The organism is Myroides sp. NP-2, from assembly GCF_014145665.1.
GTDB lineage: Bacteria > Bacteroidota > Bacteroidia > Flavobacteriales > Flavobacteriaceae > Flavobacterium.
In genome coordinates this window covers 1-57,671 of the sequence record NZ_JACHTD010000009.1, presented here as the reverse complement: position 1 = coordinate 57,671, position 57,671 = coordinate 1, and the positions used below count along the sequence as shown (strand labels likewise).

Annotated in this window: 48 protein-coding genes and 1 other RNA gene; 18 read left to right on the top strand and 31 right to left on the bottom strand. The window is 37.2% G+C overall.

Features of this window, described 5'->3' with window-relative positions; translation table 11 throughout:
• The first annotated feature begins 153 nt into the window (after positions 1–153).
• From ssrA to H4K35_RS10165, 3 genes are all read left to right on the top strand, one after another.
• Positions 154–550, top strand: a transfer-messenger RNA (tmRNA) gene (gene ssrA, locus H4K35_RS10175).
• A gap of 191 nt (positions 551–741) precedes the next feature.
• A complete protein-coding gene (locus tag H4K35_RS10170) occupies positions 742–1,467 on the top strand; it encodes a hypothetical protein (RefSeq protein WP_182627600.1) in 726 nt (241 codons plus the stop codon).
• 650 nt (positions 1,468–2,117) lie between these two features.
• On the top strand, positions 2,118–2,423 hold the full coding sequence (locus H4K35_RS10165) for a hypothetical protein (RefSeq protein WP_182627598.1): 306 nt from the start codon (positions 2,118–2,120) through the stop codon (positions 2,421–2,423).
• Positions 2,424–2,538: 115 nt separating this feature from the next.
• On the opposite strand, the gene H4K35_RS10160 is transcribed toward H4K35_RS10165, so the two are convergent.
• From H4K35_RS10160 to H4K35_RS10150, 3 genes are read right to left on the bottom strand one after another with little or no spacing between them, the layout of a single operon-like run.
• Positions 2,539–3,993 carry a SusD/RagB family nutrient-binding outer membrane lipoprotein gene (locus H4K35_RS10160; protein ID WP_182627596.1) on the bottom strand — a complete coding sequence of 485 codons (1,455 nt, stop codon included), beginning with the start codon at positions 3,991–3,993 and terminating at the stop codon, positions 2,539–2,541.
• A gap of 3 nt (positions 3,994–3,996) precedes the next feature.
• Positions 3,997–7,092 (bottom strand): SusC/RagA family TonB-linked outer membrane protein, encoded by a 3,096-nt coding sequence (locus H4K35_RS10155; RefSeq protein WP_182627594.1) that lies wholly within the window; start codon positions 7,090–7,092, stop codon positions 3,997–3,999.
• Positions 7,093–7,102: 10 nt separating this feature from the next.
• On the bottom strand, positions 7,103–8,350 hold the full coding sequence (locus H4K35_RS10150) for an alkaline phosphatase family protein (protein WP_182627592.1): 1,248 nt from the start codon (positions 8,348–8,350) through the stop codon (positions 7,103–7,105).
• 392 nt (positions 8,351–8,742) lie between these two features.
• On the opposite strand from H4K35_RS10150, the gene H4K35_RS10145 reads away from it, so the two are divergent.
• Together H4K35_RS10145 and H4K35_RS10140 are read left to right on the top strand one after the other, a co-directional pair.
• Positions 8,743–10,185, top strand: a complete 1,443-nt coding sequence (locus H4K35_RS10145) for a hypothetical protein (RefSeq protein WP_182627590.1) — start codon at positions 8,743–8,745, stop codon at positions 10,183–10,185.
• A 191-nt stretch (positions 10,186–10,376) separates the two neighbouring features.
• The gene (locus H4K35_RS10140) at positions 10,377–11,543 is read left to right on the top strand and encodes an immunity 26/phosphotriesterase HocA family protein (protein WP_182627588.1); all 1,167 of its coding nucleotides are present in this window, start codon (positions 10,377–10,379) and stop codon (positions 11,541–11,543) included.
• Positions 11,544–11,745: 202 nt separating this feature from the next.
• On the opposite strand, the gene H4K35_RS10135 is transcribed toward H4K35_RS10140, so the two are convergent.
• Positions 11,746–13,380, bottom strand: coding sequence for a reverse transcriptase domain-containing protein (locus tag H4K35_RS10135; RefSeq protein ID WP_182627586.1), 1,635 nt, complete (start codon positions 13,378–13,380; stop codon positions 11,746–11,748).
• Between the two features lie 420 nt (positions 13,381–13,800).
• Between H4K35_RS10135 and H4K35_RS10130 the strand changes: the two genes are divergently transcribed.
• Positions 13,801–14,967, top strand: coding sequence for a hypothetical protein (locus H4K35_RS10130; RefSeq protein WP_182627585.1), 1,167 nt, complete (start codon positions 13,801–13,803; stop codon positions 14,965–14,967).
• A 176-nt stretch (positions 14,968–15,143) separates the two neighbouring features.
• On the opposite strand, the gene H4K35_RS10125 is transcribed toward H4K35_RS10130, so the two are convergent.
• Complete coding sequence (locus H4K35_RS10125) at positions 15,144–15,854, bottom strand: siderophore-interacting protein (RefSeq protein ID WP_182627583.1); 711 nt, start codon at positions 15,852–15,854, stop codon at positions 15,144–15,146.
• A gap of 884 nt (positions 15,855–16,738) precedes the next feature.
• Positions 16,739–17,242, bottom strand: coding sequence for a hypothetical protein (locus tag H4K35_RS10120; protein ID WP_182627580.1), 504 nt, complete (start codon positions 17,240–17,242; stop codon positions 16,739–16,741).
• A 393-nt stretch (positions 17,243–17,635) separates the two neighbouring features.
• On the opposite strand from H4K35_RS10120, the gene H4K35_RS10115 reads away from it, so the two are divergent.
• Both H4K35_RS10115 and H4K35_RS10110 read left to right on the top strand, forming a co-directional pair.
• The gene (locus H4K35_RS10115) at positions 17,636–19,063 is read left to right on the top strand and encodes an NAD(P)/FAD-dependent oxidoreductase (RefSeq protein WP_182627578.1); all 1,428 of its coding nucleotides are present in this window, start codon (positions 17,636–17,638) and stop codon (positions 19,061–19,063) included.
• Between the two features lie 675 nt (positions 19,064–19,738).
• Positions 19,739–20,101, top strand: a complete 363-nt coding sequence (locus tag H4K35_RS10110; protein ID WP_182627576.1) for a DUF6713 family protein — start codon at positions 19,739–19,741, stop codon at positions 20,099–20,101.
• A 46-nt stretch (positions 20,102–20,147) separates the two neighbouring features.
• Here H4K35_RS10110 and H4K35_RS10105 read toward each other — a convergent pair whose 3' ends face one another.
• From H4K35_RS10105 to H4K35_RS10070, 8 genes are all read right to left on the bottom strand, one after another.
• Positions 20,148–20,621, bottom strand: a complete 474-nt coding sequence (locus H4K35_RS10105) for a GNAT family N-acetyltransferase (RefSeq protein WP_182627574.1) — start codon at positions 20,619–20,621, stop codon at positions 20,148–20,150.
• 84 nt (positions 20,622–20,705) lie between these two features.
• Entirely contained in the window at positions 20,706–21,287 is a 582-nt protein-coding gene (locus H4K35_RS10100) for a lipocalin family protein (RefSeq protein WP_182627572.1), read from the bottom strand.
• Between the two features lie 102 nt (positions 21,288–21,389).
• The gene (locus H4K35_RS10095) at positions 21,390–21,845 is read right to left on the bottom strand and encodes a DUF1801 domain-containing protein (RefSeq protein WP_182627570.1); all 456 of its coding nucleotides are present in this window, start codon (positions 21,843–21,845) and stop codon (positions 21,390–21,392) included.
• A gap of 47 nt (positions 21,846–21,892) precedes the next feature.
• Entirely contained in the window at positions 21,893–22,252 is a 360-nt protein-coding gene (locus H4K35_RS10090) for a DUF2200 domain-containing protein (protein ID WP_182627568.1), read from the bottom strand.
• Between the two features lie 420 nt (positions 22,253–22,672).
• The gene (locus tag H4K35_RS10085) at positions 22,673–23,293 is read right to left on the bottom strand and encodes a hypothetical protein (protein WP_182627566.1); all 621 of its coding nucleotides are present in this window, start codon (positions 23,291–23,293) and stop codon (positions 22,673–22,675) included.
• A 371-nt stretch (positions 23,294–23,664) separates the two neighbouring features.
• The gene (locus H4K35_RS10080; RefSeq protein ID WP_182627564.1) at positions 23,665–24,237 is read right to left on the bottom strand and encodes a Crp/Fnr family transcriptional regulator; all 573 of its coding nucleotides are present in this window, start codon (positions 24,235–24,237) and stop codon (positions 23,665–23,667) included.
• Between the two features lie 724 nt (positions 24,238–24,961).
• Positions 24,962–25,825 (bottom strand): outer membrane beta-barrel protein, encoded by an 864-nt coding sequence (locus H4K35_RS10075; protein ID WP_182627562.1) that lies wholly within the window; start codon positions 25,823–25,825, stop codon positions 24,962–24,964.
• Positions 25,826–25,913: 88 nt separating this feature from the next.
• Entirely contained in the window at positions 25,914–31,631 is a 5,718-nt protein-coding gene (locus tag H4K35_RS10070; RefSeq protein WP_182627560.1) for an MBG domain-containing protein, read from the bottom strand.
• 366 nt (positions 31,632–31,997) lie between these two features.
• On the opposite strand from H4K35_RS10070, the gene H4K35_RS10065 reads away from it, so the two are divergent.
• The gene (locus H4K35_RS10065; RefSeq protein ID WP_255492426.1) at positions 31,998–32,720 is read left to right on the top strand and encodes an FAD-binding oxidoreductase; all 723 of its coding nucleotides are present in this window, start codon (positions 31,998–32,000) and stop codon (positions 32,718–32,720) included.
• Here H4K35_RS10065 and H4K35_RS10060 read toward each other — a convergent pair.
• From H4K35_RS10060 to H4K35_RS10050, 3 genes are all read right to left on the bottom strand, one after another.
• A complete protein-coding gene (locus tag H4K35_RS10060; protein ID WP_182627558.1) occupies positions 32,715–33,137 on the bottom strand; it encodes a GNAT family N-acetyltransferase in 423 nt (140 codons plus the stop codon). The genes H4K35_RS10065 and H4K35_RS10060 overlap by 6 nt on opposite strands.
• A gap of 63 nt (positions 33,138–33,200) precedes the next feature.
• Entirely contained in the window at positions 33,201–33,779 is a 579-nt protein-coding gene (locus H4K35_RS10055) for a Crp/Fnr family transcriptional regulator (protein WP_182627556.1), read from the bottom strand.
• A gap of 220 nt (positions 33,780–33,999) precedes the next feature.
• Positions 34,000–34,542 carry a GNAT family N-acetyltransferase gene (locus H4K35_RS10050; protein ID WP_182627554.1) on the bottom strand — a complete coding sequence of 181 codons (543 nt, stop codon included), beginning with the start codon at positions 34,540–34,542 and terminating at the stop codon, positions 34,000–34,002.
• 254 nt (positions 34,543–34,796) lie between these two features.
• Here H4K35_RS10050 and H4K35_RS15920 point away from each other — a divergent pair, with 254 nt between their 5' ends.
• Positions 34,797–35,516 (top strand): helix-turn-helix domain-containing protein, encoded by a 720-nt coding sequence (locus H4K35_RS15920; protein WP_368668696.1) that lies wholly within the window; start codon positions 34,797–34,799, stop codon positions 35,514–35,516.
• A 118-nt stretch (positions 35,517–35,634) separates the two neighbouring features.
• Here the strand turns inward: H4K35_RS15920 and H4K35_RS10040 are convergent, their stop codons facing one another.
• Positions 35,635–36,294 carry a response regulator transcription factor gene (locus H4K35_RS10040; RefSeq protein WP_182627552.1) on the bottom strand — a complete coding sequence of 220 codons (660 nt, stop codon included), beginning with the start codon at positions 36,292–36,294 and terminating at the stop codon, positions 35,635–35,637.
• Positions 36,295–36,652: 358 nt separating this feature from the next.
• On the opposite strand from H4K35_RS10040, the gene H4K35_RS10035 reads away from it, so the two are divergent.
• The 5 genes from H4K35_RS10035 to H4K35_RS10015 are packed head-to-tail and all read left to right on the top strand — an operon-like array spanning position 36,653 to position 39,490.
• Positions 36,653–37,345: a DUF2589 domain-containing protein gene (locus H4K35_RS10035; RefSeq protein WP_182627550.1), complete on the top strand. Its 693-nt coding sequence runs from the start codon at positions 36,653–36,655 to the stop codon at positions 37,343–37,345.
• 53 nt (positions 37,346–37,398) lie between these two features.
• The gene (locus tag H4K35_RS10030; RefSeq protein WP_182627549.1) at positions 37,399–37,989 is read left to right on the top strand and encodes a DUF2589 domain-containing protein; all 591 of its coding nucleotides are present in this window, start codon (positions 37,399–37,401) and stop codon (positions 37,987–37,989) included.
• A 5-nt stretch (positions 37,990–37,994) separates the two neighbouring features.
• Positions 37,995–38,195, top strand: coding sequence for a hypothetical protein (locus H4K35_RS10025; RefSeq protein WP_182627548.1), 201 nt, complete (start codon positions 37,995–37,997; stop codon positions 38,193–38,195).
• On the top strand, positions 38,192–38,707 hold the full coding sequence (locus tag H4K35_RS10020) for a DUF2589 domain-containing protein (protein ID WP_182627547.1): 516 nt from the start codon (positions 38,192–38,194) through the stop codon (positions 38,705–38,707). The genes H4K35_RS10025 and H4K35_RS10020 overlap by 4 nt, the downstream gene beginning before the upstream one ends.
• A gap of 18 nt (positions 38,708–38,725) precedes the next feature.
• Entirely contained in the window at positions 38,726–39,490 is a 765-nt protein-coding gene (locus H4K35_RS10015; protein WP_182627546.1) for a M15 family metallopeptidase, read from the top strand.
• Between the two features lie 80 nt (positions 39,491–39,570).
• On the opposite strand, the gene H4K35_RS10010 is transcribed toward H4K35_RS10015, so the two are convergent.
• Positions 39,571–41,034, bottom strand: coding sequence for a S41 family peptidase (locus H4K35_RS10010; RefSeq protein WP_182627545.1), 1,464 nt, complete (start codon positions 41,032–41,034; stop codon positions 39,571–39,573).
• Positions 41,035–41,300: 266 nt separating this feature from the next.
• Between H4K35_RS10010 and H4K35_RS10005 the strand changes: the two genes are divergently transcribed.
• Both H4K35_RS10005 and H4K35_RS10000 read left to right on the top strand, forming a co-directional pair.
• On the top strand, positions 41,301–41,714 hold the full coding sequence (locus H4K35_RS10005; protein WP_182627544.1) for a hypothetical protein: 414 nt from the start codon (positions 41,301–41,303) through the stop codon (positions 41,712–41,714).
• Positions 41,715–41,891: 177 nt separating this feature from the next.
• The gene (locus tag H4K35_RS10000; protein ID WP_182627543.1) at positions 41,892–42,878 is read left to right on the top strand and encodes a diaminopimelate dehydrogenase; all 987 of its coding nucleotides are present in this window, start codon (positions 41,892–41,894) and stop codon (positions 42,876–42,878) included.
• A 74-nt stretch (positions 42,879–42,952) separates the two neighbouring features.
• On the opposite strand, the gene H4K35_RS09995 is transcribed toward H4K35_RS10000, so the two are convergent.
• The 12 genes from H4K35_RS09995 to H4K35_RS09940 all read right to left on the bottom strand — a co-directional run bounded on the left by H4K35_RS09995 (position 42,953) and on the right by H4K35_RS09940 (position 56,266).
• On the bottom strand, positions 42,953–43,735 hold the full coding sequence (locus tag H4K35_RS09995; protein WP_182627542.1) for an enoyl-CoA hydratase/isomerase family protein: 783 nt from the start codon (positions 43,733–43,735) through the stop codon (positions 42,953–42,955).
• Between the two features lie 2 nt (positions 43,736–43,737).
• Positions 43,738–44,619, bottom strand: coding sequence for a 3-hydroxyisobutyrate dehydrogenase (gene mmsB / locus H4K35_RS09990; protein ID WP_182627541.1), 882 nt, complete (start codon positions 44,617–44,619; stop codon positions 43,738–43,740).
• 3 nt (positions 44,620–44,622) lie between these two features.
• On the bottom strand, positions 44,623–45,732 hold the full coding sequence (locus H4K35_RS09985; RefSeq protein ID WP_182627540.1) for an enoyl-CoA hydratase/isomerase family protein: 1,110 nt from the start codon (positions 45,730–45,732) through the stop codon (positions 44,623–44,625).
• A 1-nt stretch (position 45,733) separates the two neighbouring features.
• Entirely contained in the window at positions 45,734–46,894 is a 1,161-nt protein-coding gene (locus H4K35_RS09980) for an acyl-CoA dehydrogenase family protein (RefSeq protein WP_182627538.1), read from the bottom strand.
• A gap of 14 nt (positions 46,895–46,908) precedes the next feature.
• The gene (locus tag H4K35_RS09975; protein WP_182627536.1) at positions 46,909–48,405 is read right to left on the bottom strand and encodes a CoA-acylating methylmalonate-semialdehyde dehydrogenase; all 1,497 of its coding nucleotides are present in this window, start codon (positions 48,403–48,405) and stop codon (positions 46,909–46,911) included.
• An 82-nt stretch (positions 48,406–48,487) separates the two neighbouring features.
• Positions 48,488–49,939: a bifunctional 2-methylcitrate dehydratase/aconitate hydratase gene (locus H4K35_RS09970; RefSeq protein WP_182627534.1), complete on the bottom strand. Its 1,452-nt coding sequence runs from the start codon at positions 49,937–49,939 to the stop codon at positions 48,488–48,490.
• 29 nt (positions 49,940–49,968) lie between these two features.
• Positions 49,969–51,120: a 2-methylcitrate synthase gene (gene prpC, locus H4K35_RS09965; protein ID WP_182627532.1), complete on the bottom strand. Its 1,152-nt coding sequence runs from the start codon at positions 51,118–51,120 to the stop codon at positions 49,969–49,971.
• Positions 51,121–51,122: 2 nt separating this feature from the next.
• Positions 51,123–52,016 (bottom strand): methylisocitrate lyase, encoded by an 894-nt coding sequence (gene prpB, locus H4K35_RS09960; RefSeq protein ID WP_182627530.1) that lies wholly within the window; start codon positions 52,014–52,016, stop codon positions 51,123–51,125.
• Between the two features lie 749 nt (positions 52,017–52,765).
• Positions 52,766–53,596, bottom strand: coding sequence for a S1 RNA-binding domain-containing protein (locus tag H4K35_RS09955; RefSeq protein WP_182627528.1), 831 nt, complete (start codon positions 53,594–53,596; stop codon positions 52,766–52,768).
• Positions 53,597–53,613: 17 nt separating this feature from the next.
• Entirely contained in the window at positions 53,614–54,384 is a 771-nt protein-coding gene (locus H4K35_RS15795; protein ID WP_255492424.1) for a hypothetical protein, read from the bottom strand.
• Between the two features lie 53 nt (positions 54,385–54,437).
• The gene (gene dnaX / locus H4K35_RS09945) at positions 54,438–55,523 is read right to left on the bottom strand and encodes a DNA polymerase III subunit gamma/tau (RefSeq protein ID WP_182627525.1); all 1,086 of its coding nucleotides are present in this window, start codon (positions 55,521–55,523) and stop codon (positions 54,438–54,440) included.
• Between the two features lie 47 nt (positions 55,524–55,570).
• On the bottom strand, positions 55,571–56,266 hold the full coding sequence (locus H4K35_RS09940) for a DUF4294 domain-containing protein (protein WP_182627523.1): 696 nt from the start codon (positions 56,264–56,266) through the stop codon (positions 55,571–55,573).
• A 79-nt stretch (positions 56,267–56,345) separates the two neighbouring features.
• On the opposite strand from H4K35_RS09940, the gene H4K35_RS09935 reads away from it, so the two are divergent.
• Positions 56,346–57,437 carry a M42 family metallopeptidase gene (locus tag H4K35_RS09935; protein ID WP_182627732.1) on the top strand — a complete coding sequence of 364 codons (1,092 nt, stop codon included), beginning with the start codon at positions 56,346–56,348 and terminating at the stop codon, positions 57,435–57,437.
• The last annotated feature ends 234 nt before the right edge of the window (positions 57,438–57,671 follow it).

Genomic DNA, 57,671 nt, shown 5'->3' with positions numbered 1-57,671 from the left:
ATAAATTAGTTGTTTCTTTAAATTGAGGCTGGTTGTGGCAAATATAGTTGTATTTCTCTGGTAATCCAAAAAAGTCAACTTTTTAAACATTTAAAAGTTGTAATGTTTAATATTAAGTTGTAATTTTGCAATCTCTGAAAACAAAGTCTACAAGGGGTCGATCGGTTTTGACAGCGAGTGGAATTAGTCAGTAAGCACGTCGAGCGTGGTTGTTTAGCTCGTAAATATCAGGCAACGAACTTTTTAAACGGCGAAAATAATTACGCTTTAGCTGCATAATCTGAATCATAGTAAGATTGCCTTAGTTTCCACCAGGTGGAAGAGCTAGATTCTCCTTAAGAGCCTTGGTTTATGGCGCTTTGTTGAGGGGAACCGTAAAATAGACCTAGGGAGGTTAGTGTCTCGGACATCTTCCGAAATCTTAGAGGCTAAGTTAGTAGTGGTTGTTTCAAACCAAGCTACTGATCGAAAATTCAAGTTGAAACTAAGCGTGTAGAAAGCTCTCTGATTGCTTGTTTGGACCCGAGTTCGATTCTCGGCGACTCCACAGAAATAAAAAACAACCACCTAATTATCAGGTGGTTGTTTTTTTTTATGGGTAATGTTTGTATAGTTTTTGTATAGTTTCTGTTTTTTAAACTTTTGAAGTCTAGATTAGTTTATCTTTGAAACCAAAGATAATCAGATTATAAAATCAGTCTATAGTATATTAGCAATACGTTTTAAATAACACTTTTTAGTATGAGAAAAAAAAAAGACCTTCCTTTGGTTATTTTAAAATCTTTAGAACCATACGTAAATTTAATAGGAGAAAAATTTGAAGTAGTTGATCCCAAAGACAACTTACTCAAAGTAATTGACATAGATTCAGAATCTTCATTTCATTTTACGATCGTAAGATACCAATTAAGTAATGGAGGGACTTATCAATTTTATATGGAAAGAGCGCCTAAAAACGATAAAAACAATGGTGTTTATGGCACTTGGTTAGAAATCTCAGAATTAAGCAAACAATTTGAAAGCTGGACAAACATACTTGATGAATATGAAGAGGTAAATTCATTTTTTGATGATCCAATTGTCAAATCTTTTAGCGAAGAATTTTATACTGAATTTGAAATAGTTGATGAAGATGCAGATAAAATACCTTTTAACACAAAACAGATATTAATTCTTGACAATTATTTAAATAAAGTAGATGAAACGCTCTCTCACTACATAACAGAAGGTAATTCAAGTGATGTTAATGATATTAAAGAAGAAATTCTTCTATTAAGAGAAAATTTAACTAAAAAATCTAAAAAATGGGTTGTTTCAAAACTTTCAAAAATTTGGGCAAAAATTGCCAAACAAGGAACTGTGTTTATTAGAGAGTTTCTTAGCGAATCAAAAAAAGAACTAATTAAACAAGGAGTTAAAGGATTAATTGGATATGTAAAAGAAAATGGACAAGACTTACTCAATTAAAAAAAACTATTTTTATAGAAAGAAAAAATATCTCCCTTTTTATTAGAGAGAGAGATATTTTTTAGTTAAAGTATTTTTTCCACACACACACCATATTAATCCAATTATGAATAAAATTGTAAATAACCACCAACTAAACTGTTTCCGATCCACCCTCTTCTCATCTTCCTCTTCCTTTTCCTCCTGATCAAAAACCAATTGTGAACTTTCCTCTTTAATTGATCCTGATTCCAACTCCTCACCATTGTTGCATATCGAAAAGCTTCTGAGGAAAGCATTTCTTCTATTAGTTTCATAATTTTATCATATTTGACTCGCCAAGAGTGATGCCGCATAGCGATTTCGGACGTTCGAGATAGGATTGTACTAGTTAATCATGTGCTCGATGTGAGATAAGCTCTTGGCTTTTATGGACACTTCTTAAAACAGTCAACTTATAAAAGAAAACTGGGACTCTTTTGTAATACCTTCAAAACACAATGTGGTTTAATTTAAATAGTATACTTTTTTTCATGATTATAAACCACTTCCCACTTGTGAGAAGTTTTAGTTACAGTAAAACTATATATTTTGTTAATAATTAACATTTTATTTCTAACAGATATTGATATTCATTACTTTTAGAATAACCAATTTTAAAAGTATTTATTATGAAAAAATTAATGTTAATGGGAGCACTTCTGCTTTCAGTTGGAGCTTTCGCTCAAAAACCTATTGAACCACCTATTTACGATCCTGTTAAGTGTACTTTAGATTTAGAATTTGTAACAAGATGTATAGGTGATCCAAGCAGATTAAGTGGTACCTATATCATTCAAATTTGTAGTACAAGTGTCGGAAAAGTCCCACACGAAAGAATTTTTGAATGGATTCAAGATTACTACTGTGAAAACAATACTTTTCCTAGTTACGTAACAGTTAAACGTTTTATACCAGGTTTTACCCCTTATCAATGATAAGAAGCATTTCTATGCAAGGCTGTATTGCATTCGCATAGCTGAAATAGGGAAAAAAATAAACCTGTAAACAAAAGTCTACAGGTTTATCCTACTTATTTTTAATTTTTGTTTGTTATTTCATCAACCACATTACCCCATTAATATCATCTCCAAGGGTAAACTGTCTTTCAATTGCTTGAGACAGGTTGTCATTATTGCTAATTACTTCCGAGTTTGGGTACATCCATCTCTGTGGTATTTTACCTTGATTCAATACTCCACCACCATCTACGTTAAACGTGGGAAAACCAGTACGTCTATGATCATAAAACGTATTCCATCCTGTATTCATAAAAGAAGCAATATGTTTCTGCGTTAGGATGAGCTCCAAGTCATTCTTCCCATCCAAAGCAACTCCTTTACTGCCTAAATAATCTGCAGGTAATTCTGCCTTAAAAAAGGCAAATGAACTCTCAATTCCCTGTTTGTAATACTTCGATGGATCCGTTGGTAACCACCCGCGTTGTGCAGCTTCTGCTAAGATAAAATTCAATTCAAAATAACTGATTAAACTACTCGGCTCATTGATTGGATTGTTATAGTATCTCTCATTTATTCTAGAAGCCTCTCCTGCTACCGCCTTTTTCACATTGTCACTCAATACACCACTTCCTTTTAGACCTCCATAATTCTCGAAATTAGTTATATCATTATCTTGTCTTTTATTTTTTAAAGCAGCAAATTTAAACAAACGCGAATCTTTGAGTTCCTGTAGTTTACTAACAAAAGACTCTTCTAAATAGTAAGCCGTTTGCATTGAATTACTATTAAAAGTTGGATATTGATTCGCCTTACTATCTACAAAGTGTAGAAAGGCTGAGTCTTGATTGTTTTCAAAAATAGGATACTGCTCTGGGTTATTTACAATCTTCTGGAAGTGTTCTACTACTTTAAGATCGCTATCGCCGGTTTTATTAGATAAGTTAATCAATACTCTTAAAGCATAAGTATTCACTAATTTTCTCCATTTTAAGCGATCGCCTTTGTATAGTATATCCCCTTTAATTGGATCATTATTTTCAGCTAACAATTCATTTGCACGCTCCAAATCCTTGAGTATTTGTACAAAGATCTCTTTTTGTGTATCGTACTTTGGTTTTGTAATTCCTTGTTCCACTTTGAGTGCTTCAGCATAAGGAACATCGCCAAAAACCAAGGTAGTCTGAAAAATAAAATGAGAATTAAAGAATAAGGCTAGAATAGAATAAACTTCTTGTTCATACTTTGCAGCTTCTTCTTGCATTTTTTGTACTTGTTTCAGCTTGTAATAATTGTCAAAATCCGCACGTTGCCAATTGTAATACTGGCTATTGCTCACGCCATCTGTATTTGTTAGTTGTCTACTTGCTAATGCGTTGTCAGTAGATATATTCTGGGCAGCATCAATAATAATCGTAGTTAACAACAGATCAGGTGTAACACTTTGTACTCTGTTTGGGTCGTCTTGTAGGTTATCTATTTTTTCGCAACTCACAACTACTGTGGCTAAACTAAGAATCCCTATCAGTGGTAAAAAAAATCTTTTCATTAGTTAAAACTTAGCGTTAATATTAAATCCTATACTTCTCATTGTAGGGGTTTGTAAGGCGTCTTTTCCTGAATCTGGATCTATGTTTTTAATTTTAGATGCCATCCACAAATTCGTCCCAATAAGAGAGAAGCTCAAGCTACTAAATGCTGTTTTCTCCAATTGTTTAGGTTGTAGTTGATAGGTTAAAGAAAGGTCTCTTAATTTGATAAAATCTTGTTTGTAGTAGTGATAATTCTTTTCTGCATTATTACTTGTCGTCTGCATAAATGCATTGTAATTTACGGCTACATCATTTGCTTCAAAAACGCGGGTATCACTAACAATATTCCCATTACTATCATACTCTACTTGTCCAGATACAACCTTTACTCCTTTTGCGATAAAGGTATTCAAGCCTTCGTTAGCATCGTCTCTAAACTGATTTACTGTACCTGGATCTACACCACCCCACCACATTTTCTGATTGGTTTGTGAAAACATCATACCTCCTAGTCGACCATCTAAAGTAAAACTCAATACAACATTTTTATATTTGAATGTATTGGTTAATCCAAAGGTCCAATCAGCATCTGAGTGACCAATAAAACGACTATACGGATCAGCTACGGGATATCCATTTTCATATATTACATTGCCTTCTTTATCATATTGGTACTTGCTAATATACATTCCATCAACGCGATCTCCTTTTTTAATGTATTTATCTGTCTGTGTACGCCCCTCTGCTAATTCAGTTAGATATTTTCTATACGTACTTAAATTTATTACTGTATTCCATTCGAAATCCTCATTCTTAATTGGCGTACCCTCCAAGACAATTTCTATTCCTTTTCTCTTAAACTCATCTCCATTTATTAGGTTATTTTCATACCCTGTTCCCAAAGACAAAGGCATATATATAAGATTGTTGAAATCTTTGGTTTGATAATAAGCGATATCAAAACTAAAGCGATTTTTAAAGAATCTCATATAAGTACCTATTTCCCAAGTATCTGAAGTTTCTGGTTTTAAATTACTGGACAACAAAGAGTTTCCGAAATAAGTAGAAGGAATACCGTCCCAAGTAGTACCTTGTTCGTATCCTTGAATATGATTATAAGGATTGCTACCAATGCGACCTTCTGACACTCGTGCCCATGAACCTCTTACTTTGGCAAAATCAATCCAAGAAGGCATTGACACTATATTGGATACAACGATAGACGAAGCTACAGAGGGATAAAAGAATGAATTAGCGGCAGTTGGTAAAGTAGAAACCTTATCATTACGTCCTGTTAAAGACAAAAAGTACGTTTGATCGAATTCTAAATCCACAAATCCATAAAAACTATTGATTCCCTCTTTCTCTTCTCTATTAGAAGAAATAATGGTTGGACCCGCATTATTAGCTAGACTGTAAAATCCTGCAATATTTAAACCATCTGTTGCACTGCTCAGTTTATTCCAATTTCTTCTGTATCGAGAATAAGCAACCTCTCCAGTTAGGCGTAATCTACTTGTAATATCGCGATCTACTCTAAACCCAAAGTCAGTTGTTATATCAAAATAACTCTCTCCTTCAATTGTATAATTACCTCTTGATTTAGCTCCATACCCAATATAACTTTTTGGTTCTTTATACGTTCTATCCAATCCGTAGTAGTTTATTCCTCCGAGAGATTTAAAACTAATGCCAGGTGCAAACTCATAATTGAGATTAAAATTACCGAATAGGTTATTTTTGTTATATCCTCTCAAATATTCGTAGGCTTGAAAATAAGGATTGTTATAATAGGAAATATTGTAATGTCTTTGTTGCACTCCTTCTTGTCCTGGTCTCCAATAGTTCTTTAAATCTCGTATATCTACATCTGTTCCCGTCCACAACAACAAATTGTACAAATAATTCGTTGGGCCATACCCCACTTCTGGGAAATTATCTGTAAACTGTCTGTTATAAGTCAGGTTAGATGAAACAGTAAACTTATCTGTTGGGGTTAGACTACCTCCAATAGCAAAGGAAGTATTATTTAAGTCTGTATTGGGAACAATCCCCTTTTGATATTGATTTGATAGTGAAAGACGAAAACTCGCTTTATTACTACCCCAATCAATACTTACATTATTGGATTGGATTAATCCAGTACGGAAAAAATTCTCAACGTTATTTTTTCCTCTTGACAAAAACGGTATAGGAATTAGCTGCCCTGTGGTAGGATCTATTTCGCTATTATATTGAGGCGTTTCGAAATAACCACTTGCTGTAGTGGGGTCTATTTGATCCAACTTTGGTCCCCATATCCAGCCACCACCTTCTGTACCTCCACCTGTACCATCTATATAAGCGTATTTTCCTTGATTTCCATTTCCATACGTTGTTTGTCTATTTGGCACTCTTAAAAAAGACGTTTGAAACATCGTAGAATTATTCGCAGATACTGTTAATCGGCCTTCTTTTCCTTTTTTTGTTGTAATCATTATAGCACCACTTCGTCCTACTGAACCATATAGTGCAGAAGCCGTAGCCCCTTTTAAAACACTTATATTTTCAATATCATCGGAGTTAACTCGCCAAATATCTGCTGTTCGATCTGGAATACCATCGATCACAATCAACGGTTTTGCACCTCTTAAACTCACATCTGGATTTTGAAACAAATCCCCCGAATTCTTTATGTTAAGTCCTGCAACCTTTCCGGTTAAAGAACTAATTGCATTACTCTCTTTTACCTTCTCTAAATTTTTTCCATCAAAATCTTGAACAGCATAACCCAGTGCTTGCTTCTCTTTTTTGATTCCTAATGCGGTAATTACAACTTCTCCAAGTCCTTGGCTTTCGGATTGTAAAGCAACCGTAAATACAGTTTGAACTCCTACCTTTACAACAGCATTTTTATAGCCGATATAACTAAACTCTAACTCACTGTGATCTAGGGTAACAATAGAGAAGTTTCCATCAACATCAGTCATTGTTCCTTCTGATGTTCCTTTGATGGCTACTGTTACGCCAATCAATGCTTCTCCTGTCGCTTGATCTTTTACAACCCCACTTCGTTGTACTTGCCCTATCAAGATACTTGGTAGGATAAGACAAAGTATTAAAACAATATTTTTCATATCCCTGCAATTACATTATCCAAGTATTCAACTGACCTACTGAAGATTTCAAGTAAACCTTATAGAATTCTCCTGAGTGATTTTTTAACTTTTTTGTCCACTTTTTATCCTTTAGGTTTACTTTTCCTAATAAAACAAAAGTATCTTCTCCTCCTTGCTTTTTATTATTTGAAGAGGCTCCCCAAATTTCGGCTGTTTCTTTGCCATCCAATTGGCTTGCTTCCCAAGTTAAGGTTAAGTTATTTCGCTTAATATCACCCTTTAGGTTGGCAATTTTCACTGCATCAAACATAGAATTACCGTCCCACTCTCTCTCCACTTCTATCGGAGCTTTTAATCCCAAATGATCGATGACTGAAGGTGCAATATCAACAATAGACGGCGTAAAATTTGTGGTCTTATTTTTCCAATCTTTCTGATTAGATAAGATCCAAATACTGCGCTCTCTATCCGATTGCCCTCCATGTCCTTTACCATCACTTGCTGTACGTCCATGATCGGTAGTCACCACAAACAACCAATCTTCATTAAACTCTTTTTCTCTTTGTACTACTGATTCATATATTTTTCCAATTAATGCATCTTCATAGGTAATTGCATTGTACAATTGCGCTCCATCTCCATAGCGATGCCCCATATCGTCAGTGTATTGCAAATACACCCATGACAGATCTGGTCCGTGTTTTAAAATATATTCAGCAGCACGATTCGCAATTGCACCATCTATCTCTTTAATATACTCGCTATTATTGTCGTGAGGATATCGTTGTTTGTCTATTTCAAAACCATCAAAAGCATAATCTACTTCCACTTTATTTGTTTCTTCTAAACCTTCACCTATTAACTTAGTTCGATTGTCTAACCAAGTAGAAAAAACAGCTGTTTTTAAGGTAGGTTGCAGTTGTTTTACAAGTTGAAATAGCGTGGGATAGTTATAGTTTGGAGCATCAATATTATTATCTGGCACATTGTGTTTATTTACCCAAGTCCCTGTTAGCAAACTATTGTATCCTACTGCAGATATTGTAGGAGTCTGAGTATAGGTGTCTTTTCCTCCGCCTATATAAGCAGGTAGTAAACTTCCTTTTTCTGCTATCTTATCCAGAGAAGGAGTAGCTGTTTTAGCAAGCATATCGTATGCTATTCCATCTACAATAATAAATACCACCTTTTTTGTAGGTGTTTCTTTTGCCATAATTTGTCCAGTCAAAAGCAAAGCAAAACAGACTATAAGCTGTTTGAAATAAAAATTGTTCATTTGTTTTGATTTATTTTTAACCAAAAGTAGATACATTACACTCCAAACACTTTAACTAAACATTATCTATCATTTAACTAATCACCATGGCAATATCACCCCAACATTAACTAAGATAACTTTCGCTTTACCTTAACTTACTCCGCGATAAGGTTGGACTCCGAGCCAATACATCGGCTGCGATCTACATCATCTTCAACAAAAGTGAATAGTGTCGAATTAATAAATAATAACACTTTACCTTGTATTAATTTATTTGACAACACTCAAAATGCAGTTTATTTTTTGATGTTTATTTTTTCTATATTTGATTTATATCGAAACTTTAATGCTATTGTTAAAGCATTAAAATTTCCAATTTACATCCCTAAATATCCCTTCAAAAAAAACACATGAGAAAACGACTCTTCTTATTTTGCCTATTGGCTTTTGCTCAGTTTTCAATTGCACAAGAAATCATGCAGTTCAAAGTAAGCAAGCCCTATTGTGTATATAATTTCTTGGAAACAATGACCACTCAGCAGGGAGTTTCCCCTACTTTAAGAGAGTATATTGTACCAAACATCGCAAAGGACAGCAGTTTTCGACAGCTTTGTATTGATTTTCAAAATTTAAAACTGAATTACCACTATCAATTGGAGGGGTATCCAGCAAATAGAAAATCATTTCGTTCAACCCAGGATTTACTCATTATCGCTTTAGTCAATGCCCATACGATAGACGATTTTAAACAGAGGTCGATTGGGATTTTACCTCATAGTGAACAGCAGAAATTGGTGACGCTTCTTAAACAAGCAGAAACGTATTACGATGTTTTAATCTGGGATGATTATGAGGAAAATATAATGGAACAACGAAAAAAATTAGAAACATACGTTCCCCAATCATCGGAAATATTTAATAAAATTCGACATTTTTATCGTTCCACATGGACGGCAGATGTTCCTTTCCTCGTGAGTCTTTACCCCATTCCTGGACAAAAGGGAATTTCAACCGCTACCCCACATGCCAATAGTCTTTGTATTGGTGTTTTGACGAATGATACCCGAGGTGTCGAACGAATGGGCGTTGTTTTTCACGAAATGTGTCATGTGCTATTTAATGAGCAAACGCCAGAATTTCAGCAGCAACTCGATCAGTGGTTCGAAGCAAATACCTCTCCATACAAGCAGTATGCCTATAACTTTTTTGATGAAGCCTTAGCTACAGCCATAGGAAATGGGTGGGTACATAAAAACATCAGTGGTAGCTTACTTACAAAAGATTGGTACAACAACGAATACATCGATGGATTTGCAAAGGAACTTTACCCATCTGTTGAGGAATACTTCGCCAAACAACAGCCGATAGATCAACCTTTTATTGATCATGCTATTGCTTTATTTGCCGCAAAATTTCCCGATATGCGAACAGATTATAGCGTTCTTCTCAATCGAGTTTCCATTTACAATGATGCTGAAACTAATATAGAACGAACAGAAATAAGACAAGCTTTTGGGAAATATTTTCAACTGACGCACAACAGTTTATCCTCCCCCATTTTAGCTCCACAAAATTTGGAGTCCCTACAAAGTAGCCCTCAAACACAATTGATTATTATTGACAAAAATCATCAAGAAACACTGAATGCTATAAAAGAATTATTTCCGCAATTATCAAAAATAACGGCTAGTGATTTAACCAATCATACACTTCTAAGTTTTTACGATCATTTGAATAGACCTATTATTATTTTATATGTCATCAATGAACAGGGAATGGAAACACTTGTGCAACAAATGAAAGCACTCCATTTTTTTGACACAAAGAAAATCATCCAGTACAAAGTAGACTAATGGATTGTATTCTTCTAATACCCTAATCTTCACCATCCGAAAAAGGACAGCTAGTCATCTAACTTTCATTTCCTCCGTCTTGGTAGGTGTTGGTCACTAAATTGGTCATTTTCAATTAATCCTAGGTATAGTTTTTATTTATCGTTATTTTTACGAAAAATGCACGAAAAAAAAAATTAGCACGAAAAAGAATGACTACTCCAGAATTTGAACTTTCGAATGAACAACGTGCCTATTTAGGGCTTGAACTGGTTGAGGCCCATTGGGAACGCGTATCGTTGTTTAACAAATACTATTACTTTGAGGGAGACACGATACGCAAAGAAATAAGCGTGGGCGAACAAGGCTATACTGAGCGCAGCCTCCGTGAAAAAACAGCAGAGAACAGAAGTATACTCTTACCTAAAACGGGCACGGGCAAGAGCAAAAAGCTCAATTTTACTGCTTCTCAATCTTTTAAGGGGATTGGTGTTTATTTTTCCTTTTGGAATGAATACCTAACGCTGTCGAATTATACCACACAGACCTCGTTTTACAGTGAACAATTGCCCAATCATAAGCTAGAAGACCTGCCGTTGTGGTTAGATCAATGGATAGCCGCTACTACCCCTCAAGAGTTAGAGGCGATTACGCAATTTAGCCAAGCCCAGCGACAACACTGTAAGTATGCTGAGGGCGACTTTTTTGCTTTCAAGGTAGGAAGAAACCAATGGGGATTTGGACGTATTCTCCTCGATGTTCAAAAGCAGATTAAAACCAATAAAATAAAGCGAAACGAACACTTTGGGTTGACCAATCTCATGGGAAAATGCCTTCTTGTCAAAGTATACCACAAAATAAGCGATACCCAAAACGTAGATTTACAAGCACTTGCTCAAACACCTGCGCTACCTTCTCAAATCATCATGGACAACCATTTTTATTATGGAGAAAATCCCATAATTGGTCATCTTCCCTTGCAACCACAAGAATATGACATGCTCATTTCTTATAGTAAAAGCATCAGCAGTGACTCCCCTTCTATGGTCTACTTACAATATGGGATGTTGTTTCGCACTCTAGATATACAAGTGTTTGACCGCTATCTCCTACATGAAGATGACAGCCTTTATTTGGGCTATGAAGAAAATCCGTATCGCAAAGAAGATGCTGGCTTTGGTTTGGATACTGATAGCCTTGTGGAATGTATCAAGACAAAATCGAATCTTCCGTACTGGCAGAGCAAAGCCGCATTCTACAACACCCGATTTGACCTAAGAAATCCAGCCAACCTTGCTATAAAAAGAGAAATATTTAAGGCTTTTGGCTTAGATGGAGATAAAACTTATATGGAAAATTTACAACTGACTGAAAACTAATACTTAAAATATATAATATAAAGTAAATCGCTATAAAAATTAGCCTTATAAACGCGGAACGAGAATCAAAACTATTGAAGTACATTTTATCTTGATTGAACTCAAAATAAGCATTAGCTGTACTACTAAGCTTCTAATCTGGCTAAGTGGTTGTGTTTGGAAACCACAATTTAATTATGTTTTATCTTATTATTTTAGGTAATTAATTTTTATTTAAATGCTTTTTAACAGAGTGATTTACTATACTTTTTCTCTTTCTTAATTGCCTTAAAAAGGAATTATCTCCATTCTTTTCAAATATTTTATCACAACGTTTTAAATACGTTATATAATTTGAATTTTTATTTTGGCTACTTGAAAATAGTACTAATTCATATTGACCTAATTCATTTTTTTCAAATCTATATCTAGTACGATTTCTTTGTTTTAGATCAGCATGTTCCCCATCTTCTAATTTTAATGGAGCATTATAAAGTTTTTTAATTTGATTTAGATAAACAGCCTTCTTTGCAAAAGGATTCTTTCCATAATTATTATTTGCTCGTCTAGCTCTTCTTTTAACAACTGACAATAACCTTCTATAGTAGCGTGCTAAATTTGTAGATTTAATAATGGTATTATAACCTCTAAACTCAAAACCTAAATATATCAGAGGTTTATTTACCTTTAATTCCTTTCCATCAACTTTAATTGAAGTCAATCGTCTATTTCCCTTTGAATCAAACTCTAAATCTTGAAATATAAACTGCTCAGTTTTGGCTTCACTTATTCCTAAAAAGGAGTTTTTAATTTCTTCTATAACAAACTCCTTTATTTCATTAATATCAGCAATACTACATACAATTAAAATATCATCAGAGTATCTTCTATAATAAGCCCCTTTTCCCTTTACAAGTTTGTCAATTAACTTTCTATCAAAATCAAGTAAATATAAATTAGCTAATACTGTACTTATAGGTAGTCCTTGTGGAATACCTATATTTACTTTTTTATCTAAATCTTTATCAAACTTGAAAAAAGGATTTTTATAAATCCTTAATTTACCTTGTTTAATATGCTCTCTAAAGTCTTTATTATCTCGAAAGAAACATTTATATCCTTTATCTCTTCTTATCTTAAATAGCTTTCGTTCATCAAATCCGACTCTCCGTTTCCCAACTACTTGTCTAATACGTAAATCGTCACGAAGTATATATCTAAAATTTGTAGATGCTTTGAAAACATTAAGATGGTCTTTAGGTAATTTTGAAACTTGCATTACTTCACACCATTTTTTATAAAGAAATTGATGATTTAAGCCTGAGAAGAAAGATTCAATATCAAAAGTTAAAGCTGCTATACCATTATCTATTTTAGCTCTATTTCTAATCTCGTCAAAAGCTTCTTTAGCAAAATGAATAGTACTCTTACCTATATCACTAGTATCATCTATCTTAATTTTTCTATAAGCAATTACTGAGTCATCAAGATCTTTATTGCCATCTAATATAATTTGATATTTAGTAGATAAGACATCTGCATAATATCCATAGACTAATGAATCAAAATGGCTAGCATAGTGTAAAGGTCTAATCTTACGTGTTTTTTTTAACGTATTATCTTTTTTTCTTAATAGATGAGTACGTCCTGATAAAGTGTTGTTAGTGTGTTCCTCTTTATTTATTTTTTTATATTTTCTCTCTTTTATCTCAGCATAAATAAGAGGAAAAAAAGCATATGACGCTATATATTCTTTATTTGTAATTTTATAATATAATTTCTTCCAATCATTACGTACATCTAATGTGGGAGTTATATGTATATAGCCTTTAGCCTTTATCCAATCTGGTTTCTTCATAATAAAAAATGCTTGTTCTTACTACAATGATTCAAAGCAATATTGGAATATTTTTTTACATACACAATTCTGCCAGACGAGTACCCAATAACTGAGTCATTGTAAAGGTCCGTAACGTAATAAATACATATATGAAGAGAAACATCAATCAATCACTATTAAAGTCAACTATGAAAGATATCGCTATATCAATACTTACATTTATTCTAAGTAGCTACCTATACATATCAGAAGAATTAGTATCTTTGATTATAGAAGTGCTAGTCATCGTTATTAACGACACACCTAACTAATACTTGAAAAGTTAGTAAAAATAATTTTCTTTCGTCCTATCTAGTTGTAAAAATCCAATCATTTTTCAGAACAAGCTTCGCAAATATAGGTATCTTTGGTTATAAAATATAATAACACCTAACTATAATGATTGAACAAAAAGAAACACTCTTCTCATTAGGAGATTTAGTAACTACTAAAAACCATCCATATTTTGAAAACACGTACAATATCCTTATAAAAGCTAGAGCGGAATATACGCCTCCAATATTAAACATTTTTGAAGTTAATATTCCTGAATACTTTAATGAAACAACAGGAAAAAAAGCTATTCAATACCATTGTATGTATTATGATACCAAAACAGGCGACTTCGATACAAAATGGTTTAAAGAAAATGAACTAAAACTAATCAGAAGTAATACAAACAATAAAGGTAATAGTATTTCTAATTACTTAAAAACGGGAAGTAAAAATACTTTAATAAATATGCAATGTATTTTAAACTCAGTCGATATAGAATTAGTAAAATTAAAATCTAATTATGAAGGCTCATTTACTTCTAATAACAATAAGATTACTGCTCATTTAGATTTCTTACCTCCTTTATTAGAAATAATTGAATTTGTTAATTCATCTACGGATAAGAACTATGATAAAAAGACAGGTAAGAGAGTAAAAAGTATTCAACAAATAAAATGTAAATGGCATAATCCAGTCAAAAGTACATTTTCTGAAAAAATTCTTCCCATAGATATTCTACAACTAATTGATCTCCCTAATAGTGAACAATTAGCAAAAATTGAGAATTATAAAAATACTGATTATTATTTTTACTATTCTCAAGATCAAGAAGAAACTAAGAAAATTGTAATTGCATCAATTAAAAACATAGTATTCAACCATTATCAATTTGAAATATATGGGGAAAATCTTATTACTGGAAAAATAGAAAAATTAGATAACAATCAAATATTTAATAGTAGTCCTATTCCTCTTATTACAACAGAAAATGGTGATTTATCTTTATTTATTGATAAAGAATATCCTTGTATAGAAGACAAACAATACAAAACTATCTTATTAGAAAAAGATCAATATTACTACATTACATATAAAGATAAATATGACATTTTATCTAAAAGAATCATCATGATTATAGATCAATTTGATATAGAACAAACAAACGAGAACGGAGTTAAAACAAAAAGTAATATAATTGAAAGTATTTGTTTCTTAAGAAATCAAGAAACACGACATTTTAGATATAAAGGTATTCTTAAGGCAGTTAAAATGAATCCAAATTTGTTCTAAACATGCTTGATATCTATTATTTATATTCTTGATTTTTATAATTAATTCTTTCAAATTTGTAGCAAGCCGAATTACACCAATAAATATAGTCATAAAGTATTAAGGTTATTCTATATTGATTTAAATAGCTTAACCTTAATACGCTTAGCGATACACCCATTACATGAAAACAAAGCTTATAACCCCTTCTTTCCTTCTAACCAATAACCTTGAAAACAGATTTTCCCACCCTTCTTCGCTTTTAGGGTTTTTCTTATTTGTTGTACGCTATTAACATTACCAGTAAGAATAAAATTGGCGTTTACCCAATTCGGATCTTCAAATAATGACAGGTTCACCATCCATGTAGGTTCTTTATATGCATTGTTTTTTGGCACAATCGTAAAGTTTTCTAATCCCAAGCGCTGTGGTACTTCTTCATTAGAAGCGTTTAATTCAAAATAAAAATGAAAGCGCTGCTTGTTTTCTTTAAAAAGAGGAAGTAAGAAACACGCCAATCCCAAAGAGGTTTCATCGCCAAAAAACAGCTGTTGTTCAACAAAAGATTCATAGAGTTTTTTGCCACGAGGTAATGAGATAAATAGTTCATCTCCAACTTGCAAAGAAGCAATAAGATCACTGCCTACACCGTTGCCGTGAAGCGTAAAAATCATGTCAAAGGTAGACTCCTCTAAATTGTATGCCGCAACGGAATAATTCCTAAAATCAGTATCGTTGATTCGAATAACATTCGCATAGCCTGCTTGAAAATTCCATTTGGAGATGTCTCCTTTAAATCGGATTTGCTTAATTGCTGTACTTAAATAAATTATTTCTACAATTTTCATATTGGGACGTAGTGCATTTCCAAAGAGACTACTTACCCATTTTGGTAGGGTTGAAATCATAATATTACGTTGTTTATTCGCTCTTTCTTTTACAAATACAAAGCAACAACAGCATCCTCTCCCATCCAAGACTAAACTAATGGATGTATTGGACTAATCACTGTTTTTATGTTGAGTTAAAAGGAGGATCTACTGCCCTACCTTCACGTATAAAATCAATGTGATATACCGCTATTATTCCTCAGAAGCAGATCCTATTTTAACACCCAAAGCTTCTCCTTAATATCTTTAACTATTCATACTTTACTTTGCTACTGCCTATTGTTTTGTCTGCCTTAATTCAAAACAAAGTCTCAGCAGAGCACATAAAAAAAAGAAGCTGTCTAAAAAGCCCAAAAAACAAGATCCCGACTTTTATAGACGGGATTTTTTTTATCCCGATCGGACAGTTTTATGTTTTTAGATGAATTTAGACGAAAAAGATGTATTTAGTTTCTTGCTGTACATCGGTAAAGGGTTGGGTTTTGTTCGAGTCTGCTTCGAGTCAGCTTCGGTAAATCGGGGTTAAACCCCCGTAAATACGAAGGTTTATCGAAGAAGACCCGAACAAAACTAAAACAAAACCAAATAAACAACTGAATAACAGCTGTTTGTGTTGTTTATTGAAGGAAAAACAAACCCTTTTGTGCTTTTTTTTTCCATCTAATGGAAAAACACGGAAGGGGATAGTTTAGGTTAATTTCGACAGATGTAGTTTTGTAGCGTATTCGTGTAGAAGGTGTATAGAACAAAACGATTGTAAAAAAATAGTATTCCCCGCGATCGGAGTCTAACATTCGTTTTACTTTCAAGAATTTTTAATCAAAGAAAAAATTACTGTTTTATAAAAAAACAAGAGGGTGACCTTTTGGGACACCCTCTTTTAAATAGAGGGTACAACCCGCTTATTTTTTTGTTAATTCAAATTGAATAAAGGTTGTTCCCTTTGGCCAGCCTTGTTTTTCTACGGCAGCTTCTGTTTGTATATTCAAATCTAATACTACCATTTTTTTTGCTTGCATAGAAATAATTTCTTCTTGAAAAACCACTAACATATCACCATCCGCATAGGTATAGTTAATCTTATTTCCAACAATATCGAATTCTTCTTGTAAACGCTCCGTCACACAAGTAGCCGCATGGTTTTTATAACTAAAAATATTCGTAACAGAACCTTTGGCATATACTCGTTTATCAACACCACAACCCTCATGATCTGGGGCTGCTACTTGGCCAATTACCTTCCTGTTTTTGTCTAAATAGAAGATCTTTGACTTCTGCCAAGTCCCTTGAATTGTCTCTTGGTAGTTTGGATTGATAGGTCTTGAATTGTTGTCGTCACCTGAACACGCTAGAGTGCCTACTGCCATAATCCCCATGGCTACTACTAAATAAATCTTTTTTATCATCTTAATTAAATTTTTATTGAAAATAAAAATATACAATTACCATTATAAACACATAAAGAATGGTATATTTATAATTATTACACAAAAACAAAAAGATAAAACTAAAATTTACACCATATACCAACCTTTTTAATTGTAGCTGTAAAATGCTAGCATACTAAAGTACATCTACAAACAGAGGTGCTATTCACTCTACTTTTTGCTTATGTCAAGGCCTTTATATCATGCCACCTAGGCGACAGAAGTACACCTTTTTATTTTTTAAATTATACTTAAAATACCTCGTCCTTGGACAAATTAGCTGTCGATTATTGTAACTTTGTTGGCTAAATAGCTCCCCAATCGTTCAGCCTTGTGTTTTCTTCGTTTGGGTGATTGAGACCTATCAATAAAATGAAGAAAGAAAAAGGAGACAAAGAACAGCTACATTGGACGGCGTGTAAAGCCTGCCATGGGCTCGGAAAGAAAAACAAAGGAAGGCGAAAAAAAGCAAAGTACAGCAAGGAATTGTCTGTAGCAGCCGAGGAGAGAGCTGTAGCTCATTACTCCCCTTGTTCGAAGTGTGGTGGGGCTGGTATTGTGCCTGCTACTTCCCCTCCTATTCCAGATGAACAATACCCTCATTTAGCTATTATCGGCGGTGGCATTGGTGGTATCGCCTTAGCCGTTGCTTGTTTACACCGCGGAATCCCCTTTACCCTCTATGAACGAGATCAACACCTGAATGCTCGTGCTCAAGGCTATGGACTGACCTTACAACAAGCGGGTAAAGTAATGAAAGACTTTGGACTTTTATCTTTAGATGATCAAGTTATTTCTACCAAGCACGTAGTTCACCAAACCGATGGTAAAGTGCTTGGCGAATGGGGCCTTCGAAAATGGCAGCAGGAAAATCAAACCACCCCAAAAAAGAGAAGTAATTTTCACATCCCGCGTCAATCGCTACGCTCAGCATTGTTCCTACAATTGGGCCAACAGCAAGCTGTAGAATGGGGCCATCAGTTGCTCGACTATACGCCTCTGAATACGGAGGAGATTGAACTGACTTTTCTAGTGAATGGCCACATCAAAAAAGAGCGAACCAATCTTTTGGTTGGAGCAGATGGGATTCGAAGTACCGTTCGAAAACTAAGCCTGGGCGAAGAAGTAGCTCCTTTGCACTATTTGGGGTGTATGGTTATTTTGGGAATCTGTCCCTTGGCTGCCATACAAGAAGAAACAACAAGCGAATTACTCGATTCAGCCACTGTCTTTCAAACAGCCAATGGAGAAGAACGCATCTATATTATGCCGTATACGGCAGATTCCATTATGTGGCAACTGAGCTTCCCTATGGACGAAAATGAAGCTATTGCCTTAGCTGCACAAGGCAAACAGGCATTGTATGAAGAAGCTTGTCGCAGAACGCCCTGGCACAATCCTATTCCTTCAATTGTAAAAGTTACTGCACCTACCCTAATTTCGGGCTATCCTGTGTATGATCGGGAAGTTGTTGATCCTGCCAATTGGAAAGAAATGAATGCTGTGACACTACTTGGTGATGCAGCCCATCCCATGAGCCCTTTTAAAGGACAAGGAGCCAACCAAGCCTTGTTAGATGCCTTACTCTTAGCGCGATTGATCGTCAAAGGATGTACCCATACCCCATGGAGAGAAAAAGGACTAAAAACTAGTGTACTGCATGAATTTGAATCCCTGATGCTTGAGAGAAGTGCTGCAAAAGTTAAAGGCTCAGCTCAAGCTGCTCAGCTGCTCCACTCTACCCTTGTTTTAAAAGAATGCAATCAACCTAGAGGAACACTCGTAAACTATATTTCTTAATAAAGAATATATATTTGTTTCTATTTTTTAACAGTAATTACATATATTCTGTATATATAAATAAAATTTTATAAATAAGGTTAAATCATATAGTTAATTATATAACTTTACTGTGCAATTCAAAATCTCATCTACAAATAAAAATGTTGTTGATGCGTTGTCGTTCTATATTTTAAAGGCCAATAACAATCGCTTCCGATAAAACCTTTGGGTACCCCTAAATGGAATGGGTTGACGAGAATAGAAGAAATAAAGGTTGTATAGGGCTACATACTACAAGTGAGGTAATTGTGCTAGTGACATTAGTTTTCGTTCATTAGCTTGCTCTATTAGCTATACATTTAATAGAATGCATGAGGTAGCCGTATAGAAGATTGGAGGGTGTCCCTAGTGGGCATCCTCTTTCTTTTTAGCTGTAGGTAGATCATAATTTAGGTTGCTCCGCTTTTTTCTTTTTATATGGTGAACGAGAATAAAGAAAGGCTTCTTTATATTCAAGAAAACGCCTGCGCAAGTAGATCTTATTTTTTATGATGGACCTAGACGATTTACGATATGAAAATTATAGAACTACTTGAGGAGCATACTGTACATTATTAGTTTGCATAACTGAAACTACTTCAAATCCACCTATCTTTGTAGGCAATTTTTACATTATACTATTTGCCCCAAATCATGGATTATATTTTTTTTTACTTGGCGCTTTCCCTTATCATCATGCACGAAATCGACGCCGTCCGTTGCAAGGAATGGAGAATATTTCCCGGACTAGCTTCTCTGGGTGACAAAGTAGGATATATTATTTTTCTTTTTGGACATTTACCCCTCTTTGTTTGGGCGCTATGGTATTTAAATCAAAGTGAAAATCCAGACAATTTTATCATAGGATTTAGTCAGTTCTGTATTTTACACATCGGGCTTCACCTTTTGTTTTACAAGCACAAATACAATGAATTTAAAGATTGGATCTCCTGGTCTTTAATAGTGGGCGCTGGATTGGCAGGACTATTCCAATTAATTTGGATGAGCAGTTGCTAATGGCCTTTTTTATACACTTTTATTAGACTTTGAGCATGAAAACAATCTAATCAGCCTGATTTAAACGCATGCGCATGGAGTGACTAAATGGCTCTAGGCCCATTCGTTTGTATAATTCTATTGCCTTTTGATTTGTGGATAGCACGTTAAGTTCAAAATAGTCTACCTTATTTTCTTTTCCCCAATCCTTAACTCTTTCTATGAGTTTAGTACCAAAGCCTTTGCCTTGAATTCTTGGGTTAACCACTAAATCCATGAGGTATACACAGCGTTGTTGTACAAAACAATTGTAGGGTGGACTATTTTGCAATTGAGCAATCGCAAATCCTTGGATTTGACCCTCTTTTTCTGCTACAAATATTGAGAAATCATTTTCTCCAAGAATAACACTTCTTATAAATGATTCGTCTTGTTTAGCTTCTTTCATATAGTTTGGCTCTAAATCGGCCATTGAGCTAAACAGCATTTCGTATAATTCTTGGACTTGTGTTAAATCTTGTATATCAGCTTTTCTAATCATATTTAGTATTAATTTGACCAAACTCACTTGGTTTTTACTTCCCACAATTCGTGTGGCCCATAGATGACATTCAAGGTTTAGAAACTACTTTGCTAAACCACCACCCTCATTTAAAAACGGATTACTATCCTTATCGTGATTAATCCACAGTAAACGGGACGTATCATACCCTATTTCTTGCGCAATAGCTAGATACTCTTCTTTTACAGCAGTGGGAATCGTCTTTTCTCTTGATAAAATCCACAGATAGTCTAGGTTTTTTCCCGCAATTAATGCATAATTGTAGTCTGCATCTAAGGCAACAATTGTATAACCCGAATAAAACGGACCAAAAAAGCTCACTTTTAGCGCCCCTTGGGTGTTATCTCCTCGAAACTTAGCCTTGCCTTCTGCCTTTTTCCACTCTTTTTCTTTGGTGTGAAAACCGCTATTCAACACGAGTACATCCCCGTTTGCATCTAAGCTATATTGGGCTGAAGTATTGTCTAAATCCTTTTCAAAACGAAAGTCAAAACGCGCAATTTCATACCAGGTACCCAAATAGCGATTAACGTCAAAATCTGTAACAGCTTTCGCCTTTTCTGGCATGTCCTTCGTATTACACGAAACAAATGCAAAAAGTAAAGCAAATACAATACTAATTCGATATAAAGTTTGTTTTTTCATGAATTTGTGTTTCTTTCAAAGATACATAATCGAAGCTACAAGCACTATATTATTTAGATTTATTTTAAATAACATAACTAAGTTCATTATGTGGGTGGGTTGTTATTTCTTACGTTGGCTTTCATACAGATCAATCCATTGCTGTACGCTCATTTTTTGCATTAATTCGCCTATAAGTGCGTAAGGAATCTCTTCTAGTTTTTTGAATCGAATACAACTTTTCCCCATGTCTAATTTTTGCTTGCTGTGCTTGGGATATTCAGTGATAAACCACTCCAATAAAGCAGGATCTGAATAAATGCCCATATGGTAAAAATTAACCGAGTTCTTCTGAGAGGCTAATCCAGCAAAAGGCAAGGGTTCCACAGGCTTGCAGTGATAGCCTTGGGGATATAGCCGATGAGGAACGACATAGCCCAATCCACCGTAGCTTATTGCGGCTTCAAAGCCCTCGGGTAGGTGTTCTACAATGGTTTGGTGTAATTTTCTAAAAGCCACTGCTCGTTCTGCAGGTATGCGCTCTAAAATTTCTTCTACGGTAGTTCCTTCTGCTTTCATCGTTTATTCTAAGCGTTATAGATTGATTTATAAATAGTAACTGTATGTTACGGAATGATTTTTTCTATTTTTTTTCCTTTGGCCAAATCGTCGACTAACTTATCGAGATAGCGGATCTTTTTTGTCAGTGGATTTTGAATTTCCTCAATCCTATACCCACAAATGACACCTTTGATCGCTTGGGCTTTCGGATTGAGTGTTGCCCTATCGAAAAAGGTTTCAAAAGTAACCCCCTCGGCAATGAGTTGCTCTACTTGTTTTTGATTAAAACCAGTAAGCCATTCAATTACTTGATGAAGCTCCGTTACTGTGCGCCCTTTGCTTTCCACTTTTGTTACGTAATGCGGATATACAGAGGCAAATACAAGCCTAGCCATGCGATCATTGTGTTGTTCTGTTTCTTTCATTCGCTTTTTTTAGGTCAAAAAATAAGTAAATCCCAGAGAAATAGCCCCCTACAATCTTCCTTTAACCATCGCTTTTCCTACACCCTAATATAGGTAAAAACAATATATAAATACCGTCTCTATTTGATTTATAAATAAACTCCCTTTTTTTAACATAAAACATAAGAAGCAGTAGGAGGACATTGTTTTTTGTACTTTATTTGAGGTATAAACGAAGACGTAAACCCATTTCCGTTAAAAGTAAACAGGAAGTATCTGTTGGGGATACAAATACAGTAAAACTCAAACAACCCTGCCAATGTGTGGTATACGAAAAACATAAAATGACAAAACCCCGTCTCCATAGACGGGGTTTTGTTTGGAGGCTTATTTGAGAGCCTCTTTAGTTTGTGGAGAAATACATCCCCCAGGTTGAAAATTCTATAGGCTTGCCACAGTTTGATGTCGATCAAAGGAAGTAAGCGCTGTACGGATTTGAAATTTATCGCAAAGAGCATCTAGGATACCCTCAAACAACTCCTTTAGTGCTACTAATTCCGACTGCTTCAATTGAGTAGCTTCGACATAAATGGCTACTTCATACTCATTATCGGTTAATTGTTCCCCCCATATTCCATCTTGTGTATCAATAAATAACCCTTCTATATTGAGATCTAGAAGACTTCGCCTAATCTCAGGCAACAAGAATACACAAGTATTGGGATTCATTGTGTGTACGTGGTATTGGCGGTCAAATTCCCGATCTAAAGTTCGGTATAAATTCCCATGGAAGAGATTGACTAAACGGTTGAGAAAACTCGCTTTTTCTATCCGAATCTTTAACGATTGAGGATAAGTAAACTTACAGTACACCCGAGTAAGCAGGGATTCATAACTTCTTGTTCCCACCGTACTGCTAAAAAAATAATTGTCAAAAACGACCGAAAAGCCCTTATATAAATGAATAGCCTTTGGAGAGTACCAATATTTTCGCTCCATAAACTGGGCGTTGATGCTGTCGCTAAATGTCTTCCAATATAGATTGTCTTTTTCTGTAAACATGAGGATAATAGTAAGCCAATAAGTATAAATTTAATAAAAAAAATCAATTATTTGAATGTTTATTGTGTTTATTACAATATTTTATTTAGCAGCTTTTATCTTCCGTTACCTGTTGTTGTGTTTTTGTATACGGTATACTAAAAGCTATGCGATTAGCGAGAATGAAACTAGTCTAAGACTTAGAACAATAAGCAAGTATGTTACTTTATCTGGTATAAGTTGTATTTCCAAAAGAAGTATCCTCTAGGAACACCCAAACAAGAAGAAATACAACGCTAATTTTGAAGTGAACTTGCCAAAAAACAAGGTGAAATCAGCCTATACAAACGATTCTTACGCTGAGAAAGAAGGGGACTAAAAGTTCACCCTCTTTAGGAACGGAATAGTTTATTTTTTATGCGACTTAAGTGTACCTTGGAAATACCGAGATAAGAGGCAATATAATGCTGAGGTATGCGCTTGATTAATTCAGGCCGCGTCTCAAATAACTTGAGATAGCGTTGTTCTGGCGTTAACTGTATAAAAGAAAGGCTGTGATTGACATAGTCAAACGTGCGTTGAAAAATAACATCTATAAACAAATCCCTATATTCGGGATGATTTAAGGAACTGTCCAATAAGGGTTGAATATCTTCTTTATCAGCTACCCATACTTCTGTTGGCTCAATCGTTTCTAAAGTAAATGTGCTGGGTTGCCCTTTCCAAAAACTCTCAATAGACGAAACCAAGCTATTTTCTAAGAAAAACTGAAAAGTGACGTCCTGTCCTTCCCTATTCAACCATACGCGCATACATCCTTTTTTAATCCAAAACACCCTAGTTGCCACCTGCCCTTCTTCTAATACAATGGTTTTAGCAGGATATGAGGCCGCCTTAAAATAAGGGCCGTAAGTAGCAATAAAGGTTTGCATTAAAGGCGAAGTAGGCTCAAATTTTTCAAACATAATTGTTCTTTTTGTTGGGAAATTGCCGGAAGTGGACACCACTAAATTACATTATTTTTTGATTGTTGAAATAAAAAAGGAGTGCCTACTGTTGATAGAACGAAACATTACGCCTTCTTTTCGCCTGTTTTTTTATGTTGCTACTCCCTATCTTATTTTTTTAAACTTAACGACATAGTACCGGATCATTTTCCGTTTAAAAAAAAACGAAGATCTTCTTCTAACATAGGTCGTCACATAGTAGCCTTCCTTTTTTAACCTACTTACTAAGACCTCGGGAATATAGTTTATGACAATGCCATTTTTACCTCTTCGGGCACTTTTTTCTAATTTAGCAATAATAGAGTCATATTTTTTTAAAGAAGCTTTTATAGCAACATTATTCAAGTATTCTGGTGTGATTTTAGTTTGCATAGAATCTTAATTATTATAGAGAAATCCTTTTGAAATTAAACACAAAAAAACAACCAAAATCACAAAAAAATAGACTAAATCGTAAAAATAACTCATAATATACCTTTTATATTATATTTTTAGCATCATTAATGCAATTGTGATGATGCAAACATTCATCAAGCGTTCGATCGGCTTGCTTTATTGCTTCAAATTATTTAAACGTTTGTTCTTCTAGTTTAACGCGCCTTCACTTGGCTAAAAATAAAAAAAGTGCAACTGAGTTTTTAGGCTCAGTTGCACTCTGTATGTACTTGCATACTACTATTTGCTACAATCCAATTGCATAGCGAAGTTGAATTCCAAAGCTGTAGTTCTTAAAGACTGCTTTGGAGCTTTCCTGAATACTGTTGTACTCTAAGGCATTGTTTAGCTCAGGCTTATAAACTAGGATATGCTCTTTGTTTTCATTAATGCTCGGCTTTTGATTGTTTAGCCCCAAGTCGAAGTATAATCCAACATATAGATTTTGATTTTCGCTAATGTTGTGTTTTACCCCCACTTCAGCAATCCATGCCCAACGATCTTTTAACTCAAGGTCTGGTTTGTGTTCAACTTTTTCCTGAAAACCAAAGCCCGCATAAAGTAATGCTTCGTCTAACAGCAAATTATAGGCTGGAAAGTAACCCGAAGTTTGCAAATTGTTCCACGTAACCGTTGGTTTACTGCTCATCATCAGGGAGAATTGAACGCCTGTTCGCACATATATCGCTGTTTCTGCTTCTCCTACATATTGCACGGTTAAAGGAATATTGACTTGATTCACCTTCCACTGTTCTTTAAACGTTTTTCCGTCATAAGAGAAGATGAATTTTTGATTATCCGAATCAATTTCCTCACTTTGACCTGTTAAATTCGAGCCAGTAAAATCCGTTGTATACATAGCATATTGGGCGCCAATACCTAAGCTCCATTGTCTACTTAGGTAATAATCATACTGTAAACCAATGGCTGTGTTGAATTTTAAATCACTCGAAATTTGACTAGGCAAGCTACCATAGTTCTGTAGCATGCCTGCCTTTACACTGACTGCTACTTCGTGTTGGTTGAAGTAGTGTCGACTGTATTGCGCCTGTACTTGTTGATAGCCTCCTACTAAAAGTCCTAGCGTTAGAATACCAATATATTTTTTCATCTGTAACTGAATTTAATTAGAAATTTACCTCTTTTTTAAAGTGGGTTCACTTGGTATGAACCCACTTTTTCTTTAAAAATAGTATTCTTTATTCTTTGACAATAAATTGAACACGTCGTTCTTTACCATCAATTTTCATTACTAAGAAATATGAACCAGAAGAAACAGTGGCAGGAATTTCAATGCGCATATCTCCTTTTTGAAGTTCACCTCCCTTAATAGTCTGTCCTTTAATATTGTAGATCATATAGCTCGTCGTTTCTTGTACTTGATTGTCCAACGTAATATGTAACATTTGACTTTTCTGTACAGGATTCGGATAAACACTTAGGGTGTCTTCTACTTGATTTTCAATTACAATTGGACAGCTAATCATTTTCTTGCCATTGTGCAGGGTTACTTCTACGTGATAAATCGCTCCTGCTTCAAATTTACTGCCCGACTCACTTCCTGCAGCATAGAACTGTTTCTTACCTACAGACTCTCCGTCTTTAAACCACTCATAGGCAGTAAATACATAGCCTCCATTGGTCTCTTTGTTGTTGTTAACCAAAAGTAGATTACCGTATTTTTGGTGTACTAGAAGATCTGCAGCAATGCGTTTGTCAATGATCACTTTGTAGGTTTTTTCATTTCCATGGGCAGAAATAACTGTAATTAGTTGCTCGTATATGCCGTAAGTAGGAACAGCAACTTCAAAGTAATCCGCTGGTTGTACCGTTACTCCTGATTCCACTTCAACCTCAATTACCACCACATCTTGTGGTTTATCACACCCTATAATCACATGCACTTCTTCTTCATCCGTGTTATAAGAAACGCCGTCTATGATTAGATTAAGAATGGATGCATTTTGCTTAATTACTTCAATTTTTCTATCGATAGACAGTGCGGCATTGTAGTTTTCATTTCCTTCTTGACGTGCCGTAACAGTAACAAAACCAGGTTTTAAGAACTGAATATCCCCTGATGGAGTTACAGTTGCTATTTCTTGTTCTTCTACACGATCAATACTAAAGGTAACTGCCAATCCTGAACTAGCCTCTGCAACCAAGCGAAGTGTTGGCGTTTCTTCAAGGATAACCTGAACCGGCGCAACAAAGCGAAGCGTTTGATCTGCTTTTGTAATAGTCAAAACTCCCTCTAGGGTAATTGGTTCAAAATTAGCTCCATAATCTACCTGAGCGGTTACTGTATAACTGCCAACATTCGTATGGCTGTTATTCGTATAGGTAATTACTGCATCTGCAGGAATATCCCCTTGAACAACAAGTGATTTTGGCGTTCCATCATATACATAGGTTGCATTAGCCAAAGTTAGCCCTTCAATGTGTCCACTAGTGATCTCAAATTGACCTCCCGTAAACGATGCCAAGGTATAGTTAGCTCTTGGAGCAAGTGTTCCCTGTGAAATAGCATACGTACCAATGTCTTCCCCTGCTTCACGCTCTAAACGACCTGTAAAAGAACTCAAAGCGTAATCTCCTCTTTGTAGCCCTTCTACTGTATAAGCTAGCACTGGATCTGCCTGACCAAATACTTTTTGTTGATCAGCTGTCACCACTACGTGTACTGCGGCTGGAGTAATAGTAAATTGCGATTGATTGGCAATTACAAACGTATAATTTGACGGCTGGGTGTGTAAACTACCTATACTATAGAAATAACGACCTACATTTTCGCTTCCTAATCGTTGAATCGTCCCTCTCACAACACCTTCTCTCGTATCGTTAAATTGGAATCCACTAATCTCATACTGGAATACAGGATCTGGTTGTCCATAAATCTTCGTCGCCCCTTCTGGATAAACGCTTAACACGGCTGGTGTTATAGTAAATGCAGCACTATGGAAAACAAGTTGGTAGTTCGGATTAGTACTTGCTAAACTCCCTTGATTAATTGCATAGGTTGCTACATTCTCTCCAGCTTCACGCATCAAGTTTCCATCTAAAAGTGTTTCTACTGTATCATTGTTTTTGAATCCTGTTGCCTCAAAAGTAAGTGTCGGATCTGCCTCTCCATACACTTTTGTTTGTGGCGCTGCCGTAATTGTTAATTCGGCCTGTTTAATGATAAAGTCCTCTCCTATAAAGGTAACCTCATAGTTCGGTCCAACTTCAAGTGTGCCTATTTCAATTGGATAAGTTCCCGCAGATTCACCTGCTTCTCTTGCCAATGCCCCTGTAAATGAACTTGTTGTGTCCGCATATTTTAAACCAGTGGTAGTATAGGTCAATGCAGGCTCTTCATCTCCATAAACTTTCTCTTGTCCTTCATCTACCACAATTTCTAATGCCGCAGGCGTAACAGTTAACGTAAACGCAACATCTTGTGCTGGTAAATACATTCCACTACCAGCTTGACTCGCTGTGATAGTAGTTGTTCCTACCCCTTTTATTACTAATTCTCCTTCCTCAACTATAGCAACTTCTTCATTTGCCACAGCATAGGTTAAAGGAAGTCCGCTACTTGATGATCCGTGAATAAAAGGAGCTTCTCCGTATTCTTTAGCAACATCCTCCACAGTTATTTGTTGCGTTTCTGCTGCTAATACTTCAAAAGTAAATGGACCTGCCCAGTCTTCACAAAATTGACTGCGAACGTAAAGATCGTAGGTCGTTTCTGATTGAAGATCATCAAGGATATGAGGACTCGATACTTCTGTTTCTCTTGTTCCTTCTCCAATTTCAAAACCAGTTTCCCCATATTCAATATCAAATACAGTTCCTACTGAATCAATCGTTAAGGTAGGCCCGTCGGTAGTGTCAAATTCAATAGTAGCATCTTCAATCTCAAAACAAGGAACACCGCCAGATATATCGAAATCGTCAACGCCAAAATAAATATCCTTGGTTGTATCTAGTAAAGTTGCCGTCAGTTTAATTTTTACATACTGACCTGCATAAGGCGTCATATCATATTCAAATTCTTGCCAAGGGATTTGTCCGTTATTTAATACGGTAGCAAATGTGGTATACGTAGCGCCAAAATCTGTAGAAATATCCAATTTTACACTTGTCGAACCTGCTGGAACTGCTGCACTACCATAATAGGTTACATTCTTCATCTTGAAAGAAAAAGTATCCTGATTTAAGATAGGCCCAACCGTAATAGTCGATAGACTACCTATATTGCTAGCTATACCATAAAGATTAAGGGAGTAACTATCTCCAGTTGCAGCTTCATATGTTCTCCTAATCCATGTGCGTTGAATATTCTCCCAGCCCAATGGCAAAGTTGTTTCTCCTGAAAATTCTTCACGCCAAGGCGAAGGAGTTACTAAAGGCGTGGTAAATCTAAACGGTCCTTGCCATGAACTAACCCCTGTTTCTGCTCCACAATTTTGTCTAACATAAAATGCATAAGAGGTATTAAAATTAAGTTGAGTAACTAAGGAATCCGTTGTAATTCCAGAATGTGTTGGTATACCAGTTGGTACCTCCTCTTCTGTTAGATTGATCAATTCTACATCGAAAAGCTCGCCATCACTTGTCCAACCTAAGCTGAAATTCTTACCACTTACATAACTGTATGTAAGTGCTGAAGGTGGTAAACATGCAGGTGGCACAACAACAGAAAGGGTATAATCTTCAATCTCCCCACCTCTTATCCAATCATCACAGGCTTGAAGAATATCAGAACCATTGTAATAGGTCGAGCGCATGCGAATGCGGTAATCTCCTAATGGTAAATCCTCGGGAATTGCAAACGTTCCTGTTCGAATAACATTCGAAGATCCTGAACTTGGAAATTCTGCAATTAACTCATTGGCATCAAATACAAAGTCCTGATTCAGGTCAATCCATATCTTCAGCACAGTGTAGGACGGTATATCAACGGCGAAGTCAATGCTTCCACCTGCGGATTGCGTAACTTTCATGTGCGAATAGTTGGAATACCAATTCGCTGTGCCATTGTTTGGATTCATTACATTGACGTAGCCTTCTGTTAGTTCTACCCCATTAATCTTATAGCTCGTTGAGGTAATCGAGGAAGAAGGAATACAATAGCCAGTATAAAAATTATGGGTAAGCCAATCACTCACCTCTGTATCAGAACATTTAGCGCGCACGTGGAGATAATAGTGAGTTTCAGCTTCTAAATCCGTTAAAGTAATGCTTGTTTGTGCCGTTATTGTTCCACTTGTAGGTGGCGCTGAATCAGTCGTAACAGCATACTCAAAGTTAGCATTGCTTCCTACTCTCATCCAAGACAAGCTTGCTGAAGTAAACGACTGAACATTAGATGTCGCATTTATTGGAGGTGAACAAGCTTTTGGTGTACCAACAAATTGCAATTGAGGTAAGCTAGACTGTACACTACTTGCCGTTGGAGGCGATGCAGGATTGGGATTCATCGAAGCGATATCTGTTCGATATAGTATTCCCTGATTTCCAGTAGCTCTATACTTTCTGAAAGAAGGGCTGGAATAATTGGGTGAATCTTCATGTACGGCTACAACAATATTTCCTCCTGTATAGTTAAAAGGCGTATCAAAAGTTATTTCAAACCAGTTGTTCGCTGTTGCTGTAACAACCCCATTAAACACCTGCGTCAAGTCTGTAAATGGAACCCAATCTTGTGTAGAACTAAAAGACGATTTAGTCGTATGCCCGATGTAAACCTTCCAATTTTCCCAGGTGGACATAGTAGCTATAGTCGTTACATAGTAGCGAATTTTCGTAATAGGTCCTACTCCACCACCACTAGCACTATATTCTTGACCCGTCACGATTTGTTGGCTATAATTGTAACTATAGTTTGTAACAGGAATATTGGAAGTACCTGATTCTGTAGTAGATCCATCTCCTATTTGAATGATAGTATCTGCTGTAAAAGTTAAAGGACCCGCCCATGTACTCATGCCGTCGTCTCCACAGTTGCTTCGTACATACACATCATAGGTTTGACCTGTTGTTAAACCACTTAAAACGCGATACGCTGTTGTAGTGGTAACACTCGTTCCGCCTGTTGCAACATCAAAACCTGTAGGTCCATATTTTAGTTCAAAGGAAGTACTCGAGCTGACCCAGTTTATCGTAGCCTGCGTAGCTGTTACACCGCTCTTCATCAAGGAAGTTGGCCTAGAACAAGAAGGTATATACTCAGCCGAAACAGCAAAAATATTCAAAAAACCAGAGGAGTTACTCGTCTTTGTAAAAGATATCTCCTGGATAAGTTTGCTTTGATTGGCTTGTTCAATCGCAATAGGAACCTGAAATATCTTCGGGTTTGTCGTATTGTTATCTGGGTTTCCACTACCGCGTGGTACTCTACCAATACCTTGGATAGCGGTAGGAGATGTTCCCGTGTCATACCAATCTGGGACAGACTGAGAACCAAAAGCTTGTGTTGTCCCATCCGTAAAGGTTATCGTCCCTGTAAAGGTAGATGCACTACTACCCGAAGTGGCTAAAATAAAAAGCTTAGTAATTGGAAAAGCACTTGTTAAAGCTAATGTGCCTCCCGAATTAAGCGCATTGAGCTTTAACACATTATTTCCATTGTAGGGTGCCAATTGAAATTGTAATCCTGGCGTTGCACCAGCAATTGATGTAATTAACCCATTCGCGGGAAGTCCAACGGTTGCTTCTGGGTAGGACCTGGACATAAAAGCATTATTTGCCCCACTACTCGTCGCATCTACTGCTGATGTAGTAAAGGTTGATGCGGGACTGTTTTCCGCAATGACATCTTCGTTAAAACCAGAACTGATGGTTAGAGGCATGTACTCTTGTCCTCTAACCATATGAACCGATAATAACATCAAACTCAATAGGAGTTTAAAAAGTAATTGTTTATTCATAATCATTATTTGGTTAGTTTCATTAGTATTTCTATAGGTAAGGGTTATTTTACTGTTAATATCTGCATCTGATTTTTACACTTTTTAATAAAAGATACCGTTAAAAAAAATAATGCGCTTTTTTAGTATTTTCAAATAATTACTAATATAGTAATTTAAATAACATTCCGTTATTTCTTATGATAAAAATATAAACTTTATTCATATTAATTTTTGCTAAAAAACACGGACGCAAGTTTAATGTTAATAAAACCCCAATTTACATGTAACACTTCGTTCTACCAAAACAGTGTTTTGTCCATTTAAAACAATTTTTTCTCTTGTCTTTACCCAGGGTTTTTGCTTTATTTTTGTAATAAAAAATATATGGTCACAAACCTATTCAGAAGAGTTTTGGATTTTATTGGAATTACTCCGTATAAGTTGCCTTTGGCTCAAGTTTCAGCAATTACCACTGTAACGCCATCTGTTAAGGTCATTCAACTCAAAGGGGATTTTAAAAACTTACAGTTTAGCAGCGGTTCTTATCTCAGTCTTAAACTCAACTATATACAGACGAGAAAATACACTATATCTCAGCTAGACAAGGACAACGGTACCCTTGAGTTTATCGCTTACCTTCACCCCAATGGGGGTACAGGGCAACATTTTATGCATCAACTTAAAATGGGGGATGCTATAAGCATGAATAGCTTACATGCGAATAGCAATTACTTAGCGATTTCTACAGCTAGCTTTATTTTTTTCGGAGATGAAACCTCGTTGGGATTGGCGTATTCCCTCTGTCAAAAATGGAAGGAGAAGCAGTATAAATACTTGTTTCTATTTGAGTTAGATGAAGAAAACAAAACAGCTCCCTTGGCGTTGGGTATTGAACAATCCCTCGTTTTTCCCAAAAAGAAAACCTTTCGAAGCGAAAGGTTAATCAGTCAGTTGGATCCTATTGTCATGCCTGAGTGGAAAGAGGCAGTATTCTTGTTGACAGGAGATGCAAAATCGATTCAAATTTTTAGAAAAGTCATCAAAGATAAAACAACGAGTAAAGTCTATACTCGAGGCTATTGGGTAGAAGGTATTGAAGGGTTATAATTCCAGCTGTAAAATGGGATAGGGCTTTCCTTGTCCATCCACCTCCAATCTGTTTATTACTTTAAACCCCAGATATTCATAAAAGCCTAAGGCTTGTGTATTCTGCTCATTGACCTCTACTTTACGAATACCTTGCTCTTGCATACCGAACTGAATAAGCGCCTTACCTATTCCACGGCCTCTTGTGGTTTCATCAATAAAAAGCATCTCCAAACTGTTGCCCGAAATTCCCATAAACCCCACTAATTTACCCTCTTCTTCGTATCCCCAAAGAGTTACAAATGAAAAATAAGAAGGTAAATGTGTTTTGTAATAGCTAAAATCTTCCGATGTTAAGAAATCGTGAGTCGCTAAAACAGCACTTTCCCAAATGCATAATAAGCGGGGATAATCTGTTGTGTTGATTGGTCGTATCATCCTATTTAATTTTTAAAGTAGCGCAAAGGTCATCTCTTTTATTCACGTTCTACTGAACCCAAGTTAAAAAATGCGCTTGCGAATTCTGCTTAACGCCTGAGGAGTTATCCCTAAAAAAGAGGCAATATCCTTCAATGGGATGGAGTGAATTGCAGCGCCAAAGGTAGACCTTAGTTCCACATAATACTCCTCAGGCGAATACTTGATTAAAGCCACTTGCCGATGTAATAATCGATCCAATAAACGGGCTGTCAAGTTTTCAAAAAGAGGTGTAAGTGCTGGAATAGCAGCATATAGCGCACCTATTTCCTCTTTTTTAATGCAATAAATTTCACAATCAACCAAGGTCTGTACATTAAAAGTAGCCCTTTCACCCAAAGTAAGGGAAATATTGGACATGGAAAATGTTCCCTCCTTACAAAACCAAAACGTCTGTTCTACTCCATGCTGATCCAATATCCAACAACGCAATATCCCACAATACACAAAGTAGCTATACGTCTCAATCTCTCCTTCACGAATCAAAAAGGTGTTCTTTTTCACTGGTCTATACTCAAAAAAAGAATCGAATAGTTTTTCTTCTTCCGCTGTAAACACCCTGTCTTTTATCTCAAATTCACCTAATAATTTTTGTAATAACATAGCCGATCTCATCTAAATAGTAAAATAACTACATCAAAACTATATATGCAATAGCTGGTAGAGGCACTAAAAAACCTTTTTTCAGAAGGAAACGGGTAATAGCCATAAAAAAAGCAAGTGTACGTATCTGTACACTCGCCTTTATAAAAGGAGATTCACAAGTATCAAGTCATCGTTCGATACTCCCTTTTGGTATGTAATACGGCGCTCCGGCCTTGCATTATCGATTGGCAAGCCAGTCTTTCTTAGTCAACCGACTGACGTATTCAACGCAATAATCACCCGTTGCTTCATTTCTTTGATTTTCGATGCGATGAGAATGCTTAAATCCACATTTTTCTTGTGCTCGTCTAGATTTCTCATTATCCTCATAAAATACACACCAAAGGTCAGTGAACGCTAAATTTTCGAAACTATGTGCAATAATCGCCTCTAGCGCTTCTGGTATTAAACCTTGCCCCCAAAATGGAACACCTAGCCAGTACGCCACTTCGCCCTCAGAGGAAGAAATTGGCAAATGACTATCTTCTCCTACTAATAAACCAATACAGCCAATAGCGCGGTTATTTTCTTTTAAAGCAAGGGCGTAAATCTCTGGCTTAGAAAATACCTCTTCTATAACTGTGATACTCTCTTCCACACTGCTATGAGCTGGCCATCCTGCCGCTGGTCCTATTTGTTCATCCTTTGCATAGCGAAATAAATCTTCTGCATCACTTAATGCCCAAGGCCTTAAGATTAATCGATCTGTTGTTAATTTCATCTTTTACTTCTTTATTTATATCTAGGACAAAAGTAAAGCAGGTCTTCCTCTGTTTTTAGTCTACTATTTGCGCTATTTCGGTACTTTTGAAAACTATTGTAAAGAATAGTAGAATAAAATGAATAATTTTACACAACTATCCAAACTATGTCATGCAGGACTTCGATTTAAAAAAGACAGCTATAAGCCTATCGCACGGCCCTATATCCTTTAGCGAACAGCTCAATTATCCGCTTTCGCTTTCCTAGATCGTTGTGATTATTTGCCTAAGAGGTGAAGCAACGCTAAGTGTTAACTTTACAGACTATATCATCAACAAAAACACCCTTACCGTTTTATCCAGTGATGATGTGGTGATTGTACAACAAAAAACCGACGAGTTCTCTGCTTATATTTACGGGATTGATCGCTCACTCGCCAGCGAAATAGCGTATCACCTCCCCAATACGTTGTTTGGATTTTTGCACGACTATCCTGTCCTTCAAATGACAAGTGAACAGCGCACACAGTTGGAATTTTGGATGTTACAACTCAACTATATTCTAGAACAACCGAGTAAATACCTAGATCGGATTGTGTGTAATCACTTTCAAAACCTCTTTTTACACCTGGTCAATTATATCGATGGATACGATCAACTGAGGAAGAAAAAAATTAGTAGAAAGGAAGAACACTGTTGGAAATTTTGGGAACTTATAGGGCAATATGCCAAAACCAATCGAGATGTTGCCTTTTATGCAGATCTACTGCATATTACCCCATTTTATTTGGCTCAAATTTCAAAAAGCCATCTCAACGACCTTCCGAAAGACCTCATTAATAGACAGGTTATTCTCAAAATAAAAAACTTACTCCTAACTACAGATAAGAGCATTGGTACAATTGCAGAAGAATTAAACTTTGTAGACCCTTCCTATATGGGGCGATATTTTAAAAGAGAGACGGGAGTTTCATTAAGTATGTATAGAAAGTGAGACAATTACAGGGATAGAAGATGTTTTCGAGTCTAAGGAGCACACCTTTTGAATACTGCTAAGCGCAAGGCGTCTATGTGGGATTTCTCCTTGTTAAAACCAGTATAACCTAGAGGGCTTACCTCGAGTCAACCGAAATAATTCGCCTATGTATAGCCCAAAGGACTAAACCCACAATGCTCTTTGTTCCAGTTTTGACAAAGAGGACACTTTTGTAGTTCTCCACTGTTTTTGGCGAGATGAAAAGGCGTTTGCCTATTTCTTTTGCCGTGTATTGTTGGGCCAAAAGATAGAGGATATCTACTTCTCGCTTAGAAATATTAAACTGCTTGAGCGTTGAGGCTTCTGCATGGTCATACACAGCTTCTTTTAAATAGGTAAACTGCTCCTTATCCAGATAATGTCCCTTTTGGACAACCTCGTATAAAAGTATTAAAAATTCACGTAACTTGATGTTTTTGGGTAGGTAACACGAAACACCTAAATTCATCATATACTCAATTAAAACAGGATTGTATTGGGTGGTTACGATCACTATAGGAACGCCAAACGCTGCTTGTTTCAAATGTACTAACAATTCCTCCATATGCTTGTCTCCCAATTGAAAATCCATAATTATTAAATCCATTTTTGAACAGTGACTCATAACTAATTCGTACAGATTGCTACTACCCCCAAAAGAGTAACAAACCTCAAAGTCTTTTGATGCGTTTAAAAATTCCGTCAATAGTTCTCGTATTAACGTATCGTCTTCTACAAGTGTGATTTTATATTTCATCCGGTATAGCTGCTATTAGATTTGTTCCACAATAAGAGAAGTTTACTTAAAATCTTTCACGTACGAGTATGAGTAAAAGCAAGTCGAGATAAACAGAGAATGGAATCGTTTGAGCAAACAATTGTACAACTGCCAAAGGTAATTTGCCCGTCCACCGTCCAACACAAGATACTAAACAAATAGTACGCCATATCGAGATAAGAATGGGATGAATTCCTCAAAAAGTGACAGCGAATAGTGGGATCCCCTCAGCTATATAGCTAAAAAAAGGGAATTTCACTCGATAATTCCAGTAATTACACCCTAGGACGATACGTATTCCAAGCGTAATTTCAAGTAAACTAAAAACAGAAAAGTTATGGAAGTAAATTTAGTATCTATGTCCCAACAATTTACGGGACTACCAATGGACGCCTTGATAGGTGGCCCATTGAATGCAGCGGCAGATGCTAATGCAAAAATGGCACTCTCACAGACCAAGTTTATTTTAGACACTTGTTTTGTGAAAAGCGGAACTGATTCTTCTATTTCATATCAAGCCATTCTGGTTACTATGAAACTCAACAGATCCGTTAGGCAAGACGAGCAAACCACAACCCAAGTAGAAACAGTCTTTCAGCTCCCTCTAATGACGCTTATCCCCCTCAATGCACTCGCAGTTGATCAAGTCGATATTCACTTTGATATGGAAGTCTACTCCAGCTATGTAGCTGAAGAAACTTCAGAAACAAAAGAGCAAAAAGCAGCTGAGGCTTCCTTAGAAGCCAAAATAGGTTTTGGGGTTTTTTCAGCTGAAGTTAGAGGAAAAGTAAGTTATGATGCTTCACAAACAAGCAGTGAAAATCAACAGTACAAAAAAAGTAATGCTGCCAAATACAGCGTGAGCGTTCACGCAGGCCAGCTTCCGCTTTCAACGGGTGTAACTACCCTACTCGATCTTTTTTCAAAAGCCATGGACCCTGTAAATATACAGCAACAATCTAGCCCGCAGACTATTCCGCAGCCTAGCCCGCAGCCTAATGCGCAAAACCAAAATCAACTAACGGAATAAAGGAGTTACAAGTCTAAAAAAGATCTCCCAACATTCCTCTAAAAACAGGAATCATGAACCAACCGAACACATCGCTCAAAAAGAGTAAAAAACAAGATTCAGAAATCAATATTGAATCGCTGATCTCTGCTCCTTTGGTTGCACTTTCAAAAGCCAATACACTACTGTTAAATGGACAGCTATATGCACTACTCGATCAGTACTTTACCAAAGTAGATGCACAAGATAACAATCGAGCTACTGCAGCCCTAGAACTATATCAACCCAAGCTCATTCACTTGGTATTGACCACATTTCAACAAGTAGGACAAGAGCGCATAAAACAAGAAATTGTAGTAGAAGTACCCCTCTTATCTATCGTTCCGCTTAATTCAATAGCCCTAAAGCAAGCGCAACTAAAGTTTAATCTGGATATTACCTCTAGTACGAGTTACCTCAATCCAAGCAATGCTATTATTGAACGGCATGCTCAACTCCACGGCAAAGTATCTACCGCAAAACCCACGCCTGTGAATCAGGGGAAAGACCACAGCAAGCAACAGTTCTTGCGCTTGGATATCCAAATGGAGGCACTGCCACTACCCTTGGGCATTTTGACCCTTCTCGATATCTATGCAAAAAATATTCAACCTATTAATACTTAAATCCCATGGAAATTCTAACTAGCCGTATTAACTGCCCAAATTGCCACACTCCCGTTGAGTTAGAGCTCGTGCAATTGCTAATGGGAACCAAATTTAGTTGCTCAAATTGTCAATCGTTAATTAGCTTGTCTTCGGATAGTCAGGCAGTAGTAAAACAAGCGATACAATTGTATCATACATCAATCGAAAAAACAAAAGCCAAATGACGACAATCAGTGTAAAAAAAATTATTGAAGCCCTACATCTAGCGATTTTAAATGCAAATGATCAGATAACAGAAAAAAATCTGACCTTGTTGGATCATTATTTTGAGGAAAGAGAAGTTGAATTCGTTGACCCGACAGGCGAACGCATAAGCCGAAAAACAAGAATTCCCAAAACCGTACTCCTCAACTACCCAGAGAATATATTCAAAGATCAGGAAAATCAAGCGCCTACTCTTGCAGAGATGAATCCAATTGAAGTCCCTTTAATCGCCTTGATTCCCTTAGAAATCTGCAGCATCCAAAAAGCGACGTTTTCCCTTGATTTTAACCTAGAAGTCCAGAAAGAGGAACTCCTTTTAGACCTTGGAAAGTCTTGTGCTATTTCCTTCAAGAAAAAACCACCTAAGAGCAAGGGAAGACTGAAAATAACGCTGCGTCCACATCCTCCAACACAAGGGCTTAAACACCTAAGTGAAACCTATGAAAATTATATTCGAAGACAAGTACATTAACCCTGTAATCTACTATTTATGCAAGTCCTAAAACCCCAGATGTACAACCCAGAAATCGCCCAATGGAAATCGTTTTTGAAGGCAATAGGCCGTTATGAATTCCCTATAGACGAGTGCTATGATCCAACGTTAGAAGTTGCAGTTAAAGCCTATCAAAGGCAGAAAAACACAGTAGATGACGGCTATATAGGCAATGCGACATGGTTTGCTGCTTATAGGGATGGCATGCCTTTTTCTGAGCCTCAACGCAGAGCATTTCCACTAAAACCTGCTTTTGCTCCACTAAAGTCACAGCAAGAGCGATTTGCAACGTTTGGCCTTATTAAATTTAAGGCAACGCCACTTGCTGGCAATCCTGAAAATATCACAATGGTCAACGACTTTGAAGCGCGTAATATAGTAACAGTACAAGTGCCTCAACTTCAAGCGCTTTTTCCCCATCTACAGCACATTCGCTTTCACCGCAAAGGGGTTTCTCAATTGCTTGATTTTTTTCAAGCGATTGAACGCCAAGGCTTATTAACTAAAGTAATGAGTTTTGGAGGGAGTTATGTACCTCGATTAGTTAGAGGATCAACGACAGTTTTGTCGAACCACGCTTTTGGTACCGCCTTTGATCTCAATGTCGCATGGAATCCTTGGCAGGAGCAACCTGCTCTTTTAGGTGCTCTGGGATCTGTGCGCGAAATTGTTCCTCTAGCCCACGCTCATGGTTTCTATTGGGGAGGTCACTTTACAAAACCTGATGGAATGCACTTTGAACTGGTCAGACTACTCGAATAAAAAAGGAGCATTACATAAAAAAAAACAACCCCACAAAATACAGGTGGGGTTGTTTACTATTATATAAAAAAATAAAGAAATTAATTGCCTTTTTTCAGCACAGACAACGCTAATTGTAACTCTGCATCTTCTCCCTTTTGTAAGCCTTCCTGAAAGGCTTCAGCTGTGATTGTATAATCAGGTATAACCCCTCTACAACTGTTTTCTTTATTCGCCAAAACATTGAAGAAGATCTCACTTCTCGGTATGGTTACTAGAAAACCTGAATGAGGTAATTTGTAGTTGAGAAACCAAGCTGCGGTGGTGAAATTTCCACAACTTCTCGTTTCTTGCCCTACTTTGAGACCGCGTTGATTTAGCTCAAACACATAGGCAAAGTAGGCAGCCGCAGAAACTGTATTGTTGTTTTGTAGTAAGACTACTGTACCCGTAAAAGCGTTTTTATCTTGTGGATAATTTTCAATATAGTACTCTTCTAAACGGTTGTTTCCATAATAAAAACCATCTTCTGCTAGGTCGAAACGCTGCTTCATAAAGTTGTTTAAAGCCGCAATCTCACTACCCGTAGCTAGCTTATCATTTTCGTCCACTAAATTGTCCTTTACGCGTATTTCTGGAACTTTTGTAGCGTACTTATAACTGTTTTTAAACGTCTTACTTTTGCTAATAAACGAGTAAAACAGCGGAATATTAGACAGAGAACCTCCTGCATTATCGCGTATATCTATAATCAAGTGCTGTATGTTTTTTTCCTTTATTTCGGCAAAAACAGCATTCAATATCGTATACGCATATTCTTCAGATGGATTAAACGATTTAATATAGAGGATATACGTACTATCGTCAATAGCCATTCCGTAAATACCTGTCTTATAAGCCATAAGTGCTAAAGGTAGAATGGACTTATTGTTGTTATAGTCATAGGTCATATAGTTGACCGAGTTGATTTGTATCGTTTTTACATCCTCTTTTGGATTAGCGCGATATTCAACTGTATATACAGTTGCCTTTGGAAAAAACAAGGAAATATATAGGCTAAAATCTTTCTGTGTACTCGCTTGTACATGACCATCAACTTTGTCTGGCATTTGACGTAGTAAATCCCCCACATCTTGCCCATTGACACGGAGTAGCTCAGCCCCACTAGGAATGGCAAAAGAATACTGATTCACCCATACTCTATTGTCATAAACCAATGTCGACAAAGGAAAGAAATTTGCCTGCTTGGAATACTTTTCAAACAGCAAAGGATCAGAAATTAATTCCAAATGAGCATCTCGAATTAAATAGAGCGGATTGTCTAAGATAAAACGCTCTAAAGTAGGTTCTTTCTCCAGCCTTTTTCTCCTTTTACTAACTTCTTTGTCAAAGTCTTTTTCGGTTATAAAACGAAAGGGATTCGGGTGTTGATGCTTGACAAGATCAACCATAAAGTCAAAATCTTCTATATATTCTTTAGCTGTATAGTAGTTTCCTTTTACTTGGGAAAAAACACTAAAATTACAAAATAAGCTAAAAAAAATAGCCCATACGACATTTCTCATATCATTATAAAGATTTACTTGTTAAAACGTCAAAAATAACAATTTTATTATTCTAGCAACATAAATAGTGTAAAAATAATGGTCAAGGCAAATTTCCCCTACTATTTTTCATTTGCGTCCCTTTTTAAAATAACGTTAGCTACAAAGTGACACATTATCCCAATTAATCGGAATAAAATGCGGTATAATATTAAAATAACTGTTAATATAATTGGATATCATCTATTAAAACACAGAAATACTATCTTAGCATCTTTAAAATGAAAATGATGAGAAATTTTAGCCTGGCCTTTCTTGTTCTTGTACTAGGATTAACTTCAAGTTGTTCGAAAGATCAACACTATTTAGGTGATAAGAGTACGAGTATTCACTATATAGGCCCTCAAATTAGTGAACAAGCAACGAATGAATCTACTCAATTTATGTTTGTCGTACAATCCAAGGTCAATTACAATATCAGTGTATTTGTTCAAGCAGAAACGCGTGAAAACACAACCTTAACCTCAGATAAATGGTTAATTCTACCAGGGGAATCTAAGGAAATTCCCATCACTACTCCAGGGATAATCTACGATAAAGATTATATCAAAAGTTACCGTGCAAAGGCTGTTTTCAGTGATTTTTCAAACTATCCCATACAGGTATCTCCTGATCCTACCCCAAAGTATATACGTCAGTAAGGCAAGGCTATAAAATGAAGCTAAGCGTTGTTCACAAAAGACAACACAAGTCTACATCACCTATGCCCTCCATGCTCAAGCGAATAAATCACATCACAGTAGCCCTGAGTCTCTAAACTTTTGAGTATTTTTGGACTTTCTCAAACAAAAGAGCAGTAGTGCTTAAAAATATATCGTATGACACACACAACATCCCCTATTCGCATAGGAATTGTAGGTTATGGAAATTTAGGAAAAGGCGTAGCATATGCCATTCAACAAAATGCTGATTTAGAGCTAGTAGCCATTTTTACTAGACGTGCACCAGAAGCACTTGCGACTACTTCTGCGGTAATTGCCCTTGATCGCATACTGGAGTACAAAGGTAAGATTGATGTTATGTTGCTATGTGGCGGATCTTCAACAGATTTACCAGAGCAAGTAACACAAATTGCTGCACACTTTCACACCGTAGACAGTTTTGATAACCACGGAGAAATTCCTGCTTATTTTGCAAAAGTAGACCAATGTGCAAAGGCCAATCACACCCTTAGTTTAATTTCAACGGGATGGGATCCAGGACTTTTTTCGATGTTGCGTTTATTAGGCGAAAGCATTTTGCCTAAAGGAGAAACCTATACGTTTTGGGGGAAAGGTTTGAGTCAAGGACACTCAGACGCTATTCGTCGACTTGCAGGGGTTAAACATGGCGTGCAGTATACCTTGCCTATTGAAACAGCATTAGCCAAGGTACGCGCTGGAGAATACCCTAGTTTTACTGCAGCAGAAAAACACCAAAGAGTGTGTTATGTAGTAGCTGAAGAAGGAGCTGATCAAAATGAAATTGCACGCGCTATTAAAACCATGCCCAATTATTTTGAACCATACCACACCACCGTTCACTTCATTACAGAAGAAGAACTAAAACGCGACCACAATGCGATGCCTCATGGAGGTTTTGTCTTGCGTTCCGGTGAGACAGGACAAGGACATCAACAAAACCTCGAATTTGGGTTAAAGCTAGAAAGCAATCCTGAGTTTACAGCTGCTGTACTCGTGGCTTTTTCACGTGCAATCGCCAAAATGGCGAAAGAAGGACATACTGGTGCCAAAACAGTTTTTGATATTCCGTTGGGGTATCTATCGCCAAAATCAGCAGAAGAATTGAGGGCTTCTCTTTTATAATAAGCAACCTATCCTATAAAAATAGGGCGTACTACCAGTGGTAGTACGCCCTTATTTATTTGTGCTAAAAGCGATTATTTTCCTTTGAAATCAGGCTTTCTCTTTTCGATAAAAGCTCCAATTCCTTCTTTTTGATCCGCTGTGTTAAACAAAGTACCAAAAAAAGCTCCTTCTTGTTTAAGTCCATCAGCTAAAGTCAAATCATAACCCGTATGCATAGATTCTTTGGCTTTTGCCACTGCAATAGGTCCTCTAGAAGCAATTGTCTGAGCCATTTCTTTTGCTTGATGTAACAAATCTTCTGCCGCTACAACGCGATTGACAAATCCCATGGCTTCGCAAGCAGCTGCGGAGTAGAAATCTCCAGTGAATACCATTTCCTTTGCCTTGTATAGTCCAATGGCTCTTGGTAAACGCTGTGTTCCACCAAAGCATGGAAGTAAGCCCAGTGTAGATTCTGGTAGACCAAACTTAGCTTTTTCACTGGCCAAAATAATATCACAAGACAATGCTAGTTCACATCCACCACCTAAAGCAAATCCGTTTACTGCTGCTATTACCGCAAAAGGCAAAGCTTCAATAGCGTTAAATGCCGCTTGTGCTACATAGGAAAATTCAGTTGCCTCTTGGGGAGTCATGCTTTGCATGGCTTTAATATCTGCGCCAGCAACAAATGCTTTTTCACCAGAACCCGTTAGAATCAAAACGCGAAGATCGCCTTTGTCTTTCACTTGTTCTGCAAATGATTTCAATTCCGCCAATACCGTTTTATTCAACGCATTTAGCGCATCAGGACGATTAATCGTCAAGGTGCCTACATACCCTTCTTGTTGGTAAATTAAAGTTTCAAAATTCATAACTATTGCTGGTTTAAAAATTTGATTATACTCGAAAAGTCAAACTTTCCATTTCCTGCCTCACTCCACATGCGGTATAAATTCAGTGCAGCATGACCTAGTGGAGTCGAACTCTTTGTATCTAAACTTGCTTCAGCAGCAAGTCCTAGATCTTTTGCCATCAAATCAACGGCAAAACCACCTGCATATCCCTTAGATGCTGGTGTGGTTTCCGATACACCAGGATAGGGATTATACACCTCTAAAGACCAGTTTCTACCTGAGCTTTTTTGCATGATTTCACTTAGCACTTTAGGATCTAAGCCATGGCGAACACCCAGGTTAATTGCTTCTGACGTACCAATCATATGAATCGCTAACAACATATTGTTACAGATCTTAGCCACTTGACCAGCACCAGATTCTCCTGCGTAAAATATATTTTGTCCCATCGCTTCTAAAATAGGTTTGGCACGTTCAAAATCAGCTGCTGCACCCCCCACGATAAACGTCAACGTTCCCGCTTGAGCTCCTGCCGTTCCTCCAGAAACTGGAGCATCAATCATTGCATGTCCTAAAGCTACTGCTTTAGCTGCAACGCTACGAGCTGTTACAGCATCAATGGTACTGCTATCGATTAAAACAGCATTTGGCTGTAATTGCGCCATAAACGCTTCCGTATACAAATCGGCCACGTGTTTTCCAGAAGGTAGCATTGAAACTACCACTTCAGCTCCACTGGCCACTTCAAGTGCCGTTGCCGCCACTTGTCCTCCATGGGCAACCAATTGATTTAAAGCAGCTTCACTAACGTCAAAGCCGGTTACTTGGTGTCCATTCTTAATTAGGTTGGCGGCCATTGGACCACCCATATTTCCTAAGCCTATAAAAGCTATTTTTGCCATACACTATTCGGTTTTACCTAAATTCTTTAATACGTGATTCTCTTTCGTCCAAAGCGGGGTAAAATAGCTGTCTACCCAACCGTCCGTAACATCTTCTAAAGTAGCAGGTTGCCATTTAGGAGATTGGTCTTTATCTACTAATAAGGCACGTACACCCTCAGCAAAATCAGGGTGTATACAACATTGACAAGCCAAGTTCAACTCCGTTTGGAATACTTGCGCTAAGGTGTAGTCTTTTCCTTCTTTCAACTGCCTAAAAATGATATGTGCCGAACTAGGAGACCCTTTTTCAAAACTTTGTAGGCCCGCTTCAATCCAACTATCCTTTGGCGTGTAGTTGTTCAATACCGTGCGGAACTCCCCTAAAGTAGTAACTCCTTCAAACTGTGAAATAAAGGCCTGATGTTCTGCCGCTTGTGATGCCGCAACAACATATTTTTTCGCTATAGTTGCCAATAATTCATCTACTTGTTTTTCAATGGCATCACTCCACTTCATCCCGACCAAAGCATCTATAACACTTTGTTTTTCAGTAGATTCCATATAGTAATCCGCAAGTCCTAAGAAACGACAATCCGCAGCATCTAAGCGAGCACCAGTTAATCCTAAATACACGCCATAAGCGGATGGCATGCGGTTTAAGAACCAAGTCGCTCCTACATCGGGAAATAGTCCAATTGTAATTTCAGGCATAGCTAGTTTACTACGCTCTGTAACAATGCGATGAGAAGCTCCAACCATCACGCCAATTCCGCCCCCCATAACAATTCCATGTCCCCATACAATAATGGGTTTTGGATAGGTATGTATGGCGTAATTTAAAGCATATTCTTTTGCAAAAAAATCAAAACATCCCGCTGGTACTTGTGTGGGATCTATCGCACGTTGAGCAATTATATTGTCGTATAATTGTCGAACATCTCCCCCTGCACATAGCGCTTTTTCACCTGCTCCTTGTATGAAGATACACGCTACTTCCTCTGATGTTTTCCAGGTTTCAATCACCGTTGTTAACGCTTCAATCATCGATAAATTCAGGGAATTTAGCGTTGCTTCTGAATTTAAGGTGATAAAACCTACCCTATTTTTTATTTCTGTTAGAATTAAACTCATATTAACGTATTTCGGCTGTTGCTCCTTCTTCTAATATTCTTCTTGAGATGACCAATTTCATTATTTCATTGGTTCCTTCTACGATTTGATGAACGCGGGCGTCGCGCATCAAACGCTCCACTGGAAAGTCTTGGGTACACCCATAGCCTCCCAATAATTGTAAGGCTTCGTTGCACACAGTAAAGCTATTGTCTGTTGCAAAACGCTTCGCCATGGCACAATACGTCGTTGCGTTTGCGTCTTGGGTATCGAGTTTAAACGCAGCCAAGTACACCATTTGACGAGCAGCTACTAATTCAGTCACCATATCGGCAATTTTAAATTGCAAGGCTTGAAATTGAGCGAGTGATTTGCCAAACTGCATGCGTTCGTGCATATAGCGCTGTGCTAAATTTAAGGCTCCTTGAGCAGCTCCAACAGAACAAATACCCACATTGATACGTCCCCCGTCAAGCCCTTTCAAAGCAATCTTAAATCCATCCCCTTCTTTACCCAATAAGTATTCAGCAGGTATTTCAACCTGATCAAAGAACACAAAACGCGTGGGCTGTGTATTCCAACCTAGTTTTTTTTCTTTCTCTCCAAAGCTAATACCTGCCGCATCAGCAGGTACTACAAAAGCACTGATTCCCTTTGGACCTGCTTCTCCAGTACGAGCCATCACCACAAGGTAGTCACTCTCTCCAGCTCCAGAAATAAACGCTTTGGTACCATTGAGCACATAGCTATCTCCCTTTTTTACGGCTGTTGTTTTTAAACTTGCTGCATCAGAACCCGAATCAGGTTCTGTTAAGCAGTAAGATCCAAACTTCACTCCAGCAGCTAATGGTGGACAAATCGTTTGGCGAACGCTTTCGCTTCCAAAGGTATCGATCATCCAGGTCACCATATTGTGAATTGTTATATAAGCAGTTGTCGATGGGCAAGCTGCAGCTAATTCTTCAAATATAATCGCAGCGTCTAATCTTGAGAATCCCAATCCCCCTACTTCTTCACGCGTGTAAACCCCACAAAAACCTTGTTCTCCAGCTTTTTGGATCGCCTCACGCGGAAATATTTTATTCGCATCCCAATCTGAAGCATAAGGCGCTAGTTCTTTTTCTGCAAAACTCCTTGCTGCATCTTGAAATGCTAATTGATTTTCATCTAAATTAAATTGCATAATACCTACTTCCCCTATTTAAGATTAATCGTCATATTTACATTTCCTCCAGGTACATCTTCCTCAAACCAACGCGCTGTAATCGTTTTGGTTTCCGTATAGAAGCGAACCCCTTGTTTTCCGTAAGAGTGTAAATCCCCGAAAAATGACTTACGCCATCCTGTAAAAGAGAAAAATGGCAATGGCACCGGAATTGGAAGATTCACTCCAATTTGTCCAACTTGAATTTCGTGTTGGAATTTACGCGCTGCTGCTCCTGAATTAGTAAAAATGGACGTTCCATTTCCATAAGGGTTGTCGTTGATGATTTGAATTGCTTCATCTAACGTATCTGCTGTTATAAGTAGCAATGCAGGTCCAAAGATTTCTTCTTTGTAGATATCCATGTCTGTTGTTACTTTATTAAACAACGTAGGTCCAACAAAATATCCTTTTTCATAACCTGGTACAACACAATCGCTTCCATCAAGTAATACTTCAGCTCCTTGGTCGTAACCACTTTTAATTAAGCGCAATACCTTTTCTTTTGCTTGCTTGTTGATTAGCGGTCCATAAGCGGCAGCATCATCAGACCAAACCCCTGGTTTGATTGTGCTTAACGCTTCTTTAATATCACTCACCCAGTTTTGAGCTTCTCCAACTAATACTGCTACGCTAATAGCCATACAACGCTGACCAGCCGCTCCACAAGAAGCACCTACCAAGTTGTTGATTACTTGTTGTTTATTTGCATCCGGCATAACAACCATGTGGTTTTTTGCTCCACCAAATGCTTGAACGCGTTTTAAGTTGTGTGTTCCTGTACGGTATACGTGCTCCGCTACTGGAACAGACCCTACAAAGGAGATTGCACGAATATCCTCGTGATTTAAGATGTGATTTACCTGATCTTTTGATCCGTGAACGATATTTAAAACATCTTTAGGGAATCCTGCTTGTTGGAATAATTCAGCCAATTTCATTGCTGTCATTGGCGCTTGCTCTGATGGTTTTAGGATAAAGGTATTTCCACAAGCAATAGCCATTGGGAACATCCACAACGGAATCATTGCTGGAAAGTTAAATGGCGTGATTCCCGCGCATACACCCAACGGTTGAATGTAGCTGTATGTATCTACTGCACGTGCTACGTTCTCCACTGTTTCTCCCATCATAAGGGTAGGGATAGAACAAGCGTGCTCTACTACTTCAATTCCTCTCCATACATCACCCATAGCATCTGCAAAGGTTTTTCCATTTTCCGTCGCTAAGATCTCTGCAATTTCTTTTTGATGTTCTTTTAGCAAGTGCTGGTATTTTAAGAATAAGCGCGCACGTTCTGGTGTAGCTACTTCTTTCCACGTTTTAAACGCTTCTCCAGCTAAGGCAATTGCCTCGTCTATTTCTTCTATTTTCGTAAGTGGTACTTCTGCTATAATATCTTGATTTGCAGGATTTTCTACAGGTAGGTATGCAGTGGTTTTACTTTCTGTAAATGCTCCATTTACAAATAGTTTTATTTTTTGTGTCATAATTGTCATAATTTATGGGTTGGTGGTTGCTTTTAAGGAACAAGAGTTGATTTTCCAATCAACTCTTGTCTATCATATAAGCTTAGATAACTAGTAGGTCAACAAACTCATTTACATTTAGATTAACTAAAGTATCGTAATCTAAAGAGTTCTCCATTACTACACGTTGTTGTTTTTCTGGGTACACACGTGCTAAGTTAATTTTGTATTTCTTGATTAATTCAGGAATACCTTCTTCTCTTCTGCGTTTGTGTCCGATTGGATATTCTACTTCTACTTCGTCAATTGAAGTTCCGTCGTTAAACGTAATTGTCAATGCGTTAGCAATAGAACGTTTTTCTGGATCGTGGTAGTCTTTTGTAAATTGAACATCTTCTACACACTCCATTTTATCGCGTAATACGTCGATTCTAGGGTCAGAAGCGATGTTGTCTTCATAGTCAGCAGCAGTTAATCTTCCGTAGATTAATGGAACAGCAATCATGTATTGAATACAGTGGTCGCGATCTGCTGGGTTATCTAATGGACCTTTTTTATCGATAATGCGAATTGCTGCTTCGTGCGTGCGAATTGTAATCTTCTTAATATCGTCAGTAGATTTTCCTAATTCTTTTAATTTAGCGTGTAAAGTCATCGCTGCTTCAACAGCTGTTTGTGAGTGGAACTCCGCTGGGAATGAAATCTTGAACAATACGTTCTCCATTACGTAAGAACCGTAATCTCTTTGGAATTTGAATGCATTTCCTTTGAAAGATACATCATAGAATCCCCAAGTCTTAGCTGTTAATACAGAAGGGTATCCCATTTCACCTGTTTTAGCCATTAAAGCTAAGCGCACCGCACGTGAAGTTGCATCTCCTGCAGCCCATGATTTACGGCTTCCTGTATTTGGTGCGTGACGGTAAGTTCTCAACGCTTGTCCATCAACAAATGCCAATGAAATTGCATTGATTAACTCATCGCGTGTTAGTCCAATTAACTTACCAACAACAGCTGTAGAAGCTAATTTCACTAATAATACGTGGTCTAATCCAACGCGGTTAAACGAGTTTTCTAAAGCCATTACTCCTTGCACTTCGTGTGCCATGATCATAGCTTCTAAAACTTGTTTCATTTTTAAAGGTGCTTTTCCTTCTGCGATATTTGTTCTCGACAACCAATCTGCAGTAGCTAAAATACCTCCTAAGTTGTCAGATGGGTGTCCCCACTCTGCTGCTAACCAGGTATCGTTAAAGTCTAACCAACGCACAATTGTTCCAATGTTGAAAGCCGCTTGAATCGGATCCAATTGGAATTGTGTTCCTGGAACTTTGGCACCATTGGGAACAATAGTTCCTTTTACTACAGGTCCTAATAATTTAGTACATGCAGGGTATGTTAAAGCTTCTAATCCACATCCAATGGTGTCTAATAGACAGTAATGGGCTGTTTTCCAAGCTAAATCGTTCTTAATTTCATAGTTTAATACGTAATCAGCAATGTCCACTAATACTTGATCTGGTTGTGGTCGTTCGTTTGAAATGTGTAATGACATTTGTACTTTTTATTTTTTTAGTTATTAAATTATTTTCTGTTTTTCATGGAAACAAATTCTTTGTTCTCTGGTCCTACATAGTTTGCACTAGGACGGATGATTTTCCCATCCTGACGCTGCTCCATAATGTGAGCACTCCATCCTGTAATACGAGAAATTACGAAAAGCGGAGTAAACATTAAGGTTGGTACGCCCATTTGGTGGTAAGATACAGCCGAGAACCAATCTAAGTTCGGGAACATTTTCTTCTCTTCCCACATCACGCTTTCTAAGCGCTCCGCAATATCGTATAACAGCATATCACCTGCTTCTTTTGACAGGGATTCTGCTACTTTTTTAATGACGATATTTCTGGGGTCTGAAATGGTGTATACTGGATGACCGAAACCGATGATCACCTCTTTATTTGCCACGCGGCTTCTGATGTCTTCTTCGGCTTGAGCTACATCGTTATAACGGCTTTGAATTTCAAAAGCTACTTCGTTTGCACCACCGTGTTTTGGCCCGCGTAACGCGCCAATTGCACCTGTAACACAAGAGTAAAAATCAGAATTTGTACCAGCAATAACGCGACTCGTGAACGTTGAAGCATTAAACTCGTGCTCTGCATATAGAATTAGTGATACTTGCATCGCCTTTACCCATGATTCCGACGGCTTTTCTCCGTGTAACAAGTGTAAGAAATGCCCTCCAATCGTATCGTCATCTGTTTCTACATCGATTTCTTTTCCGTTATGTGTATAGTGATACCAATACAACAACCCAGAACCAAAAGACGCCAATAATTTATCAGCAATATCTCTTGCACCAGCCATGTTGTGGTCATCTTTTTCTGGTTGAATCGTTCCGATGGCAGACACCATAGAGCGCATTACATCCATCGGGTGAGCCGCTGCAGGGATATTTTTTAGTATACTGCGCACTGATTTAGGTAACCCGCGCAGTGATTTTAATTTTGCTTTGTAGTTTCTCAGCTGAGCTTCATTGGGTAGATGCCCGTAAATCAATAGGTAGGCTACTTCTTCAAATGTTGCATTTTCAGCTAAATCTAATATGTTATATCCTCTATAGTATAAATCATTACCGCTTTTCCCTACGCTACACAAGGCTGTATTACCAGCTGCAACGCCAGAAAGTGCAACACTTTTCTTTGGTTTGAAGCTTGTTTCGTTGTTTGACATGCTTATTGTTTTTTAAATAGGTTGTTTAATTTTTGTTCGTAATCGTGGTAGTTGATACTGCTGTATAACTCCTCACGCGTTTGCATTGTATCTAAAACATTAGCTTGTGTACCTTCTTGACGAATGTGATTATAGACGTTTAGTGCGGCTTTGTTTGCTGCGCGGAAAGCAGAAAGTGGATAAAGCACTAAACCAACGCCAGCGGCTTTTAATTCCTCCACAGTATACATCTTGATCATACCGAATTCCGTTATATTCGCTAGTACTGGAATACCTGTAGCATCGACAAATTTTTGGTAGAAACTCAAATCAGGCACTGCTTCAGCAAAAATGAAATCTGCCCCTGCTTCTTTATACGCAATAGCGCGTTCTAAAGTGCGCTCTAAACCTTCATTGGCGAAAGCATCTGTACGAGCTCCAATCACGAAATGCTCATCTGTACGAGCATCAACAGCCGATTTAATGCGGTCTACCATCTCTTGCATGCTTACCACCTCTTTCCCTGGGCGGTGTCCACAGCGCTTTGCACCTACTTGATCTTCTATATGTAAGGCAGCTGCCCCAGCTTTAACTAAGGATTTTACCGTTCTAGCTACGTTAAATGCCGATGGACCAAATCCCGTGTCAACATCTACCATTAGCGGTAAATCACATATGTTGGTAATGCGTTGTACATCAATTAAAACGTCTTCTAACGTGGTAATACCCAAATCTGGTACCCCTAATGATCCCGCTGCAACACCTCCTCCTGATAAATAAATAGCATTAAATCCTGCTTGTTGTGCTAATAACGCATGATTGGCATTGATAGCTCCAACAATTTGTAGGGGACTTTCCTTCTGCATCGCCTCCCTAAATCGTAATCCGGGAGAATTGAAATTGTTTGTTTTGTTCATTCTTATGGTTGTTAATAATCTAAATCTTTTTATCTTCTCTCAATCAAAACGCCTAAAGTGTCGCTGTAGTCAGCTCCCCTTCTTTTATACCTCCATCCCAGTCATAATGGGACTTTAATCTGCTTTGATTTTATAAATATAAAACTATTTATATCTGATAAATATATGAATATTTTTATTGAAATCATTTTTATATCCAAATTTATATAGGATATAGTCAGCTAACGAAAAGTTAAATCCTATTAATTAGACAAAATAGGGTAGAAATTAAACCTTTATTAACAAGAAATGATATTTTATAGGACTTAAAAATGCAGAATTCTAATAAAAAAAAATTAGTAAATACCGACGACCTATGGGAATGGAGCGAATATTATTGACGACATAGCAAAAGGGCAAACCACCTGCATCCTTACATTCGGCCGTATTGCGATCTTGTATATCGCATTCTTACGTTTTAATCCGAATTCAATATACTGATATTAATGCGTTTATCTCAATAAAAAAGTTTATTTAACTGTTAAATAAATCGCCAGGTGGAAATTGTACGTGCATAGTGAGTCAAGGTTTCCAGCATACCCTTGGGATAGGCATGAGCTCCGTTGGGATTTTGAGAAGAAAAAGTGGAAACATACAGCAGAACCTCCCTGCTATAGCTGTGTAAAGTACACCTAAACAATCAGTTTAGTCCAAAAGCAAAAAGCACCTGACAATCAGGTGCTTTTGCTTTTATTAGTAGATACGAATCTTTATTTTACTAAGTAAATACCATTTTCTTTGATCTCTATTTTCTTCTCCTTATAGAGTCCGCCAATGGCCTTTTTAAACATCTTCTTGCTCATGTTGAGCACTGTTTTAATATCTTCTGGGTGACTGTTGTCCGATAGCCCTAAAAAGCCGTTATTCTCTTCTAAAGCCACTAAAATCTGTGCTGCTCCATCACTGATTGCTTCAACACCTACGCGTGTACGAGAAACGTCAATTTTACCATCAGGTCGAATCATTTTGATATATCCCAAAATACGGTCACCCGTTCTCAAGTCTTCAAAAACTTCATTTTTATACATCAACCCTTTGTGTTTTTCATTAATGATGACATTAATTCCCAAATCCGTGATATGTGAAACGACTAATTCAACTTCCTCTCCTACTTGAACCGTAATTTCATCATTGCTCAAGAACTGATTTAGACGACTAGACCCCACTAAACGATTCGACTTTTCGTCCAACATCATATAAACCAGGTAATAATTGCCTTCTTTCATCGGGCGGGCTTGCTCCGCAAAGGGAACAAAGAGGTCTTTTTCCAATCCCATATCCAAAAAGGCACCAAATTGATTGATGAAACTCACTTTCAACAACGCAAATTCATTGCAGTAAATAAGAGGTTCTAAAGTTGTAGCAACAGGTCGTTCTTCCTGATCTAAGTAAACAAAAACTACAAGCTCATCCTCTACTTCTATATTTTTAGGTACGTATTTGTTTGGCAATAAAATATCGGTTTCCCCATCAGTTAAATACAAACCAATGCTCGTTTTTCTTGCCACTTTTAACGTATTATCATGTCCAATTTTAATCATACTGATTAGATTTTTTACTAATATTTGAATTCTAGATCAAAGAGTTCTTTCATGTACTGCATGGCAGGATTTAGTTCGATGAACCGAACTAACTTATCTTCTTTATCTAGTATTTTCTTTTGAATTTTTACTTCTTCGTTGACGATAATTTCAATTTCCAACTCGTAATTACTCAACTTTTTGCGCAAATAGTTAACGAGGTCGAATTTATTCTCATCGAAGCTCAATTTAGATCCTTCATTCGGCATTTCTAATGAAACCGATGTTCCTTTCATAACAGGAGGTACCATCCCCATTAAGGACGACATTAGCATAAAGCCCGATCGAGCTAATTTTTCTGCGTATTTGTTCCACTCCTCCATCAGCTGTTCATAGGTAAAAGGCTCTTTAGGTAAGTCATCTGGATTGACCACTTTTTTCTCTAAAGACATTTCCATTTCCTTACGCGCGCGAATACTCGACAACGAAAGGGCGGATACTTTTTTCTCAGCGAGTGGAGTTGGTTGTCCGAAATCCAAATCAGCTAAAGGCAATGGCTCGGCGCTTGTTTCCACAGGTGCGGCTACTTCTGCTACAGGAAGAGGCTCTGATTCACTTGGCATAGCCACAGCTGGCGCTACAGGTAGTGGCTGAGATGCTGCTTGTGTCAATTGTCCTTCCTTCTCTTGTGGTGAAAATTCAAGAACAGGCTCTACTTGCCTTGTCTCTTGAACCGAAACCTGTTGTTCAACTTCTGGGGCAACGTCTACTTGAGTTTGCTGAGAGTTAACCGTCGAATTTTGAGGCAACTGCGGAAGAGCTGAAGCCGTTAAATCAATGGTTTGGAGTACAGTAGGGGGAATTATGAAAGATTTATCTTTTTTTTTTCGCCTTCATAAGATAAAGACGCTAATTTCATTAAACACAATTCAACCAATAATCGCTGATTCTGACTGGCTTTATATTTCAAATCTGCTTCATTTGCCAAGTCAATCGCTTCGAGTAGTAAACCAACACTTGCTTTTTTAGCCTGTTCGTCAAACAATTGACGCCCGTGCTCCCCTACTTCCAACAAGGAAGCGGTTTCTGGAGTTTTACACACCATTAAGTTTCTGAAGTGTGAGGCTAATCCAGCAATAAAGTGCTGTGCATCAAACCCTTTAGCTAAGATAGCGTCAAAAGACGTCAGCAAAGCCGGAATATTATTGGCTAAGATCAAATCCGTTACGCGAATATAGTACTCAAAATCAAGCACATTGAGGTTTTCTGCAACCGCTTGTCGCGTAAGATTTTTCCCACAATACGATACTACACGGTCAAAAATAGACAAAGCATCACGCATGGCACCATCTGCTTTTTGTGCAATGATACGCAAGGCATCGCTTTCATAAGTGATTCCTTGGCTATTAGCTACTAAAGCGAGGTGATCGGCTGCATCAGCTATGGTAATGCGCTTGAAATCAAATATCTGACAACGCGACAATATCGTTGGAATGATCTTGTGTTTTTCTGTTGTTGCTAAAATAAAAATAGCGTGACGAGGCGGTTCTTCCAATGTCTTCAAAAACGCATTAAAAGCAGCCGTTGACAACATGTGAACCTCGTCTATAATATAAACTTTGTACTTTCCCGTTTGGGGCGGGATACGCACTTGATCGATTAAGTTTCGAATGTCGTCGACAGAGTTATTCGACGCCGCATCCAACTCAAAAACATTAAACGTAAAGTCTTCGGTTGGATCGTCATAACCGACCTGATTTATTTTACGAGCCAAAATACGCGCACAAGTAGTCTTCCCTACTCCTCTCGGCCCTGTAAACAACAACGCCTGTGCCAAGTGATTGCTCTCTATAGCATTTACTAAGGTATTGGTAATGGCTTGTTGTCCTACAACTTCTTGAAAAGTTTGCGGTCTATATTTTCTTGCTGATACGATAAATTGTTCCATAAAATCACTATTACTGCAAAGGTAGCTTAATTTTTATAAAGCCAAAATTATTCCCTTAATTCAATTGGAAAAAACTCTTGTTCTGAAACCTTGAGCTTCCACATTTTTCTCAAAGCATTGAAGTCAATCTTCTCTTTTCCTGCACTGTATTCCAATTGATAGTTGAAGAACAAGTATTGCAATTGTGTTTCGAGATAAAAATCCTGTAAATCACTATCGGGATGAAATTCTGATTTTAAATCTAAATTGAAGGTTTTAGCCGTTGTATTGGACCAAAAAGCAGTCCATCCACTTCTAAATTCTTTGATTAACGCAAAGGTAGTTTCTCCAGTTTCCCGATGAATGAGTTTTAATAACACCTGACCATCTTTACGAGATAATTTCTTTAATCGCTCTTTAAATTGGCCTTCTAAATATTTTTGTGAACGCTTGATATATTGTCTTCGTTGCTTATTGTTTTCTAATTTCTCTAGATTTTCATTCAATATCATCAGATTTTCCGCCGTGGCACGTGCATAGGGATATACCCTGCGAATGCGATTGCGCAGAATATTCATATCCTGACGATAGCGTTCTTCTTTTTCATTTGTTCCTATGTATATTTCTGGAATACTGTACTTTAAAGTGTCAGCATCTTCTTCAATACTCGGTATAAGTGCGGGCACTGCCTTTAAAGGCTCTTCCTGACCATACACAACAGGCACAACAAAGAGTAGTAGAAAATAGAAATAAAGCTTTTTCATGTGTTAAAAATATAACCAAATGTAAAGAATTTGATTGAGTATTCACTAGCGAATCAGTACATTCGTATAAAAATTAATGATGGATAAAAATACAATATTAAATCGGGAATCGCTTGCTTTTTTAGAATCGTATTTGAACAATGCTTCTCCGACAGGACATGAGTATGAAGGTCAGAAACTATGGATGGATTATTTGCGTCCCTATGTAGATACTTTTATCACGGACACCTATGGCAATGCAGTGGGCGTCATTAATCCAGATGCGCCTTATAAAGTGGTAATTGAAGGTCATGCGGATGAGATCTCTTGGTATGTCAAATACATTACGGATACTGGTTTTATTCACGTGGTTAGAAATGGAGGCAGCGATCACATGATTGCCCCATCAAAACGCGTTCACATCCACACAGCTAATGGAATTGTGGAGGGTGTATTCGGCTGGCCAGCCATTCACATCCGCAATAGAGCGGGAAAAGAGGAATCACCAAAAATCGAAACAAACTTTATCGATGTGGGCTGTGACACTAAACAAGAGGTATTAGACCTAGGTATTCACATTGGTTGTGTGATAACATATCCCGATACTTTTACAGTACTAAACAACAAACGCTGGGTTTGCAGGGCGTTAGACAACCGCATTGGCGGATTTATGATCGCTGAAGTAGCGCGTTTGCTAAAAGAAAATAAAAAAGAATTGCCTTTTGGACTGTATATCGTCAATGCGGTACAAGAAGAAGTGGGCTTGCGCGGGGCAGAAATGATTACGCAAACACTAAAGCCCAATGTAGCAATCGTAACTGATGTATGCCATGATTCGAATACACCCATGGTGGACAAGAATATCGAAGGCGATAACACCATCGGACAAGGACCGGTTATTGCTTATGCGCCTGCTGTACAAAATAAATTGCGCGCGTTAATTGAACAAACGGCAACAACCAACCACATCCCTTTTCAACGCAATGCCTTATCACGTGTAACTGGAACGGATACAGATGCTTTTGCCTACAGCAATGGCGGAGTAGCTTCGGCTTTGATTTCGTTGCCGTTGCGCTATATGCACACCACAGTAGAAATGATTCACAGACAGGATGTGGAACACACCATTCAATTGATTTATCATACCTTACTACAAATCGAAAACGGAGAGACTTTTTCGTATTTTAAATAGTGAGTGGTGAGTAGTGAGTGGTGAGTAGTGAGTGGTGAGTAGTGAGTGGTGAGTAGTGAGTGGTGAGTAGTGAGTAGTGAGTGGTGAGTAGTGAGTAGTGAGTGGTGAGTAGTGTACGTCCCTGACATAGGTTGACCATAAAAAATCAATTTTCCTATGAAAGTTAACGTTCAACAAATCAAAAAAAATCGTATTTATTCAGAAGAATTTAAACGCGAGATTGTTAGTTTATTT

What these genes read in the sequence shown, in the direction of transcription:
- H4K35_RS10170 (WP_182627600.1), top strand. Translation starts at nt 742, where the DNA reads ATGAGAAAAAAAAAAGACCTTCCTTTGGTTATTTTAAAATCTTTAGAA.
- H4K35_RS10165 (WP_182627598.1), top strand. Translation starts at nt 2,118, where the DNA reads ATGAAAAAATTAATGTTAATGGGAGCACTTCTGCTTTCAGTTGGAGCT.
- H4K35_RS10160 (WP_182627596.1), bottom strand. Translation starts at nt 3,993, where the DNA reads ATGAAAAGATTTTTTTTACCACTGATAGGGATTCTTAGTTTAGCCACA.
- H4K35_RS10155 (WP_182627594.1), bottom strand. Translation starts at nt 7,092, where the DNA reads ATGAAAAATATTGTTTTAATACTTTGTCTTATCCTACCAAGTATCTTG.
- H4K35_RS10150 (WP_182627592.1), bottom strand. Translation starts at nt 8,350, where the DNA reads ATGAACAATTTTTATTTCAAACAGCTTATAGTCTGTTTTGCTTTGCTT.
- H4K35_RS10145 (WP_182627590.1), top strand. Translation starts at nt 8,743, where the DNA reads ATGAGAAAACGACTCTTCTTATTTTGCCTATTGGCTTTTGCTCAGTTT.
- H4K35_RS10140 (WP_182627588.1), top strand. Translation starts at nt 10,377, where the DNA reads ATGACTACTCCAGAATTTGAACTTTCGAATGAACAACGTGCCTATTTA.
- H4K35_RS10135 (WP_182627586.1), bottom strand. Translation starts at nt 13,380, where the DNA reads ATGAAGAAACCAGATTGGATAAAGGCTAAAGGCTATATACATATAACT.
- H4K35_RS10130 (WP_182627585.1), top strand. Translation starts at nt 13,801, where the DNA reads ATGATTGAACAAAAAGAAACACTCTTCTCATTAGGAGATTTAGTAACT.
- H4K35_RS10125 (WP_182627583.1), bottom strand. Translation starts at nt 15,854, where the DNA reads ATGATTTCAACCCTACCAAAATGGGTAAGTAGTCTCTTTGGAAATGCA.
- H4K35_RS10120 (WP_182627580.1), bottom strand. Translation starts at nt 17,242, where the DNA reads ATGATAAAAAAGATTTATTTAGTAGTAGCCATGGGGATTATGGCAGTA.
- H4K35_RS10115 (WP_182627578.1), top strand. Translation starts at nt 17,636, where the DNA reads ATGAAGAAAGAAAAAGGAGACAAAGAACAGCTACATTGGACGGCGTGT.
- H4K35_RS10110 (WP_182627576.1), top strand. Translation starts at nt 19,739, where the DNA reads ATGGATTATATTTTTTTTTACTTGGCGCTTTCCCTTATCATCATGCAC.
- H4K35_RS10105 (WP_182627574.1), bottom strand. Translation starts at nt 20,621, where the DNA reads ATGATTAGAAAAGCTGATATACAAGATTTAACACAAGTCCAAGAATTA.
- H4K35_RS10100 (WP_182627572.1), bottom strand. Translation starts at nt 21,287, where the DNA reads ATGAAAAAACAAACTTTATATCGAATTAGTATTGTATTTGCTTTACTT.
- H4K35_RS10095 (WP_182627570.1), bottom strand. Translation starts at nt 21,845, where the DNA reads ATGAAAGCAGAAGGAACTACCGTAGAAGAAATTTTAGAGCGCATACCT.
- H4K35_RS10090 (WP_182627568.1), bottom strand. Translation starts at nt 22,252, where the DNA reads ATGAAAGAAACAGAACAACACAATGATCGCATGGCTAGGCTTGTATTT.
- H4K35_RS10085 (WP_182627566.1), bottom strand. Translation starts at nt 23,293, where the DNA reads ATGTTTACAGAAAAAGACAATCTATATTGGAAGACATTTAGCGACAGC.
- H4K35_RS10080 (WP_182627564.1), bottom strand. Translation starts at nt 24,237, where the DNA reads ATGTTTGAAAAATTTGAGCCTACTTCGCCTTTAATGCAAACCTTTATT.
- H4K35_RS10075 (WP_182627562.1), bottom strand. Translation starts at nt 25,825, where the DNA reads ATGAAAAAATATATTGGTATTCTAACGCTAGGACTTTTAGTAGGAGGC.
- H4K35_RS10070 (WP_182627560.1), bottom strand. Translation starts at nt 31,631, where the DNA reads ATGAATAAACAATTACTTTTTAAACTCCTATTGAGTTTGATGTTATTA.
- H4K35_RS10065 (WP_255492426.1), top strand. Translation starts at nt 31,998, where the DNA reads ATGGTCACAAACCTATTCAGAAGAGTTTTGGATTTTATTGGAATTACT.
- H4K35_RS10060 (WP_182627558.1), bottom strand. Translation starts at nt 33,137, where the DNA reads ATGATACGACCAATCAACACAACAGATTATCCCCGCTTATTATGCATT.
- H4K35_RS10055 (WP_182627556.1), bottom strand. Translation starts at nt 33,779, where the DNA reads ATGTTATTACAAAAATTATTAGGTGAATTTGAGATAAAAGACAGGGTG.
- H4K35_RS10050 (WP_182627554.1), bottom strand. Translation starts at nt 34,542, where the DNA reads ATGAAATTAACAACAGATCGATTAATCTTAAGGCCTTGGGCATTAAGT.
- H4K35_RS10040 (WP_182627552.1), bottom strand. Translation starts at nt 36,294, where the DNA reads ATGAAATATAAAATCACACTTGTAGAAGACGATACGTTAATACGAGAA.
- H4K35_RS10035 (WP_182627550.1), top strand. Translation starts at nt 36,653, where the DNA reads ATGGAAGTAAATTTAGTATCTATGTCCCAACAATTTACGGGACTACCA.
- H4K35_RS10030 (WP_182627549.1), top strand. Translation starts at nt 37,399, where the DNA reads ATGAACCAACCGAACACATCGCTCAAAAAGAGTAAAAAACAAGATTCA.
- H4K35_RS10025 (WP_182627548.1), top strand. Translation starts at nt 37,995, where the DNA reads ATGGAAATTCTAACTAGCCGTATTAACTGCCCAAATTGCCACACTCCC.
- H4K35_RS10020 (WP_182627547.1), top strand. Translation starts at nt 38,192, where the DNA reads ATGACGACAATCAGTGTAAAAAAAATTATTGAAGCCCTACATCTAGCG.
- H4K35_RS10015 (WP_182627546.1), top strand. Translation starts at nt 38,726, where the DNA reads ATGCAAGTCCTAAAACCCCAGATGTACAACCCAGAAATCGCCCAATGG.
- H4K35_RS10010 (WP_182627545.1), bottom strand. Translation starts at nt 41,034, where the DNA reads ATGAGAAATGTCGTATGGGCTATTTTTTTTAGCTTATTTTGTAATTTT.
- H4K35_RS10005 (WP_182627544.1), top strand. Translation starts at nt 41,301, where the DNA reads ATGATGAGAAATTTTAGCCTGGCCTTTCTTGTTCTTGTACTAGGATTA.
- H4K35_RS10000 (WP_182627543.1), top strand. Translation starts at nt 41,892, where the DNA reads ATGACACACACAACATCCCCTATTCGCATAGGAATTGTAGGTTATGGA.
- H4K35_RS09995 (WP_182627542.1), bottom strand. Translation starts at nt 43,735, where the DNA reads ATGAATTTTGAAACTTTAATTTACCAACAAGAAGGGTATGTAGGCACC.
- mmsB (WP_182627541.1), bottom strand. Translation starts at nt 44,619, where the DNA reads ATGGCAAAAATAGCTTTTATAGGCTTAGGAAATATGGGTGGTCCAATG.
- H4K35_RS09985 (WP_182627540.1), bottom strand. Translation starts at nt 45,732, where the DNA reads ATGAGTTTAATTCTAACAGAAATAAAAAATAGGGTAGGTTTTATCACC.
- H4K35_RS09980 (WP_182627538.1), bottom strand. Translation starts at nt 46,894, where the DNA reads ATGCAATTTAATTTAGATGAAAATCAATTAGCATTTCAAGATGCAGCA.
- H4K35_RS09975 (WP_182627536.1), bottom strand. Translation starts at nt 48,405, where the DNA reads ATGACACAAAAAATAAAACTATTTGTAAATGGAGCATTTACAGAAAGT.
- H4K35_RS09970 (WP_182627534.1), bottom strand. Translation starts at nt 49,939, where the DNA reads ATGTCATTACACATTTCAAACGAACGACCACAACCAGATCAAGTATTA.
- prpC (WP_182627532.1), bottom strand. Translation starts at nt 51,120, where the DNA reads ATGTCAAACAACGAAACAAGCTTCAAACCAAAGAAAAGTGTTGCACTT.
- prpB (WP_182627530.1), bottom strand. Translation starts at nt 52,016, where the DNA reads ATGAACAAAACAAACAATTTCAATTCTCCCGGATTACGATTTAGGGAG.
- H4K35_RS09955 (WP_182627528.1), bottom strand. Translation starts at nt 53,596, where the DNA reads ATGATTAAAATTGGACATGATAATACGTTAAAAGTGGCAAGAAAAACG.
- dnaX (WP_182627525.1), bottom strand. Translation starts at nt 55,523, where the DNA reads ATGGAACAATTTATCGTATCAGCAAGAAAATATAGACCGCAAACTTTT.
- H4K35_RS09940 (WP_182627523.1), bottom strand. Translation starts at nt 56,266, where the DNA reads ATGAAAAAGCTTTATTTCTATTTTCTACTACTCTTTGTTGTGCCTGTT.
- H4K35_RS09935 (WP_182627732.1), top strand. Translation starts at nt 56,346, where the DNA reads ATGGATAAAAATACAATATTAAATCGGGAATCGCTTGCTTTTTTAGAA.